The sequence below is a fragment of the Streptomyces olivaceoviridis genome (assembly GCF_014650115.1).
Lineage (GTDB): Bacteria > Actinomycetota > Actinomycetes > Streptomycetales > Streptomycetaceae > Streptomyces > Streptomyces olivaceoviridis.
The window spans coordinates 510,161-564,817 of record NZ_BMUI01000003.1; the positions used below are offsets into that span (position 1 = coordinate 510,161).

General features: G+C 72.0%; 60 protein-coding genes and 2 pseudogenes (2 of these 62 only partly in view). 32 read left to right on the forward strand and 30 right to left on the reverse strand.

What is annotated here, in order from left to right:
- Positions 1-44: the beginning of a winged helix-turn-helix domain-containing protein gene (locus tag IE273_RS08840; protein ID WP_189814560.1), read on the reverse strand. It extends 871 nt beyond the left edge of the window; the window shows 44 of its 915 coding nt (coding positions 1-44); the start codon lies at positions 42-44; its stop codon lies beyond the left edge, outside the window.
- Between the two features lie 326 nt (positions 45-370).
- Positions 371-973 carry an RsiG family protein gene (locus IE273_RS08845; RefSeq protein ID WP_189814561.1) on the reverse strand — a complete coding sequence of 201 codons (603 nt, stop codon included), beginning with the start codon at positions 971-973 and terminating at the stop codon, positions 371-373.
- A gap of 161 nt (positions 974-1,134) precedes the next feature.
- Here IE273_RS08845 and dtd point away from each other — a divergent pair, with 161 nt between their 5' ends.
- Positions 1,135-1,560: a D-aminoacyl-tRNA deacylase gene (gene dtd, locus IE273_RS08850; RefSeq protein WP_189814562.1), complete on the forward strand. Its 426-nt coding sequence runs from the start codon at positions 1,135-1,137 to the stop codon at positions 1,558-1,560.
- Here dtd and IE273_RS08855 read toward each other — a convergent pair.
- Both IE273_RS08855 and IE273_RS08860 read right to left on the reverse strand, forming a co-directional pair.
- A complete protein-coding gene (locus IE273_RS08855) occupies positions 1,557-1,757 on the reverse strand; it encodes a DUF397 domain-containing protein (protein ID WP_189814563.1) in 201 nt (66 codons plus the stop codon). The genes dtd and IE273_RS08855 overlap by 4 nt on opposite strands.
- Positions 1,739-2,581: a helix-turn-helix domain-containing protein gene (locus IE273_RS08860; protein ID WP_189814650.1), complete on the reverse strand. Its 843-nt coding sequence runs from the start codon at positions 2,579-2,581 to the stop codon at positions 1,739-1,741. Before IE273_RS08860 ends, IE273_RS08855 begins: the two co-directional genes overlap by 19 nt.
- A gap of 168 nt (positions 2,582-2,749) precedes the next feature.
- Here IE273_RS08860 and IE273_RS08865 point away from each other — a divergent pair, with 168 nt between their 5' ends.
- Positions 2,750-3,151 carry a hypothetical protein gene (locus IE273_RS08865; protein ID WP_189814564.1) on the forward strand — a complete coding sequence of 134 codons (402 nt, stop codon included), beginning with the start codon at positions 2,750-2,752 and terminating at the stop codon, positions 3,149-3,151.
- Positions 3,148-3,459, forward strand: coding sequence for a hypothetical protein (locus IE273_RS08870; RefSeq protein ID WP_189814565.1), 312 nt, complete (start codon positions 3,148-3,150; stop codon positions 3,457-3,459). Before IE273_RS08865 ends, IE273_RS08870 begins: the two co-directional genes overlap by 4 nt.
- 103 nt (positions 3,460-3,562) lie before the next feature.
- On the opposite strand, the gene IE273_RS08875 is transcribed toward IE273_RS08870, so the two are convergent.
- The 4 genes from IE273_RS08875 to IE273_RS08885 form a co-directional block, all read right to left on the reverse strand.
- The gene (locus IE273_RS08875) at positions 3,563-3,850 is read right to left on the reverse strand and encodes a DUF1416 domain-containing protein (RefSeq protein WP_043441578.1); all 288 of its coding nucleotides are present in this window, start codon (positions 3,848-3,850) and stop codon (positions 3,563-3,565) included.
- Positions 3,851-3,895: 45 nt separating this feature from the next.
- The gene (locus IE273_RS08880) at positions 3,896-4,741 is read right to left on the reverse strand and encodes a sulfurtransferase (protein ID WP_189814566.1); all 846 of its coding nucleotides are present in this window, start codon (positions 4,739-4,741) and stop codon (positions 3,896-3,898) included.
- A gap of 124 nt (positions 4,742-4,865) precedes the next feature.
- Positions 4,866-4,946, reverse strand: coding sequence for a putative leader peptide (locus IE273_RS45085; protein ID WP_350310325.1), 81 nt, complete (start codon positions 4,944-4,946; stop codon positions 4,866-4,868).
- 224 nt (positions 4,947-5,170) lie between these two features.
- The gene (locus IE273_RS08885; protein WP_189814567.1) at positions 5,171-5,908 is read right to left on the reverse strand and encodes an LmeA family phospholipid-binding protein; all 738 of its coding nucleotides are present in this window, start codon (positions 5,906-5,908) and stop codon (positions 5,171-5,173) included.
- A gap of 131 nt (positions 5,909-6,039) precedes the next feature.
- Between IE273_RS08885 and IE273_RS08890 the strand changes: the two genes are divergently transcribed.
- Positions 6,040-6,303: a DUF3099 domain-containing protein gene (locus IE273_RS08890; RefSeq protein WP_014673503.1), complete on the forward strand. Its 264-nt coding sequence runs from the start codon at positions 6,040-6,042 to the stop codon at positions 6,301-6,303.
- Between the two features lie 39 nt (positions 6,304-6,342).
- On the opposite strand, the gene IE273_RS08895 is transcribed toward IE273_RS08890, so the two are convergent.
- Positions 6,343-6,705, reverse strand: coding sequence for a DsrE family protein (locus IE273_RS08895; protein WP_189814568.1), 363 nt, complete (start codon positions 6,703-6,705; stop codon positions 6,343-6,345).
- 235 nt (positions 6,706-6,940) lie between these two features.
- Here IE273_RS08895 and IE273_RS08900 point away from each other — a divergent pair, with 235 nt between their 5' ends.
- From IE273_RS08900 to ygfZ, 3 genes are read left to right on the forward strand one after another with little or no spacing between them, the layout of a single operon-like run.
- Entirely contained in the window at positions 6,941-7,516 is a 576-nt protein-coding gene (locus tag IE273_RS08900) for a heme-binding beta-barrel domain-containing protein (RefSeq protein ID WP_189814569.1), read from the forward strand.
- 49 nt (positions 7,517-7,565) lie between these two features.
- Complete coding sequence (locus IE273_RS08905; RefSeq protein ID WP_014673509.1) at positions 7,566-8,003, forward strand: Fur family transcriptional regulator; 438 nt, start codon at positions 7,566-7,568, stop codon at positions 8,001-8,003.
- Positions 8,004-8,013: 10 nt separating this feature from the next.
- Positions 8,014-8,979 (forward strand): CAF17-like 4Fe-4S cluster assembly/insertion protein YgfZ, encoded by a 966-nt coding sequence (gene ygfZ / locus IE273_RS08910; protein ID WP_189814570.1) that lies wholly within the window; start codon positions 8,014-8,016, stop codon positions 8,977-8,979.
- Between the two features lie 42 nt (positions 8,980-9,021).
- Here the strand turns inward: ygfZ and IE273_RS08915 are convergent.
- From IE273_RS08915 to IE273_RS08930, 4 genes and pseudogenes are all read right to left on the reverse strand, one after another.
- Positions 9,022-9,945: pseudogene (locus tag IE273_RS08915) on the reverse strand (serine hydrolase domain-containing protein); the annotation flags it as partial.
- 39 nt (positions 9,946-9,984) lie between these two features.
- Positions 9,985-11,274: a hypothetical protein gene (locus IE273_RS08920; RefSeq protein WP_189814571.1), complete on the reverse strand. Its 1,290-nt coding sequence runs from the start codon at positions 11,272-11,274 to the stop codon at positions 9,985-9,987.
- 3 nt (positions 11,275-11,277) lie between these two features.
- Positions 11,278-11,532: a MoaD/ThiS family protein gene (locus IE273_RS08925; RefSeq protein WP_189814572.1), complete on the reverse strand. Its 255-nt coding sequence runs from the start codon at positions 11,530-11,532 to the stop codon at positions 11,278-11,280.
- Positions 11,533-11,598: 66 nt separating this feature from the next.
- Positions 11,599-12,447: an alpha/beta hydrolase gene (locus IE273_RS08930; RefSeq protein ID WP_189814573.1), complete on the reverse strand. Its 849-nt coding sequence runs from the start codon at positions 12,445-12,447 to the stop codon at positions 11,599-11,601.
- Positions 12,448-12,626: 179 nt separating this feature from the next.
- On the opposite strand from IE273_RS08930, the gene IE273_RS08935 reads away from it, so the two are divergent.
- The 6 genes from IE273_RS08935 to IE273_RS08960 all read left to right on the forward strand — a co-directional run bounded on the left by IE273_RS08935 (position 12,627) and on the right by IE273_RS08960 (position 18,209).
- A complete protein-coding gene (locus tag IE273_RS08935) occupies positions 12,627-13,406 on the forward strand; it encodes a winged helix-turn-helix transcriptional regulator (protein WP_189814574.1) in 780 nt (259 codons plus the stop codon).
- 108 nt (positions 13,407-13,514) lie between these two features.
- Complete coding sequence (locus tag IE273_RS08940) at positions 13,515-14,537, forward strand: LacI family DNA-binding transcriptional regulator (protein WP_189814575.1); 1,023 nt, start codon at positions 13,515-13,517, stop codon at positions 14,535-14,537.
- A 119-nt stretch (positions 14,538-14,656) separates the two neighbouring features.
- Entirely contained in the window at positions 14,657-15,646 is a 990-nt protein-coding gene (locus tag IE273_RS08945; protein ID WP_189814576.1) for a S1C family serine protease, read from the forward strand.
- Between the two features lie 25 nt (positions 15,647-15,671).
- Positions 15,672-15,896, forward strand: coding sequence for a hypothetical protein (locus tag IE273_RS08950; RefSeq protein WP_014673518.1), 225 nt, complete (start codon positions 15,672-15,674; stop codon positions 15,894-15,896).
- A gap of 127 nt (positions 15,897-16,023) precedes the next feature.
- A complete protein-coding gene (locus IE273_RS08955) occupies positions 16,024-16,758 on the forward strand; it encodes a response regulator transcription factor (RefSeq protein ID WP_014673519.1) in 735 nt (244 codons plus the stop codon).
- Positions 16,755-18,209 carry a HAMP domain-containing sensor histidine kinase gene (locus IE273_RS08960; protein ID WP_189814577.1) on the forward strand — a complete coding sequence of 485 codons (1,455 nt, stop codon included), beginning with the start codon at positions 16,755-16,757 and terminating at the stop codon, positions 18,207-18,209. The genes IE273_RS08955 and IE273_RS08960 overlap by 4 nt, the downstream gene beginning before the upstream one ends.
- A gap of 9 nt (positions 18,210-18,218) precedes the next feature.
- On the opposite strand, the gene IE273_RS08965 is transcribed toward IE273_RS08960, so the two are convergent.
- Positions 18,219-18,707, reverse strand: a complete 489-nt coding sequence (locus IE273_RS08965) for a MarR family winged helix-turn-helix transcriptional regulator (RefSeq protein WP_189814578.1) — start codon at positions 18,705-18,707, stop codon at positions 18,219-18,221.
- Positions 18,708-18,818: 111 nt separating this feature from the next.
- Between IE273_RS08965 and IE273_RS08970 the strand changes: the two genes are divergently transcribed.
- Positions 18,819-19,685: an NmrA/HSCARG family protein gene (locus IE273_RS08970; RefSeq protein WP_189814579.1), complete on the forward strand. Its 867-nt coding sequence runs from the start codon at positions 18,819-18,821 to the stop codon at positions 19,683-19,685.
- Positions 19,686-19,812: 127 nt separating this feature from the next.
- Here IE273_RS08970 and IE273_RS08975 read toward each other — a convergent pair whose 3' ends face one another.
- Complete coding sequence (locus IE273_RS08975; protein ID WP_189814580.1) at positions 19,813-21,597, reverse strand: bifunctional metallophosphatase/5'-nucleotidase; 1,785 nt, start codon at positions 21,595-21,597, stop codon at positions 19,813-19,815.
- A 199-nt stretch (positions 21,598-21,796) separates the two neighbouring features.
- On the opposite strand from IE273_RS08975, the gene mshD reads away from it, so the two are divergent.
- Entirely contained in the window at positions 21,797-22,723 is a 927-nt protein-coding gene (gene mshD / locus IE273_RS08980) for a mycothiol synthase (RefSeq protein ID WP_189814581.1), read from the forward strand.
- A gap of 101 nt (positions 22,724-22,824) precedes the next feature.
- Here mshD and IE273_RS08985 read toward each other — a convergent pair whose 3' ends face one another.
- From IE273_RS08985 to IE273_RS09005, 5 genes are all read right to left on the reverse strand, one after another.
- A complete protein-coding gene (locus IE273_RS08985; protein WP_189814582.1) occupies positions 22,825-23,475 on the reverse strand; it encodes an ABC transporter in 651 nt (216 codons plus the stop codon).
- Complete coding sequence (locus tag IE273_RS08990) at positions 23,463-24,989, reverse strand: ABC transporter permease (protein ID WP_189814583.1); 1,527 nt, start codon at positions 24,987-24,989, stop codon at positions 23,463-23,465. The genes IE273_RS08985 and IE273_RS08990 overlap by 13 nt, the downstream gene beginning before the upstream one ends.
- Entirely contained in the window at positions 24,986-25,846 is an 861-nt protein-coding gene (locus tag IE273_RS08995; protein ID WP_189814584.1) for an ABC transporter ATP-binding protein, read from the reverse strand. The genes IE273_RS08990 and IE273_RS08995 overlap by 4 nt, the downstream gene beginning before the upstream one ends.
- Positions 25,847-25,887: 41 nt before the next feature.
- A complete protein-coding gene (locus IE273_RS09000) occupies positions 25,888-26,727 on the reverse strand; it encodes a zf-HC2 domain-containing protein (protein WP_189814585.1) in 840 nt (279 codons plus the stop codon).
- 64 nt (positions 26,728-26,791) lie between these two features.
- Complete coding sequence (locus IE273_RS09005) at positions 26,792-27,334, reverse strand: RNA polymerase sigma factor (protein WP_189814586.1); 543 nt, start codon at positions 27,332-27,334, stop codon at positions 26,792-26,794.
- Between the two features lie 47 nt (positions 27,335-27,381).
- Between IE273_RS09005 and IE273_RS09010 the strand changes: the two are divergent.
- From IE273_RS09010 to IE273_RS09030, 5 genes and pseudogenes are all read left to right on the forward strand, one after another.
- Positions 27,382-27,691: pseudogene (locus tag IE273_RS09010) on the forward strand (GntR family transcriptional regulator).
- On the forward strand, positions 27,688-28,053 hold the full coding sequence (locus IE273_RS09015) for a P-loop NTPase family protein (protein WP_189814587.1): 366 nt from the start codon (positions 27,688-27,690) through the stop codon (positions 28,051-28,053). The pseudogene IE273_RS09010 and the gene IE273_RS09015 overlap by 4 nt, the downstream one beginning before the upstream one ends.
- A 346-nt stretch (positions 28,054-28,399) precedes the next feature.
- Positions 28,400-30,760, forward strand: coding sequence for an RNA degradosome polyphosphate kinase (locus IE273_RS09020; protein WP_189814588.1), 2,361 nt, complete (start codon positions 28,400-28,402; stop codon positions 30,758-30,760).
- Positions 30,741-31,853, forward strand: a complete 1,113-nt coding sequence (locus IE273_RS09025; protein ID WP_189814589.1) for a CHAD domain-containing protein — start codon at positions 30,741-30,743, stop codon at positions 31,851-31,853. The genes IE273_RS09020 and IE273_RS09025 overlap by 20 nt, the downstream gene beginning before the upstream one ends.
- 17 nt (positions 31,854-31,870) lie before the next feature.
- Positions 31,871-32,284, forward strand: coding sequence for an NUDIX hydrolase (locus IE273_RS09030; RefSeq protein WP_189814590.1), 414 nt, complete (start codon positions 31,871-31,873; stop codon positions 32,282-32,284).
- Between the two features lie 4 nt (positions 32,285-32,288).
- Here the strand turns inward: IE273_RS09030 and IE273_RS09035 are convergent, their stop codons facing one another.
- Positions 32,289-32,474 (reverse strand): hypothetical protein, encoded by a 186-nt coding sequence (locus IE273_RS09035; RefSeq protein WP_189814652.1) that lies wholly within the window; start codon positions 32,472-32,474, stop codon positions 32,289-32,291.
- A gap of 205 nt (positions 32,475-32,679) precedes the next feature.
- On the opposite strand from IE273_RS09035, the gene IE273_RS09040 reads away from it, so the two are divergent.
- Both IE273_RS09040 and IE273_RS09045 read left to right on the forward strand, forming a co-directional pair.
- The gene (locus IE273_RS09040; protein ID WP_189814591.1) at positions 32,680-33,543 is read left to right on the forward strand and encodes an SCO4651 family lipoprotein; all 864 of its coding nucleotides are present in this window, start codon (positions 32,680-32,682) and stop codon (positions 33,541-33,543) included.
- Positions 33,544-33,660: 117 nt separating this feature from the next.
- On the forward strand, positions 33,661-33,822 hold the full coding sequence (locus tag IE273_RS09045; RefSeq protein ID WP_014673530.1) for a hypothetical protein: 162 nt from the start codon (positions 33,661-33,663) through the stop codon (positions 33,820-33,822).
- On the opposite strand, the gene IE273_RS09050 is transcribed toward IE273_RS09045, so the two are convergent.
- The gene (locus IE273_RS09050) at positions 33,819-34,127 is read right to left on the reverse strand and encodes a metal-sensitive transcriptional regulator (protein ID WP_189814592.1); all 309 of its coding nucleotides are present in this window, start codon (positions 34,125-34,127) and stop codon (positions 33,819-33,821) included. The genes IE273_RS09045 and IE273_RS09050 overlap by 4 nt on opposite strands.
- A 215-nt stretch (positions 34,128-34,342) precedes the next feature.
- Here IE273_RS09050 and IE273_RS09055 point away from each other — a divergent pair, with 215 nt between their 5' ends.
- A complete protein-coding gene (locus tag IE273_RS09055) occupies positions 34,343-34,963 on the forward strand; it encodes a DUF47 domain-containing protein (protein WP_015493282.1) in 621 nt (206 codons plus the stop codon).
- Positions 34,964-34,970: 7 nt separating this feature from the next.
- A complete protein-coding gene (locus tag IE273_RS09060; protein WP_189814593.1) occupies positions 34,971-35,969 on the forward strand; it encodes an inorganic phosphate transporter in 999 nt (332 codons plus the stop codon).
- A gap of 256 nt (positions 35,970-36,225) precedes the next feature.
- Here the strand turns inward: IE273_RS09060 and pstB are convergent, their stop codons facing one another.
- From pstB to pstS, 4 genes are all read right to left on the reverse strand, one after another.
- Positions 36,226-37,002, reverse strand: a complete 777-nt coding sequence (gene pstB / locus IE273_RS09065; RefSeq protein WP_189814594.1) for a phosphate ABC transporter ATP-binding protein PstB — start codon at positions 37,000-37,002, stop codon at positions 36,226-36,228.
- A 72-nt stretch (positions 37,003-37,074) separates the two neighbouring features.
- Positions 37,075-38,136: a phosphate ABC transporter permease PstA gene (gene pstA, locus IE273_RS09070; RefSeq protein WP_189814595.1), complete on the reverse strand. Its 1,062-nt coding sequence runs from the start codon at positions 38,134-38,136 to the stop codon at positions 37,075-37,077.
- Complete coding sequence (gene pstC, locus IE273_RS09075) at positions 38,133-39,137, reverse strand: phosphate ABC transporter permease subunit PstC (RefSeq protein WP_189814596.1); 1,005 nt, start codon at positions 39,135-39,137, stop codon at positions 38,133-38,135. Before pstC ends, pstA begins: the two co-directional genes overlap by 4 nt.
- 114 nt (positions 39,138-39,251) lie before the next feature.
- Positions 39,252-40,385: a phosphate ABC transporter substrate-binding protein PstS gene (pstS, locus tag IE273_RS09080; protein WP_189814651.1), complete on the reverse strand. Its 1,134-nt coding sequence runs from the start codon at positions 40,383-40,385 to the stop codon at positions 39,252-39,254.
- 322 nt (positions 40,386-40,707) lie between these two features.
- Here pstS and IE273_RS09085 point away from each other — a divergent pair, with 322 nt between their 5' ends.
- Positions 40,708-42,279, forward strand: a complete 1,572-nt coding sequence (locus IE273_RS09085; RefSeq protein WP_189814597.1) for an FAD-binding oxidoreductase — start codon at positions 40,708-40,710, stop codon at positions 42,277-42,279.
- Positions 42,280-42,381: 102 nt separating this feature from the next.
- On the opposite strand, the gene IE273_RS09090 is transcribed toward IE273_RS09085, so the two are convergent.
- From IE273_RS09090 to IE273_RS09105, 4 genes are all read right to left on the reverse strand, one after another.
- Complete coding sequence (locus tag IE273_RS09090) at positions 42,382-43,089, reverse strand: phosphatase PAP2 family protein (protein ID WP_189814598.1); 708 nt, start codon at positions 43,087-43,089, stop codon at positions 42,382-42,384.
- A gap of 230 nt (positions 43,090-43,319) precedes the next feature.
- Positions 43,320-44,276, reverse strand: a complete 957-nt coding sequence (locus IE273_RS09095) for a C40 family peptidase (protein WP_229887143.1) — start codon at positions 44,274-44,276, stop codon at positions 43,320-43,322.
- Positions 44,277-44,422: 146 nt separating this feature from the next.
- Positions 44,423-45,193, reverse strand: coding sequence for a trypsin-like serine peptidase (locus IE273_RS09100; RefSeq protein WP_189814600.1), 771 nt, complete (start codon positions 45,191-45,193; stop codon positions 44,423-44,425).
- Between the two features lie 173 nt (positions 45,194-45,366).
- The gene (locus tag IE273_RS09105) at positions 45,367-46,293 is read right to left on the reverse strand and encodes an oxidoreductase (protein ID WP_189814601.1); all 927 of its coding nucleotides are present in this window, start codon (positions 46,291-46,293) and stop codon (positions 45,367-45,369) included.
- 71 nt (positions 46,294-46,364) lie between these two features.
- Between IE273_RS09105 and IE273_RS09110 the strand changes: the two genes are divergently transcribed.
- The 7 genes from IE273_RS09110 to IE273_RS09140 form a co-directional block, all read left to right on the forward strand.
- Positions 46,365-46,967 carry a TetR/AcrR family transcriptional regulator gene (locus IE273_RS09110; RefSeq protein WP_189814602.1) on the forward strand — a complete coding sequence of 201 codons (603 nt, stop codon included), beginning with the start codon at positions 46,365-46,367 and terminating at the stop codon, positions 46,965-46,967.
- A 535-nt stretch (positions 46,968-47,502) separates the two neighbouring features.
- Positions 47,503-47,811 (forward strand): DUF8827 family protein, encoded by a 309-nt coding sequence (locus IE273_RS09115; protein ID WP_014673544.1) that lies wholly within the window; start codon positions 47,503-47,505, stop codon positions 47,809-47,811.
- Positions 47,812-47,953: 142 nt separating this feature from the next.
- Positions 47,954-48,778, forward strand: a complete 825-nt coding sequence (locus IE273_RS09120; RefSeq protein ID WP_189814603.1) for a DUF8175 domain-containg protein — start codon at positions 47,954-47,956, stop codon at positions 48,776-48,778.
- Complete coding sequence (locus IE273_RS09125; protein ID WP_189814604.1) at positions 48,768-50,090, forward strand: hypothetical protein; 1,323 nt, start codon at positions 48,768-48,770, stop codon at positions 50,088-50,090. The genes IE273_RS09120 and IE273_RS09125 overlap by 11 nt, the downstream gene beginning before the upstream one ends.
- Positions 50,087-51,643, forward strand: a complete 1,557-nt coding sequence (locus IE273_RS09130; protein ID WP_189814605.1) for an SCO6880 family protein — start codon at positions 50,087-50,089, stop codon at positions 51,641-51,643. The genes IE273_RS09125 and IE273_RS09130 overlap by 4 nt, the downstream gene beginning before the upstream one ends.
- 14 nt (positions 51,644-51,657) lie before the next feature.
- Positions 51,658-53,070 carry an ATP-binding protein gene (locus IE273_RS09135; protein ID WP_189814606.1) on the forward strand — a complete coding sequence of 471 codons (1,413 nt, stop codon included), beginning with the start codon at positions 51,658-51,660 and terminating at the stop codon, positions 53,068-53,070.
- A gap of 50 nt (positions 53,071-53,120) precedes the next feature.
- Positions 53,121-54,657, forward strand: partial view of a type IV secretory system conjugative DNA transfer family protein gene (locus tag IE273_RS09140; protein WP_189814607.1) — the 5' portion only. 179 nt of this gene lie beyond the right edge of the window; 1,537 of the gene's 1,716 nt are visible here — the first part of the coding sequence; the start codon lies at positions 53,121-53,123; the stop codon falls past the right edge of the window.

The following is a 54,657-nucleotide window of genomic DNA, read 5'->3' on the forward strand; positions in this document are numbered from 1 at the left end:
CTCGACCGCCCACTGGAGGAGGCGTGCTCCGGGTCCACGAACAAACACTACAACTTCCCGCCAACTTACGGCAGTTCCCCGGGAGCTGGTTATAAGCCGCATTCCAGCGGACATAAGTACAGTGAAGTTGGCAACCAACTCGCAGGACCTGGTCGAACTACCCAGTGGTTGGCCGCTCGGGTTCCCCTCCGGAGGGGAGCCGGGAGCCCGGACAGGGGACGGCCACCGGAGCGCACAGCCACAACTGAACAGCGACATCTGAATACCGACATCGCACAGCCACAACTGAACAGCACGCTACGGACGACCAGCACGCGAAGGGAACCACAGCAGACGGGGCGCCGACCTCGCACGAGGCGGCGCCCTTTCGTCACATCAGCAGATCGTCCACCTGGGCCTCGCCCACCCGGTACCGGCGGGCGATCTCCCCGCTGCAATCGTCGGCCGTACGCTGCAACCGCTGGCGGCGCCGCGAGACCTCCTGCTCGTAGCGGACCAACCGCCCCATGCCGGCACTCAGTTCCAGGTCCGTACGCGCCGTCAGATCCGACAGCTCGACCTCGGCGAGCATCTCGGCGGCCAGTTGTCCGTACTCCTCGTTGTGCGGGGTGCCGAGCGTGACGTGGCGGGCCGAGGAGCGCTGCCGGGCGGGGGCGTCCTTCAGGATCTCCGGGAGCCGGTCGACCACGGAGCCGTCCGCCAGCGCCGGCACGGACGCCCGGCCGCGCCGTCCCAGCTCCGCGCGCAGGATGTCGATCCGCCCCTGGAGCAGCCGCCGCACATAGCTGAGGTCCGCCTCGTCGCGCTGGGCGTCACGGCGCAGGGTGCGCAGCTCGGGCAGGCTCAGCCGTGCCAGGTCGGGCTCGGGAGGCTCGGCGGGCAGCGCCGGGCCCGTGCTGCCGTCGGCGCGCTGGGCGGGCGGCCGGTACGTCCCCTGCGTGCCCAGCCGCCCACTGGTACTCGGTGTGCTCATCTTGCGTGTGACCGTCCCCTCGACCCGCGTGTGGGAAGCATCGTGCCACCCCAACCAGCCGCAATGTGACCGAGTGCCCCCGAACATCCCCAGATGGGCGGCAAGAGATCCATAGTGGACCCCGTGCGGGCTAGTGCGGGACACCGGGCATGATGGTCCGCATGCGTGCGGTGGTGCAGAGGGTGGACGGCGCGAGCGTCGTCGTGGACGGCGAGACGGTGGGCGCGATCGAGGGCGAGGGGCTGTGCGTCCTCGTCGGGGTGACCCATGAGGACACCAAGGAGAAGGCGGCGCAGCTCGCCCGCAAGCTGTGGACGATCCGGATGCTGCACGACGAGAAGTCGTGCAGCGACATCGCCGCCCCGCTCCTGGTGATCAGCCAGTTCACCCTCTATGGCGACGCCCGCAAGGGCCGCCGCCCCACCTGGAACGCGGCGGCCCCCGGCGACGTCGCAGAGCCCCTGGTCGACGAGGTGGTGGCCCAGCTGCGCGCCCTGGGCGCGACGGTGGCGACGGGCCGCTTCGGCGCCCAGATGAGGGTGTCACTGACGAACGACGGACCGTTCACGGTACAGCTGGAGATCTAGCAGGCGGACCCCTTGACCCCGTCCACGAACCCCGCCCAGGCCGCCGGCCCGAAGACGAGGGTTCCCCGGGCGGGGGCCTTGCTGTCCCGGACGGGGACGAGGGGGAGGTTGTCGGCGACCTCTATGCACTCGCCGCCGTCCGAGTTGCTGTAGCTGCTCTTGCGCCACACCACGTTGGTCAGGTCGATGCCTCGCACGTCACTTCCTCCAACATCCGCAGGATGAACTTCCGCGACTCGATCGGGGGCAGGGCCGCGTCGCGCACCGCATCATAAGTGCGCTGGAAACGCTCAACCCGGCTTGGTTCCTCGATCAGTTCACCGCGTACGTCGTTTTCGGCGTACGCCACGGTACGACTGTTCAGCAGCCGAAGGAACATCATGGCGGTGCTCGCCAGCCCGTGGAATCCGCTACTGAACGGCAGCACTTGGAGCGTGACGTTCGGGCGCTCCGACATCTCCACCAGGTGCTCCAGTTGCTCCCGCCACTCGCCCCGGTTGGGCAACGGCGTCCGTAGGACCGCCTCGGAGAGGATGCTGCGGAACGTAGGCGCCTCCCCTCCCTCCAGCAGCTCTCGCCGACCGATGCGCGCCTCGACCTGCTGCTCCAGTTCCTTGCCCTTGAGCCCGCCCGCCGCGAGCGCTTCGCGGGCGTACGCGTCGGTCTGGAGAAGCCCTGGCGGCCTGCTCACGCCGTAGTGCCACAGGCTCACCGCCTCGGCCTCCAGCAGCATGTACCGCCGGTACTGCTCCTTGAACTGCGTCGGGTCGGCGACCGCCAGCTCCCACAGCGTGACCAGCAATCCCGGCGTTCCGTAGAACTGGTCCAGCGCCTGGACGGCCTCGGGGCCGCCCAGCGTCTGGCCGCTCTCCATCTTGCTGAACTGGGACGCGTCCCAGCCGACCTCCTTCGCCAAGTCCCGCAGGCTCAGGCCCCGTTCGCTCCTCAGGCGCCGTAACTCCTCACTGAACCGTGCCCTCGGCTCCTGACTCCGTCCCGTGACCACCAACCGCTGTGGCATCGCGCTCCTGTTGCATTTGTTGAATTTGGCGGGCCCGGCGTTGAATTTGGCCCGCTCAGTGGCCCGGACGCCGTTTGCGTGCGCCATGCTCGTGGACATCACTTGAACACGCAGCGTAGCTGCTATCTCGCGCTGCGCACACGCGTTCTCGGAAAGGAGCTGGCCGCGATGACACCGACGTCGGAGTCCCACGAGCCCGGACGTCTTCTCTACGACCCCGCCACCGACAAGGTCGGCGAGTACCGGGACAGAGCCGGCCCCTACGTGATGCTGCGCCCCCTCGGCGGTGGGGTGGAGTGGCAGGCCGATCCGGAGACGGTGCGTCCGGCCACGGACCGGGAGCGGATCGGGGCGGGCGTGCGGGCGGTCAATCAGCGCGCCCGGGGCATTCCGTCGCTGCCGCCGCCCCTGGACGAGGCGAGCCGGCCACCGCGTCCCGTGCCGGGCTGTGCCGCCTGTCTGGAGCTGGCGGAGCGGCGGGAGGCGGCGCGGGTGGCGTACGACCGCAGCGCCGAGACCGACGCGAACGTGCTGCTGCGCCAGCACCAGCGGACGGGTCACCGCGCATGACGGCCGAGCGGGGCGGTCTGCCGTACGAGGAGTGCGAGCGGTGGCAGCGGGAGAACCCGGCCCCGCGGGACCGGACCATGACCCCGCCGGCCTACGCGCTGCCGCCGTTCCATCCCGCGTTCCATCCCGGGGTGCGTGATGCGCCGGACGCCACCGGCCCGGCTCCCGGCCCGGGTTCCCCGCCCCGCCCCCGGCGCCGTCCCAGGCGCCGCGTGCCCGACGGTGCGGCCGTCAGCGGCTTCCTCGCCGCGCTCTGCGTCGGCGCGCTGCTCGCGGCGATCGGGCTCGTGGCGGTCCGGCGCTGCTGACGCGGCCCCGTGCACAGCCGAAGGGCCGCACCCCCCACTGGCGTCCAACCCAGGGGATGCGGCCCTCAGCCGTCACTGAGCCCGCGCACGGGCGAAAGGTCGCTCAGACCGCGATGGCGACCTCGGCCAGTCCGCCCTTCTGGGCGACGACCGTGCGGTCGGCGGTCGCACCCGGCACCAGCGCCCGCAGCGTCCACGTGCCCTCGGCCGCGTAGAAGCGGAACTGGCCGGTCGCGGAGGTGGGCACCTCCGCGGTGAACTCGCCGGTCGAGTCGAGCAGTCGGACGTATCCGACCACCGGCTCGCCGTCGCGGGTCACCTGGCCCTGGATCGTGGTCTCACCGGGCTTGATCGTCGAGGCGTCCGGGCCGCCGGCCTTCGCTCCACACATGTATCTCTCCAGAGGGGTCTCGGTCTGACCGGAAGGCCGGTCGGGTTACTTGTTGGCGCCGAGCTCGATCGGCACGCCGACGAGGGAGCCGTACTCGGTCCAGGAGCCGTCGTAGTTCTTGACGTTCTCCACGCCGAGCAGCTCGTGCAGCACGAACCAGGTCAGGGCCGAGCGCTCACCGATGCGGCAGTAGGCGATCGTGTCCTTGGCGAGGTCCACGTCCTCGGCGGCGTAGAGCTCCTTGAGCTCCTCGTCCGACTTGAAGGTGCCGTCGTCGTTGGCGTTCTTCGACCACGGGATGTTCCTCGCGGTCGGCACGTGGCCCGGACGCTGCGACTGCTCCTGCGGCAGGTGCGCCGGGGCGAGCAGCTTGCCGGAGAACTCGTCGGGCGAGCGGACGTCGACGAGGTTCTGCGCGCCGATCGCCTTCACGACGTCGTCGCGGAAGGCGCGGATCGAGGTGTCCTGCGCCTTGGCCGTGTAGTCGGTCTTCGGGCGCTCGGGGACCTCGTCGCCGGCGACCAGCTCGCGGGCGTCCAGCTCCCACTTCTTGCGGCCTCCGTCGAGGAGCTTGACGTTCTCGTGGCCGTACAGCTTGAAGTACCAGTAGGCGTACGACGCGAACCAGTTGTTGTTGCCGCCGTAGAGGACGACCGTGTGGTCGTTGGCGATGCCCTTCTCCGACAGGAGCTTCTCGAAGCCCTCCTGGTCGATGAAGTCACGGCGGACCGGGTCCTGGAGGTCCTTGGTCCAGTCGATGCGGACCGCGTTCTTGATGTGGTTCTTGTCGTAGGCGGACGTGTCCTCGTCCACCTCGACGATCGCGATGGTCGGGTCGTCCAGGTGCTCCTGGAGCCAGTCGGCGTCGACCAGGACGTCGCTGCGGCTCATGCTCTTTCTCCTCCGGGGCAGTCGCGGCGGGGCGTGCGAGTAGAGAGGGGGCGCGCTCGGTGCGGAGCGGCGCACGGATGCCCTGGCAGCAGGGCGGTTGAGACGCGGGAGCCGGGGCTTCCGCTCAGAAGGTGCGACAGAGCATGGCGGCAACGCGGCACAGGTCCACTGCCCGCCGCTTCGTGAGATCCGCCTGTCGCTTCATGGCCTCGATCGTAGGGACGTCCGGGCGGGCGTGTCACCGGTGTGTCACATGGCGAGATGGGATCGTCCGAATGGCGGGACATGCAACGCGCCCGGGAGCCGCCGGACGGCTCCCGGGCGTGCGTGCCGGTCATCGCATCTGCGCTACGGACGTGACCGTCTCGCCAGTCGGACAGGTCCCGTGATCAGGCCCGTCGGCGTCCGTTCCCGTCGGCGTCCGTGCCCCTACCCCGCCAGCCTGACGTCCGAACCCTTCACGCTGATCTGCACGCCCTTCGGTGCGGCCTCCACCTTGTCCAGCTTGATGCCGCCGGGAAGCTGGTCGATGACCTGCTGGAAGTCGGTGATCTCGCGGATGCGGTCCTCGGCGATCGCGGCGGCGCCCAGCTGCGGCAGGGAGTCCGCGTGCACCTCGACCTTGTTGTTCACCACGGCCACCGAGCTGAGCACGGACACCGTCTGCTTGATCCCGAGGGACGAGACGGTCCCCTCCACCGCGACCTTGATCTTCCCGTTGCCGCCGTCGGAGAGGCCGACGACCCGGGCCATGACGCCGGGGGCCACCTCGGTCGGCTCGGACTTGGCCGTCTTCAGCAGCTCGGCGTAGGAGATCGACGCCGTGCCGGTCGCGGTGGACGCGGTGGCCGAGCTGTAGTCGCCGGAGAACTCCACGCCCTGCATGTCGGCCTTCAGGTCGTCGATCCGGATGGTCTGGCCGGGCTTGCCGGTGGCCGCCTCGTACTCCTTGATGCCGACCTCGACGTCGTCGAGCGAGCCGCCCGCGACCTGCGTGAGGAACGGGAAGCCCTTGATGTCCACGCTCGGGGTCGAGGGCAGGTTCTCGGTCGCCTTCAGCTTGTCCGCGGCCTCGCCCTCGGCGAAGTGCACCGCGACCCGGTCCACGATCACGAAGAGTCCGCCCAGGATCACGACGATGATCAGGAGTATTCGCAGGGCGCGCATGTGGTGGTTCCCCCGGGTCGGCGACGGTGTTCGTAAGTCCGGTACGGATACGCCACGGTAACCCCGCCGGGCCCGGTCGCCGGGATTTGTGGATCAGTTGTGACAGGCCGCGCCGGACCTACAGTGGACGTATGTACGCCCGGCGTCGGCACATCTACTTCGCCATGATGGGGACCTGCATCGGCCTCTTCGTCCTGGCCTGGGGGGTCATTCGCATCTGGTCGGTGCCGGCGGCCGTCGGCATGTGCGTGGTGGCCATGGTCATCCCGCCGGTCGCCGCGATGATCGCCAACCGCCGGGGCCCGGAGGACCGCTGGTGGGACGACCCCTCCGGCGACCCGCAGTCCGACGAGTGGTGGGACGAGCTGGACGGCAAGAAACGCCCGCGCCCCTAGAGACGTCGGCGAGGTCCCGGCCGGCCGCCGGTGGCGGACTCAGTAGACGAGCGCCTGCGTCTCGTCCCCCAGCGCCTCCTGCACGAAGACCTGCGCGCCGGCGATCCGCACGCCCTCGACGACGTCCTTCTCCGTGATCTCCCGGCGGGCGGCGCACTGCGTGCACAGCGTGACGCGTCCGGCGGCGAGGACCGACTCCAGCAGATCGGGCAGCGGCGCGGCGTGCGGCAGCTCGAACTCGGCGGCCCGGCCCGGCAGCGCGAACCAGGACGACTCCCCGGTCAGCCACAGCGAGACCTCGACCCCGCTGGCCACGGCGACCGCGGCCACCGTGAACGCCTGCGAGCACCGCTCGGGAGCGTCCGCCCCGGCCGTCACCTTGATCACGAGCTTCTTCGCCATGCGGGAAGCGTAGCCCTCGGCGGCGCCGCCCCTCACAAGGAGCGCCCCGGCCCGGCCGCGTAAGCTGGGCTGCGGCTCTGTCGTCCGCCCACCCACGCTCAAGGAGCACCCGTGGAAGCATTCTTCGAAATCCTGCTGGTCCTGGTCTGCGTCGGCGTGCTCGCCTTCGCCGGTCTGACCGTGAAGAAGCTGTACCAGGGCCAGCGCTGATCCACACCCACGAAAGCCTCCGCTCATGATCGAGATCCCGTCCGACCTGCACAAGGACCTCGTCCCGCTCGCCTTCCTGCTCGGCAACTGGGCCGGCGCGGGCGTGCACGACTTCCCCGGCTCTGAGAAGTGCAACTTCGGGCAGGAGGTCAGCTTCACCCACGACGGCCGGGACTTCCTGGAGTACCGCTCCCGCACCTGGGTGCTCGACCAGGACGGCAACAAGGTCCGCCCCCTGGAGACCGAGTCCGGCTTCTGGCGGATCCGCCCCGACCGCACGGTCGAGGTCACGATGACCCGCGACGACGGGGTGATCGAGATCTGGTACGGCCAGATGGCCGACAAGAAGCCGCAGATCGACCTGGTGACGGACGCCGTCGCCCGCACCGCTGACGCGCGGCCGTACAGCGGCGGCAAGCGGCTCTACGGCTACGTCAAGAGCGACCTGATGTGGGTCGGCGAGAAGCAGACCCCCGAGGTCCCGCTGCGCCCCTACATGTCGGCCCAGCTCAAGAAGGTCGTCACCCCCGAGGACGTCGAACGCTGGGCGAAGGCCCTCCCCGACGACCTCCCGGACGACGGCATCGCCTTCTTCAAGTAGACCGCCTTCGTCCAGTGGGCCCGCGCCCGGTGGCTCTAGACTCGTCGGTGTGGTGAGCACCGACTGGAAGAGCGACCTCAGGCAGCGCGGCTACCGGCTGACGCCGCAGCGGCAGCTTGTCCTGGAAGCCGTGGACACCCTTGAACACGCGACCCCCGACGACATCCTCGCGGAAGTGAGGAAGACGGCGTCGGGGGTCAACATTTCCACCGTCTACCGCACGCTGGAGCTGCTGGAGGAACTGGGCCTGGTCAGCCACGCCCACCTCGGGCACGGTGCCCCGACCTACCACCTCGCCGACCGCCACCACCATCTGCACCTGGTGTGCCGGGACTGCGACAACGTCATCGAGGCGGACGTGGACGTGGCCGCGGAGTTCACGGACAAGCTGCGCCGGCAGTTCGGTTTCGACACCGACATGAAGCACTTCGCGATCTTCGGCCGGTGCCAGGACTGTTCCCTGAAGGGTTCAAGTACCACGTCGTAGGCTTGGCGGTATGAAGAGCCCCCTGCTGTCCCTGCCCGGCGCCGTCCCCGCCGAGGGTGTGGACGAAGGTGTCGCCGCCCACTACGGCGACCTGTTCCGCGAACAGCGCGCCCTCGCCGACGGCACCGGTTTCGTCGATCTCTCGCACCGCGGTGTCGTCACCGTCAGCGGCGAGGACCGGCTGAGCTGGCTGCACCTGCTGCTCACCCAGCACGTCAGCGAACTGCCCGTGGGAGAGGCCACCGAGGCCCTGATCCTCTCCGCGCACGGGCACATCGAGCACGCCCTGTACCTGGTGGACGACGGCACGACCGTCTGGGCCCATGTGGAGCCCGGCACCCAGGACGCGCTGATCGCGTACCTGGAGTCGATGAAGTTCTTCTACCGGGTGGAGGTCGCCGACCGTACCGCCGACATCGCCGTGGTGCACCTGCCCGCCGGTTCGATCGCCGACGTCCCGGACGGGGCCGTCGTGCGCGAGACGCCGTACGGCCGTGACGTCTTCCTGCCCCGGGCCGGTCTGGAGGAGTTCGCCGCCTCCCACGGCCCCGCCGCCGGGCTCCTCGCCTACGAGGCGCTGCGCGTCGAGCAGCACCGGCCCCGGCTCGGCTTCGAGACCGACCACCGCACCATCCCGCACGAACTGGGCTGGATCGGCACGGCCGTGCACCTCCAGAAGGGCTGCTACCGGGGTCAGGAGACCGTCGCCCGGGTGCAGAACCTGGGCAAGCCGCCGCGTCGGCTGGTCTTCCTGCACCTGGACGGCAGCGACGTCCATCTCCCGGTCCCCGGCACGGAGATCCGCGTCGCGGACGAGGGCCCGGAGGGCCGCAGGGTCGGTGTCGTGACGACGTCGGTACGCCACCACGAGCTGGGGCCGGTCGCGCTGGCGGTGGTGAAGCGGAACGTCCCGGTCGACGCGCGCCTCCTGGCCGGGGAGACGGCGGCGGCCCAGGAGGTCGTGGTCGAGCCGTAGCCCCCGCCCCGGCAGGAGCACCCCGCTGAACAGGGCCTCCTGGAACCGGAAGAGGTCGTCCGCGGTGGAGACCAGTTCGCCCTCGCCCCAGGCGGCGGACCGGTCGTAGACCGTCACATCGCGCAGGCCGCCGTCCGTCATGCGCAGGAAGCCGTGGACGGACGGGCCGTGCGGGCGGGCGTCGTCGCCCGGTATCCGCGTGCCGGTCAGTCCCAGGGGCCGCAGGATCCGGGAGGCGATCACCTCGCCGTAGGGGCGCCCCGTCAGCTCCTCGATCAGGAGGGCGAGGAACACGTAGGTGACGCCCCGGTACTCCTGCGCGCGGCCGGGGGGGAACTTGAGGCGGTCCCGCGTCACCGTGGCGACCAGGGCCCGCGGTGTCCAGTGGTCGAAGCGGTGCCGCAGGACCGCCTCCGGTGTGCCGAGGTCCGGCAGGCCCAGGTGGTCGGGCAGCCCGCTGGTGTGCTGGAGCAGATGCGCCACCGTGACGCGGTGGAAGCGGGAGGGCAGGGCGAGGCCGGGGAGGCAGTGCGTGATCGGGGCGTCGAGATCCACCCGGCCTTCCGCCCAGAGTCGCAGCACGGCCGTGGTCACGAAGACCTTCGTCACGCTGCCCGCGCGGAAGCGGTCGTCCGCCCGGACGGACCGGCCGGTCGCCGGGTCGGCCGTGCCCGCCGTGCCGTACCGACGGCTGCCCCGCCGCTCCACCAGCAGCTGGGAGGCGGTCGCCTCCGGATGCGAGAGATCGCCGATCGCGGCGCGTAAGGCGGCGGGGTCGAGCGGGGCAGGGCCGGAAGTGGTGCGGTCCGGGGCGGTGGGGCCGTCCGCGAGCGGCGCGGCCGTCGCCGGGGCGGCGAGGCCCGCGGTGGCGAGCGTCAGGGCGGCGGTCGCGCCCCTGCCCGTGAAGGCGCGTCGGGAGAGAGACGTCATGTGACCGATCCTTCTCCCGCCCGCGCGCCGGGACATCGGGGATGCCCCCGAAGCAACCCCGGCCCGCCCCCGGCCTCAGCCCAGGGCGCGCCCCAGGACCCACACCACCGGTGCCGCCGCCGACAGGGGCAGGGCCACGCCGGCCGTGAAGTGGACGAAGCGGGACGGGTAGTCGTAGCTGGCCACCCGGTGGCCGACCAGGGCGCACACCCCGGCGGCGGCACCCAGCAGCGCCCCCTTCGTACCGAAGCCGGTCATGCCGCCCACGGCGATCCCCGCGCCCGCCGCCGCCAACAGGGCGACCACGACCGACACCGGGGTCGGCAGGGGCAGGGCACGGGCCAGGACCGCCACCGCGACCGCCGCGGCGCCGACCGAGACCGCGTGCGGGTCGACGGCCAGGTACCCGGTGGCCAGGACCGCGAGCGCCGCCGAGGCGACCGTCGCCATCAGGCCGTACATCCGCTCGTCCGGCGAGGCGTGCGAGCGCAGCTGGAGGACGAGGGAGAGCAGCACCCAGAGGCCGAGCGGGCCGAGGATGGCCACCAGGGCGTGGTCGCGGCCCGCCGCGAGGACCGCCACGTCGGACGTCAGCGCGCCCGCGAAGGCCAGCGCGATGCCCTGCCGGGCGGGCCACATGCCGTTCAGCCGGAACCAGCCCGCGGCCGTCACCGCCTGGAGCACCACCAGCGGCACGGCCAGGGCGTACGAGGCGACGGGCGCCGCCGCGGCGAGGAGCAGGCCCAGCACGGCGGTGAGCAGCGCCGGCTGCATGCCGGGCTCGATGATCGGGGAACGGCCCTCCAGGCGGGCCCGCTGGGCGTCGGTGATCCGCGCGTTGCCGGCGAGGGTGGCGGGTCCGTAGGCGGGCCCGGCCTCCGCGTCGGCCGGGGACGCGGAGGCAGCCGCCGCGGGCTCCGGTGCGGGCGCGGGTGCCGGTTCGGGGTTCGGCGCGGGCGCGTACGTCCCCGCCCCCGCGTGCGACCCGCCGTACGTCCCCGCATACGGCTCGGCGTACGTCCCCGCATACGGCTCCGCGTACTGCTGCTGGGGCTGCTGCTGAGGCTGGGGCTGCTGGTACTGCGGCTCCTGGTAAGCGGGCTGCTGGTACCCCGGCTGCGGATACCCCGCCTGCTGGTACCCGCCCTGCTGCTGCTCCTGCCGCGGCAGGTACGCCGTCTCCGCCGCCTGCACCGGCGCGTGCGTCTGCGTCTCCCAGGTCTGGCCCTGCCACTGCTGGGTGAGTTCCGGGTCGTGGCCGGGCTGCCCGTGGTGCGGCTCCTGTGCGGGCCACTGCTGCTGGTAGGGGTCGTAGCCCTCGTAGGGGCCGCCCTGATACGGCTCCTGGTACGGCTGGTTGGTCATCGCTCACCCTCCTGCGAACGGCGGGAGCACCTCGACCGTGCCGCCCTCGGCCAGCCGTACCGTCTCATGCGCGCGGGTCCCGACGGGGTCACCGTCGACGAGGAAGGAGCATCGCTCCAGTACGCGGGTGAGTTCGCCGGGGTGTCGCGTACGCACGGCGGCCAGCGCGTCGGCCAGCGTGTCCGCCTCGTACGGCTCCTCGGCGACCTGGGCCGCGGCCTTGGCGGCGGCCCAGTAGCGCACCGTGACCTTGGGCATCTGAATCCTCAATCGACGGCAGGGACAGGAACAAACAAGAGAACGATAAGAACAGTGTGGGTCAGGCTAGCCCGCCGCCGTCACCGACCAGTCCCCGATCCGGGCCATCAGGGCGTCGTCCGCGGCGTGCTCCGCGTGGCCCATGCCCGGTTCGACCCAGAGGTCGGCGTGCTCGCCGGCCGCCTCGGCGAGCATCCGGGGGTGGTCGAGCGGGAAGTAGCCGTCGCGGTCGCCGTGGACGATGAGGAGCGGCGTCGGGGCGATCTCCGGGACCGCCCGCACCGGGGAGAGCGGGACCGGGTCCCAGTCCCGGTGGTGGATGCGCGTGCGCAGGCCGTAGCGGCCCACCAGGCGGCCCTCGGGGCGGGTGACCAGCCAGTGCAGGCGGCGCATGGGGGCCGTGCCCCGGTAGTACCAGCGGGCCGGTGCGCTGACGGAGACGACGGCGTCCGTGCCGCCGTGCAGCGCCGCGTGCCGCAGGACCACCGAGCCGCCCATGGAGAAGCCGACGGTCACCACGCGCGCGTGCCCGAGACCGCGGGCCCACTGAACGGCGGCGGCGAGGTCCAGCACCTCCTTGTCGCCGACCGTGGACCGTCCGCCGGAGCGGCCGTGGCCGCGGAACGAGAAGGTGACGACGGCGCCGTAGCCGCGCAGGACGCCCGCCACCCGGCGCACGTGCGGGCGGTCCACGTCGCCGGTGAAGCCGTGCGCGATGACGAACACCAGGTCACGGGAGGCCGTCCGGGAGGCGTCCGGAAGGGTGTCGTATACGACGGGGGGCGGATCGTATACGGAATCGATCGGAATTCCGTCGGCCGTGCGCAGAAACGTCCGGATAGGGCCCAGTCTGCCTGTCTCGCAATTCGGACGAACGGTGGAACGTGTCCCATGACATGCCGGACGGTTGCTCATGTGGGCTATTCTGCTGGCAGAGGACTCGGGCAGCGTAGCCCCCGGGTCCTTTTGTGCTTTCGGAAGCGTTGTATACGCAGCGGGAAACCTCGGGTGACCGCCGGTGTACGGGGCCTTCGGGATCGCAGAGCAGTACCCGTCCGCACTGTCCTCGCAGGGACCGAGGAGGAACCAGACGTATGAGTTCTCTGCTGCTCCTGACCAACGCCCTCCAGCCGTCGACGGAGGTGCTTCCGGCCCTCGGCCTGCTCCTGCACAACGTGCGGGTCGCCCCGGCGGAGGGGCCCGCCCTCGTCGACACCCCGGGCGCCGACGTCATCCTCGTCGACGGCCGGCGCGATCTGCCCCAGGTGCGCAGCCTCTGCCAGCTGCTGCGGTCCACCGGCCCCGGCTGTCCGCTGCTCCTCGTCGTCACCGAGGGCGGCCTCGCCGCCGTCACCGCCGACTGGGGCATCGACGACGTCCTGCTGGACACCGCCGGTCCGGCGGAGGTCGAGGCACGGCTGCGGCTCGCCATGGGGCGCCAGCAGATCGTCAACGACGACTCGCCGATGGAGATCCGCAACGGCGATCTCTCGGTGGACGAGGCGACCTACAGCGCCAAGCTCAAGGGGCGGGTCCTGGACCTGACCTTCAAGGAGTTCGAGCTGCTCAAATACCTCGCCCAGCACCCGGGCCGCGTCTTCACCCGCGCCCAGCTCCTCCAGGAGGTGTGGGGCTACGACTACTTCGGCGGCACCCGCACGGTCGACGTGCACGTACGGCGGCTGCGCGCCAAGCTCGGCCCGGAGCACGAATCGCTGATCGGAACCGTCCGGAACGTCGGTTATCGATTCGTTACGCCGGAGAAGCCCGACCGCTCCGCCGAGGAGGCCAAGGCCAAGGCGGGCCGGGCAAAGCCGGAGGATGCGGACGCGACCGCCGTCCTGGACGGCACCGAAGTCCACGCCGAGGCCTGACCGGCCCGCGGCGGACGCATGAGCGGCACCCGGGCGGGGCATCGCCCTCGCACGGCCGCCCTGCGAAACGCCCTGCCCACGGCGGGTCAATCCGCGTAGACTCCGCGCGTGGCCAAGGTGACTCGGGATGACGTGGCACGGCTGGCTGGAACCTCCACAGCCGTCGTCAGTTATGTCATCAACAACGGACCCCGGCCGGTCGCCCCGGCAACGCGCGAGCGTGTCCTCGCCGCGATCAAGGAACTGGGGTACCGCCCCGACCGGGTCGCCCAGGCGATGGCCTCCCGGCGCACCGACCTCATAGGCCTCATCATCCCCGACGCCCGCCAGCCCTTCTTCGGCGAGATGGCGCACGCGGTCGAGCAGGCCGCCTCGGAGCGCGGGAAGATGGTCCTCGTCGGCAACACCGACTACATCAGCGAGCGCGAGGTGCACTACCTGCGCGCCTTCCTCGGCATGCGCGTCTCGGGCCTGATCCTCGTCTCGCACGCCCTGAACGACCTGGCCGCCGCCGAGATCGACGCCTGGGACGCCCGGGTGGTGCTGCTGCACGAGCGTCCGGAGGCCATCGACGACGTCGCCGTGGTGACGGACGACCTGGGCGGCGCCCAGCTCGCCGTGCGCCACCTGCTGGAGCACGGCTACGACTACGTCGCCTGTATGGGCGGCACGGCGCAGACACCGGCCGTCGGCGACCCGGTCTCCGACCACGTCGAGGGCTGGAAGCGGGCCATGGCCGAGGCGGGCCTGTCCACCGAGGGCCGGCTGTTCGAGGCGCCGTACAACCGCTACGACGCCTACCGGGTGGCCCTGGACGTCCTGTCCGGCCCCCACCGGCCGCCCGCCATCTTCTGCTCCACCGACGACCAGGCCATCGGCCTGCTGCGGGCCGCGCGCGAGCTGCGCATCGACGTGCCCGGGGAGCTGGCGGTGGCCGGCTTCGACGACATCAAGGAGGCCGCGCTCGCCGACCCGCCGCTGACCACGGTCGCCTCCGACCGCTCGGCGATGGCGCGGGCGGCGGTCGACCTGGTGCTGGACGACGGGCTGCGGATCGCCGGGTCCCGGCGCGAGCGGCTGAAGACGTTCCCCTCACGACTGGTGCTGCGCACGAGCTGCGGCTGTAGCTGACCCCGGGGGCTCCTCGGAAGAGGGTCCCGTGCCCGTCTTTATGTCCGGCAAACGAGCTTCTGCCGGGCTTCTCAGGCGGCACTCAGGAAGCTCTCATGGTCACGGGGGACGCTTCTGTCATGACCGAGAGCCAGGGCACCTACGAGCAGCCGCACTCCTATTCCACTCCTGTGAACCCCGAGTGGCCGCCCCCGCCGCCGTACCAGCCGGCGGTCGCGGCCCCCGAGCCCGGGAAGAAGCGCGCCCGCGGCCCGATGGGCCTGCTCGCGGCGGTCGCGATCGTCGCGGCGGCGGTCGGCGGCGGTACGGCGTACGCCTTCCAGGAGCTGACCGGCAAGGACACGGTCGCCACCGCCGGCAGCACCACCACCGTGGTGCCGTCGAGCAAGAAGGGCGACGTCGCCGCCATCGCCGCGGCGGTCAGCCCGAGCGTGGTGGAGATCAACGCGACGCTCCAGAACGGCTCCTCCACCGGGTCCGGCGTGATCATCACGTCGAACGGCGAGATCGTCACCAACAACCACGTCGTCTCCGGCGCCACCTCGGTCAAGGTGCGCACCAGCGACGGCAAGAGCTACACCGCCGAGGTCGTCGGCACCGACAGCTCCAAGGACCTCGCGCTGATCAAGCTCAAGGGCGCCTCCGGTCTGAAGGCGGCGGCGCTCGGTGACTCGGGCGGCGTCCAGGTCGGTGACACGGTCGTCGCGATCGGCTCCCCCGAGGGCCTGACCGGCACGGTCACCAGCGGCATCGTCTCCGCCCTGAACCGGGACGTCACCGTCTCCACCGACGAGAACCAGGGCCAGGGCCAGGACGGCGAGGGGCAGTGGCCCTTCCAGTTCGGCGGCCGTGAGTTCAACGGCGACACCGGCTCGTCCACCACCACCTACAAGGCCATCCAGACCGACGCGTCCCTCAACCCCGGCAACTCCGGCGGTGCGCTGATCGACGCGAGCGGTCACGTCATAGGCATCAACTCCGCGATGTACTCCTCCGCCTCGCAGGCGTCCTCGTCCTCGGACGCGGGCAGCATCGGCCTCGGCTTCGCCATCCCCATCGACACGGTGAAGTCCGACCTGGCCAAGCTGCGGGCGGGCTCCGACAGCTAGCAACACCGAGTGCAAGGAGCAGGTCATGATCAAGCACGTCCCCCACCGGTTCAGTGAGCGTGGTCCGGCCGGCCTCACCCTGGCCCTGTCCATCGTGTCCGAGCTGCACGTGCCCGTCCCGGCGCCCCGGGCTCCCGAGGTGGCCGCGCCCGTGACGCCGTGCCCCCAGCTGATGGGCCTGCGCACCTCCGCCGCCCGTCCGCACCGCCGCAAGGTCCCGCTGCACCGTCTGAACACGGTCCGGGTCTGACCGGCGGGCGTGTCCCCGGCCCCCGGACATGGGACGCTGAGAGACACCGGCCACGGCCGGGAGGCCCCCACCCCCGGCCGGAAGGCACCGGCCGCCCCACCCACCGCACCCCGAGGAAACGCGAGCGATGAGTCCCGCCGAAGGCGACCGTGACCCCCAGCGCATCCTGATCGTCGACGACGAGCCGGCCGTGCGCGAGGCCCTCCAGCGCAGCCTCGCCTTCGAGGGGTACGGCACCGAGGTCGCCGTCGACGGCGCGGACGCCCTGGAGAAGGCCACGGCCTACCAGCCGGACCTGGTCGTGCTGGACATCCAGATGCCGCGCATGGACGGGCTGACCGCGGCCCGCCGCATCCGGGGTGCGGGGGACACCACCCCGATCCTGATGCTCACCGCCCGCGACACGGTCGGCGACCGGGTCACCGGCCTCGACGCGGGCGCCGACGACTACCTGGTCAAGCCGTTCGAGCTGGACGAGCTGTTCGCCCGCATCCGCGCCCTGCTGCGCCGCAGCTCCTACGCGGCGGCGGTGTCTGCCGAGGCCCAGGCGGACGAGGCGCTCACCTTCGGCGACCTGCGCATGGACCTCGCGACCCGGGAGGTCACGCGCGGCGGCCGGCCGGTCGAACTGACCCGCACGGAGTTCACCCTGCTGGAGATGTTCATGGCACATCCGCGTCAGGTGCTCACCCGTGAGCAGATCCTGAAGGCGGTGTGGGGCTTCGACTTCGAGCCCTCCTCCAACTCGCTCGACGTCTACGTCATGTACCTGCGCCGCAAGACCGAGGCCGGCGGCGAGCCGCGCCTGGTGCACACCGTGCGCGGGGTGGGCTACGTCCTGCGGCAGGGCGGCGCCGAGTGAGGCAGCTGGCGCGCCGGTACCGGGCGCTGCCGCTGCGGGCGCGACTGGCGATGCTGGTCGCGGCGGCGGTGGCGTTCGCGGTGGCGGCGGTCTCGGTGACCTGCTGGTTCCTCGTGGAGCGGAAGCTGTACGACCAGCTCGACGAGGACCTCCAGAAGTCCCTGCGGAACACGACGCAGACGGACCAGTTGCAGTTCACCCTCGACAACTGCACGGACACCCCGCAGGCCAACAGCTTCCTGCTGCGCGACCGGTACTCCCAGCTCGTCACGGAGGACGGCAAGATCTGCCTGTTCGGTGCCGCGTCGGGCCGGATCAGGGTCACCCAGGCCGACAAGACCGAGATCAGGAACCTCGACCCCAGCATCCTGTACTTCCGCAACGGCAGCGACGACGACGGCAACGAGCTGCGGGTGCTCACCAAGCCCGTCGGCCCCACCGCCACCCCGAGCGGCGGACGCGGGCCCAACGTCGGCGTGCTCATCGCCGTACCGCTCAAGAGCACCCAGAAGACCCTCAACGACCTCGCCCTGGTCCTCCTCCTCGTCTCCGCCGTCGGTGTCGTCGGCGCCGGCGCCGCGGGCCTGGCCGTCGCGCGGGCCGGGCTGCGCCCCGTCGACAAGCTCACCGAGGCCGTGGAGCACGTGGCCCGCACGGAGGACCTGACCATCCGCATCCCCGTGGAGGACCTCAGCGAGGACGAGGTGGCCCGGCTGTCCCGGTCGTTCAACTCGATGACCGCCTCGCTGGCCAGCTCCCGCGAACTCCAGCAGCAGCTGATCGCGGACGCCGGCCATGAACTGCGTACGCCCCTGACGTCGCTCAGGACGAACATCGAACTGCTCACCCGCAGCGAGGAGACGGGCCGTCCGCTCCCGCCCGAGGACCGCAAGGCGCTGCTCGCCTCGGTGAAGGCGCAGGTGACCGAACTGGCCGCGCTGATCGGCGATCTCCAGGAGCTGTCCCGCTCGGAGGGCCAGCACGGCGAACGCGTGCAGGTGGTCGCCCTCCAGGACACCGTCGAGGCGGCGCTGCGCCGGGCCCGGCTGCGCGGCCCCGAGCTGTCGATCACCGCGGACCTGGAGCCCTGGTTCGTCCGGGCGGAGCCCTCCGCGCTGGAGCGGGCGATCGTCAACGTCCTGGACAACGCGGTGAAGTTCAGCCCCGAGGGCGGCACGGTCGAGGTGCGGCTCAGCGAGGGCGTGCTGACGGTCCGCGATCACGGTCCCGGCATCGCCGCGGACGAACTCCCGCACGTCTTCGACCGGTTCTGGCGCTCCCCCAGCGCCCGCGCCCTGCCGGGCTCGGGCCTCGGCCTGTCCATCGTCGCCCGTACGGTGAAGCAGGCGGGCGGCGAGGTCACCCTGGCCCCCGCCGAGGGCGGCGGCTCGGTGGCGACGGTACGGCTGCCGGGGGCGCCGACCCCGCCACCGGAGGCACCGGCCGGCTGACCCGGTCGCTCAGTCCGGCCGGGGCATGGCGCGCAGCCGCTGGACCTGGGTGTGGCCGAGGTCGTGGGCCCGGCGCAGGTGCCGGGTGATCGCCCGCAGTTCGTCCTCGCTGTGGTCGTCCAGGAGGGTCTGCCAGGTCTGGCCGAGGTCGTCCCACAGCGCGGTGACGCGGGCGAGGCGCTCCGGGACAGGGGTGACCAGCACCCGGCGGCGGTCCTGCCGGTCGGGGGTGCGGGTGACGTAGCCGCCGCGTTCCAGCCGGTCCACCAGACGGGTGGCCGAGCCGGTGGTGAGACCGGTGCGGTCGGCGATCTGCCGGACGGTGAGCGGTGCCGGCTCGGCGGTCAGCAGGCTCAGGCACTGCACGTCGGTCGGGTGCAGCCCGAGGTGGTCGGCGACGGCCTGGTTGAACAGCACGTAGGCGGCCAGGTAGCGCCGGGACTCCAGGGCCAGCTCCTCGTACAGGCGGGCCCGGTCGGGGTCTGTCACGTCGGTCACGGGGGTCTCCTCGCCCAAACTCACTGCGCGACGCAGTAACTTGCGCCCTAGTCTGCTGCGCGACACAACTACTGCGCCACACAGCAATCCTATCGATCCAGGGGGACACCCATGCTCACCGTCGCCGTCACCGGCGCCACCGGCGCCCAGGGCGGGGCCACCGCCCGCGCCCTGCTGGCCGCCGGCCACCAGGTCCGCGCGCTGACCCGCCGGCCCGGCTCACCCGCCGCCGAGGCGCTGCGCGGCCTGGGCGCCGAGGTCCGCCACGCCGACTTCGACGACCCCGGCTCGCTCGCCGCCGCCCTGGCCGGCGCCGACGCGCTCTTCGCGGTGACCACCCCGTTCGGCACCGACACCCGGACGGAGGTCCGGCAGGGCACGGCCCTCGTGGACGCGGCGGCCGGGGCCCGCCTCGGCCATGTGGTGCTCACCTCCGCCGCCCACGCCGACCGCGGCACCGGCGTCCCGCACTTCGAGAGCAAGTGGGCGGTCGAACAGCACCTGCGCGCCTCCGGCCTGCCCTGGACCGTGATCGCCCCGGCCGCGTTCATGGACAACTACGCGAGCGGCTGGACCCTGGACGGGCTGCGCACCGGCGTCTTCGCCTGGCCCATACCGGCCGACCGGCCGCTCACGCTCATCCCGGCCACGGACATCGGCGCGTTCGCCGCGCTGGCCCTCCAGCGCCGGGACGACTTCGCGGGCCGGCGCGTCGACATCGCCTCCGACGCGTGCACCCCCGCGCGGATCGCGGCCGTCCTCAGCACCGCCCTGGCCCGTCCGATCGCCCACGCGCAGCCGCCCCTCGCCCAGGTCCGCACCCACTCCCCCGACCTGGCGGCGATGTTCGCCTACTTCACCGACACGGGCCTCGACGTCGACGTCACCGGCCTGCGCCAGGCCCACCCCGAGATCGCCTGGCACACGTTCGCGGACTGGGCGGGCGAGCAGAACTGGACGGCGCTGCTGGACCGTTGACCGTAGGGGCCCGGACCGGGCCACCGCCCCCGCGAACGGGTTCGCCCCGGTGAGTGCCCGCCGGGGCGCCGCCTCGGTGGCCGAGTGTCCGCTGCTGCTCGGGAAGAACCCACCCCCGAGCCGGCGCCTACCGCACGACCGTGATCCGGTCCGCCTTCGGCGGTGCGATCGGGGACGTCGCCGACGAGTTGGCCGTCAGGTACTTCTCCAGGGCCGTCAGATCGTCCGCGCCGACCAGGTCACCCGTGCCCTGCGCCAGCGTCGGGAAGCCGTCGCCGCCGCCCGCGAGGAAGCTGTTGGTGGCGACGCGGTAGGTGGCCGACGGGTCGACCGGGGCGCCGTTCAGGCGGATGGAGCCGGTGACCACACGGTCCGCGCCGGACTTGGTGAGGTCCAGGGTGTAGGTGAGGCCGGCGGACGGCTGGAGGATCTTCGGGGCCGCCTCGTTGGCGCCGCTGACCTGCTCCTTGAGGACCTGGACCAGCTGGGCGCCGGTGAAGTCCTGGAGGTTCACGGTGTTGGCGAACGGCTGGACCGTGAAGCCCTCGGCGTAGGTGACCACACCGTCGCCCTCGGCGCCCTTGGCCGCGTAGGTGAGGCCGGCCCGGACCCCGCCCGGGTTCATCAGCGCGAGGCTCGTCCTCGGGTCCAGCTCACGGCCGTGGGCGAGCTGCGCGTCGGCGATCAGGTCGCCCATCGGGGACTCGGTGCCGCTGTTGTTGATGTCGCCGGAGACCCAGCCGATGGGGCGGTTGCCGATCGGGGCGGCCAGGGTGTTCCAGCGCGAGATCAGGTCGGTCATGTCCGGCGCCCTGGGGACGTCCCGGGTCACCACGTGGTTCGCGGACCGCACGGCCGTACGCGCGATGTCGCCGGTGCGGCGGTCGTACGTCAGCGTGGTGTCCGTGTAGAGGCGGCCGAAGGAGGACGCCGAGGTGACCATGCGGGGGCGGCCGGAGGGGTCCGGGACCGTGCAGACGTACGCCTGGTGGGTGTGGCCGGTGACCAGGGCGTCCACCGCCGGGGTCACGTTCTTGGCGATGTCCACGATCGGGCCGGAGATGCCGTCGCCCGCGCCCGGGGAGTCGCAGTCGTAGTTGTAGGAGCCGGAGGCCGGGTAGCCGCCCTCGTGGATCAGGGCCACGATCGACTGCACACCCTGGCGCTGGAGCACCTTGGCGTACTTGTTGATGGTCTCGGCCTCGTCCTTGAAGGACAGGCCCTTGACGCCGTCGGCGGAGACGATGCCGGGGGTGCCCTCCAGCGTGACCCCGATGAAGCCGATCCTGACGTCCTTCTTCTTCCAGACCCAGTACGGCTTCAGGACCGGCTTGCCGCTCCTGTCGTCCAGGACGTTCGCGGCCAGGTACGGGAAGTCTGCGCCCTGGAACTCCTGGTCCGTGTAGCAGCCGTCCGCGGGGTGGCAGCCGCCGTTCTGGAGGCGGGCCAGTTCCCTCGCGCCCTCGTCGAACTCGTGGTTGCCGACCGAGGTGACGTCCAGGTCCAGCTTGTTCAGCGCCTCGACGGTGGGCTCGTCGTGGAAGAGGCCCGACAGCAGCGGGGAGGCGCCGACCAGGTCGCCGCCGGCCGCGGTGATCGAGTACGGGTGGCCGGTGCGGGCCTGGCGGAGGTGGGTCGCCAGGTACTCGACACCGCCCGCGTCGATCGTCCTGGTCGTGCCGTCCGGCTGGAGTTCGGTGACCCGGCCGGAGGAGCCGGACGGCGGCTCCAGGTTGCCGTGCAGGTCGTTGAAGGAGAGCAGCTGGACGTCCTGGTAGCGGCCCGGGCGGTGGTGGCTCTCGTGCGCGTCCGCCGGGAGCGCGGCGGTCAGCGCCGCGGCCGTGGCGAGAGAGGCCGCGCTCGCGAGAAGGGCGTACGTACGACGTCTGGTGCGCCGGGGCGCGGCTGGCATGGGACCCCCCTGTGGGTCGGCTGTGGTGGCTCGGCGCAGCCTAGAGTCAACGCGCGTAGCACGACAGGGGGTTCATGGTCACATCCTGGTTTCCCTTTGCCGTTGTCTTTACCGGTGCCCCCGCCGTTGCCCTTACCGGTGCGCCCGCCGTGGCCGATGTGCCGGGAATTCGTCCCGGCCGCCCCGTACCCTCGTACGCATGAGCAGCGACGACACCGTACGGGGCTTCCCCGCCCGCTCCATCGAGACCTACTCCGCGCTCACTCCGGACCGGGCCGAGGCCGTGCTGCGCCTGCTCGGTGAGGCCGCCCGGGTCGACGGGCAGCAGCCGGTGTCCGAGCAGGGCCGGCTGCAACTGCGCGGCGGAGCCCGCGAGGGCGTTTCGCATCTGCTGCTGACCGTCGACGGCGAACTCGTCGGCTACGCCCAGCTGGAGGACACCGACCCGGTGGAGGCGCCGGCCGCCGAACTGGTCGTGGATCCCGCGCACCGCGGGCACGGTCACGGCCGGGCGCTCGGCGCGGCCCTGCTCGCCACGTCCGGCAAGCGGCTGCGGGTGTGGGCGCACGGCGGGCACCCCGCCGCCCGGCACCTCGCCCAGGTGCTCGGCCTGACCCTGTTCCGGGAACTGCGCCAGATGCGCCGGTCGTTGACCGATCTTGAGCTGCCCGAGCCGGTGCTGCCGGAGGGCGTCACCGTGCGCGCGTTCGTGCCCGGCAAGGACGACGCCGCCTGGCTCGCCGTGAACGCCGCCGCCTTCGCCCACCACCCGGAGCAGGGCTCGCTCACCCAGCGGGACCTGGACGACCGCAAGGCCGAGCCGTGGTTCGACCCGGCCGGGTTCTTCCTCGCCGAGCGGCGCGGCGAGCTGATCGGCTTCCACTGGACGAAGGTGCACGCCGAGGAGGGGCTGGGCGAGGTGTACGTCCTCGGGGTCCGGCCCGGTGAACAGGGCGGCGGCCTCGGCAAGGCCCTCACCACTATCGGGCTGCGCCACCTGGCCGCCCAGCAGTTGCCGGCCGCGATGCTCTACGTCGACGCCGACAACACGGCGGCGGTGTCGGTGTACGAGCGCCTGGGCTTCACGGTCCACGAGACGGACCTGATGTACCGCACGGAGACGTGAGCGGGGCCCTCGCCGGGGGGTGAGCGGTCGTGGGCGTGGGGGCCGAGCCCGTCGTGTGGCCGCGGTTCCGCGGGGGCTGGTCGCGCGGTCCCCGTGCCCCTTCAGGTCGGCCGGTCAGCCGTCGGCCGGAAGCGGCCCAGCGGTTCGCCGAGGGTCAGGCACCCCACCGTCACCGCTCCCGCCAGCAGCCACGCCCAGTGCTCGTGGGCCGTCGCCCACCTGGGGTCCCGGGGGTCCACGAACAGGACCCAGCGGTCGCTCACGACCAGGGGTGCGAGGAGGGCGGTGGCGAGGAGGGCCGTGGCGGCCGGCCGGCCGGGCCGCGGGGCGTCCGTGCGGTGTACGGCGACCGTGGCCGCCGCCAGGGCGAGGGCGCAGGTGGCCCCGGCCTCCAGGGTGACGGCCCCGGTCGGCGGGCGGTGGGCGCCGGGGGCCAGGAGCAGTACGGCCGTCCACCACAGCGCGGCGACCGGTGCCACCAGCGCCACCCGCAGCGCGGTGCGGGCCGCCCGGCCGGTGGGGACCGGGGTCGTGGTGTGCCGGGCGGGGTCGTCCAGCAGGAAGGCGAGGCCCAGTGCGAAGGCGAGCGCGGCGGACCGGAGCAGGGCGAGGGCCGTCCAGGGGTCGGGGTGGGCGCCGGACAGGCGGGGCAGGCCGACCGCCAGCAGACCCACCGCGCCGGCCGCGCCCAGGGTCCGCCACGGCAGCGTCCGCCAGACCGGGACCACCAGTGCCGGGATCACTCCGCGCACCGGTCCGCCCCCACCTTCGCGTGCACGCCCAGGATTTCCGCCGCGCGGGCCGTGGTGACCTGCGGAGAGGTCAGCTCGGTCCAGTGCGCCTTCACCCGGGCGGCGACGCCGTAGGACGGCCGGTCGAGCAGGGTGCGGACGACCTCGGTCTGACCGGCCGTCATGGTCAGCGGCTCGGTCGGGGCGAGGACGACCGCGGAGCCGGTGAGGCTGTCGTCGAGGCGGACGTTCCGCAGCCGGGCCTCCGGATCGGACTGCCAGGCGAGGGACAGCCACATGACGGTGACCATCCGGCCGTCGCACAGCTCGCCCGCCGCCTTCTCGTCGCCCGCGACCAGCACCGCGGCGACGGCCGTGGAGAACTCCGGGATCCGGTTGCCGCCCCAGGCGGTGCCCACGGTGACCTGGTACGGCGTGGTGGACGGGGCGAGCGCCGCGTCGCCGTCGAGGCCGTACCGCGCCTCCACCCGCTGCCGGACCAGCAGCCGCCGTCCGTGCGCGGTGCCCCCGGCGAGGGCCTGCACGCGCCGCACGACCCGGGCCCAGTCGCCGACGCGCGGGGTCCACTCGGGGAAGGCGCAGTAGTCCGCGGTGCCCCGACGGACGCACCTCTGGTCCTTCTCCGGGGTGACCGAGGCCCGCTGCCGGGCGGCGGTGGTCGCCGCGGGGACGCCCGAGGTCTGCACGACGCCGCCCAGCACGGTCAGGGTGAGTGCGGCGGCGAGGGCGGCCTGGACGGTACGGGTGCGGGCGCCGGAGAGCAGGACGGCGAGCAGCGCGGCCGTCAGGGCGAGCCCGGCGAGATACAGGGCGTGCCAGCCGGCGGGGCGGCCGAGCAGCCCGGACGGGAAGGGGTGGGTGCCGGCCGCGCTGACCACGGGGGCGAACCAGGCGGCCCCGCTCTCCTCGCCGGCGAAGGGGAACGCGGCCCCGACGAACAGCAGGAAGAACACCACGACCAGCAGCGGTGCCGCGACGGCCGACGGCGCCAGCCGGCCGAGCAGCACCCCGAGCACCCCGAACAGCAGCACCGTCAGCGGCCCCACCACCAGCTCGGCCGCCGAACCCGTCCCCACCGCACCGGGCTTGAACGCCTCCCAGGTGAACTGGGCGGCCACCCCGGCGGCGGTGAGCAGCGCGAGCGGTACGACGGACAGCGCGTGCGCGGCCGTACGGTGCCCTTGGGACAGCACCAGCACGCCGAGGTGGCGTTCGGTGTCCCGGCGCCGGGAGCGCAGCACGGCGTGGTTGGCGCCCAGCAGCGCGGCGAGGCCGACGAACAGGGGGCCGCCCTGGGTGGCGCGGTCGGCGTCCTGGAGGACGGGGTAGTCGTCCCAGGGCTGGAGCGTGCGCCACACGATCCAGGCCGCGTAGCCGGCGAGGGCGAGGAGGACGGGGAGGCGCAGCAGCAGTCGGCGGGCCTCGAAGAGGGCGAGCGCGAGGACGGCCGCGCGGGGGTTCCCGGGGGCGGCCGGGGCCGTCGTCCGCCGGGTCTCGGTGGCGAGCGCGGTCACGCGGTCACCTCCGCCGGGTCGCCGTCCAGGGTGAGCAGGTAGCCGTCCTCCAGGGTGGGTTCGAGGAGGTCGGCGCCCTCGGGCGGGTCGCCGACGTTGCGGAAGGTGCCCGCTCCGGTGCGCCAGCCGGCCTTCGCCCCGGGATCGCGTCCGGTGCTGCTCCACACCCGTCCGGCGGCCCGCGCGGTCAGCTCGGCCGGGGTGCCCGCGAAGCGGATCCGGCCGCCCGCCATGACGAGGACCCGGTGGCAGAGCATGGCGACGTCCTCGGTCTGGTGGGTGGACAGCAGCACGGTGCGGTCCTCTCCGGCCCGGGCGATCACCTCCCGGAACCGCATGCGCTGCTCGGGGTCGAGGCCGACGGTCGGCTCGTCCAGCACCAGGAACCCCGGGTCGCCGACGAGGGCGGCGGCCAGTGCGACGCGTTGCCGCATGCCGCCGGAGAGCTTCTTGACGCGCTTGCCGCGCACCTCGTCGAGGCCGGCCTCGGCGAGCACCCGCCGCACCTCCCGGTGCCGGGCGGCGCGGTCGGTGAGCTCCTTGAGGATCGCGACGTAATCCACGAACTCGAACGGCGTGAAGTCGGGGTGGAAGCCGGGGGTCTGCGGCAGGTAGCCCAGCTCGCGGCGGAGTTCCTGGCGGCCCCGCGCGGTCGCCGGGTCGTGCCCGAGCACCGTGAAGGCACCCTCGTCAGCCGGTACGGCGGTGGCCAGCACCCGCAGCAGCGTGGTCTTGCCGGCGCCGTTGGGGCCGAGCAGCCCGGTGACGCCCCGGCCCAGCCGCAGGGACACGTCGTCCAGGGCGTGGGTGCGGCCGTAGCGGAGGCCGAGCCCGGAGGCGGAGACGGTGACGGTCATACGGCACTCCTGTGCGGAAGGGAGGAGGAGGGAGGCGGGGCTCATCGGGCGCCTCCGCGGAAGGGGGACGGGGACCGGTCGAAGCGGTCCCGGAGGAGGAAGAGCAGCCCGGCGGCGAGCGCCGCGACCCCGGCCGCCACGCCCTGCCCGGCCGCGGTGAACGGGGCGAGCGCGCGGTCGCCGCTCTCCCGCGCCGCGTCCGCCACGAGCAGCAGCGCGACCCAGCCGCCGCCCACCGCGGACGGTGCGCCCACCGGCCCGAACCTGGGCGTCAGCGCGAGCCCGGTCGCGGTGAGCGCGAGGGCGGGCAGCAGCCAGCCGAGCGCGCCCAGCCCGAAGCCCGGCAGGGCGAGCCCGGCCAGGGCGCCGAGGGCGAGCCCGGCGACGAGCACGGCGACCGTGCGGATCATCAGCAGGCGGAAGCCGTGCAGGGGGGCGACGACCGTCATCTCGTACGTGGGGTCGACGGCGGGCCCGTACGACAGGGCGACCCCGGCGAGCGGCAGCAGCGGCGCGACCACCAGGAAGAGGGTGTCCGAGTGCCCGGCGCGGGCGGTCAGCACGGACATCGCCAGCACCAGCGTCACCGCCGCCAGCCACGAGCGGCGCAGTACCGGGGTCGCGGCCAGCAGCCGTGCCGTGTGGCCGGCCACGCCGAGCCGCAGCAGGAGCCGCTCCAACGGCCGGGGCCGCGGCGCGTCCAGCTCGGCGTCCAGCCGCTCCCAGGCGGCGTCCAGCGCACCGGGCTCCCAGACGGCGGCCAGCACGGCCCGGCACTCGGCGCACCCGGCCAGATGCGCGTCGGCGGACCACAGCAGGGGCGGCGCCAACTCCCCGCGCGCGTAGGCCCGCAGGTCCTCCTCGGCGACGTGCCAGCTCATGCGGCCACCCCCGGCCGCGGTCGCCGGCGGAGGCGCCCCACGGCCCCTCCGCGTCCTCGTCCCGTCATGCCAGTGCCTCCCGCAGTTGTCGCCGGGCCCGCATCGCCCGTGTCTTGACCGTGCCCGGGGGGATTCCGAGCAGGACGGCCGCCTCCCGGGTGGTCAGGCCGTCGACGACCGTCGCCTGGAGGACCGCCCGCAGCTCGGGGGAGAGCCGGACGAGCGCGCCCGCGAGGTCTCCGTGCTCCACCCCGGCGAGCACCCGGTCCTCGGCGGACGCCTCGTCCCGGGGGCGCAGCCGGGCCAGCGCCTGCCGCAGCCGGCCCCGCGCCCCGTCGCCGCGCAGCGCGTCCACGAGCCGGCGGGAGCCGATGCGCCACAGCCATCCGGCGACCTCACCCTCCTCGCGGTAGCGCGCCTTTCCCCGCCAGATCGCGAGGAAGGTCTCCTGGACGACGTCGTCGACGACCCCTGCGTCGGCGCAGCGCCCGCTCAGCCGTGCGGTCAGCCAGGGCGCGTACCGCCGGTACAGCTGCTCGAAGGCGTGCCGGTCGCGGTCCGCCGCGATGGCCCGCAGCAGTTCCCCGTCGGTTCTCGTCTCGCTCACGTCTCCTCATCGGACGGGCCCCGCCGATCGGTTCACCGGACCCGCGGTTGACGTCCGGGCACAGCGGCGTGGCCACCTACGTGCAGATCGTCCAGCAGACCGAACAGGCACTCCGACTCGGCCTGCCGCGGCCGGGCGACCGGCTGCCCACCGCGCGCGAGGTGGTGGAGGCCACCGCCATCAACCCCAACACCGTCCTGAATGCCTACCGCGAACTGGAGCGCGAGGGCCTGGTGGAGGCGCGGCGCGGCCTCGGCACCTTCGTCCGCCGGTCCCTGGGCACCACTGGAGCGGGACGACGTGGCCGCGCTCTTCACCGCCGTACTCGACACGCACTTCCGGGGAGACCCGACATGAGCAGTGACACCGCGTTGAGGGCGCAGGCTCCGGGGAAACGGTTCGGCTTCCGTGGGGGCTGGGCGCTGTGCGGCTGCTCGTTCCGGCTGCCCGCCGGACGCGTGTGCGCGGTCGTCGGCCCCAGCGGCGCCGGCACGTCCACCCTCCTCGCCCTGGCCGCCGTACCGACCACGCTCGCCTTCTGGCTGGTCCACCGCCGGACCACCGGCGCCCCGACCCACCCGAAGGCGACCCGCGCCGCGGGTGCCGGCCGCGAGGGAGCCGGCGGACGACTGCTCTCGCCCCGGCGGCCCGGCCATCCGCCGCACCCTGCCGAGGCCGCGCCGCTCCCCGTGGCCGGGCCTGCCGGCGCGCGTAGCTGATCACGGCCGGGCCGCCCCCGCTCACCGGCTCCGGTGTATCGCCCTGCCTCCGGGACGGTCCGGTCCACGGCCCGGACCGTCCTGGTCACGCACGGAGCCGGGACCGCGTCCGCGTCCCGCGCGGCCCGCTGACCGGCTGCCCTGCCGGCCACCCGGCCACCCGGCCACCCGGCCACCACCGGCATCGTCCTCGCCACCACCCCCGTCACCGCCGGGGCGCACGCCGGCCGTACCGCCTGGAGTCGCGGCGTTTTCGCAGCCGGGAACCCCTTGGGGCCGCCCCCCGCTATCCCACACGTCATGTCGCCGTAACCATTGATTCAGCCAGGCTTGCGACGCTCGGGCAATGAAGCCCGCCGTGCCAGAGCCTTCGCCGCCCCCCGAGGGGCCCGCGGGGAACGGGGCCGTCACGCTCCGGCCCGCACGTTCCGACGCGCCTGTGTCACCCGTTGCGCGGAAGAATGGGTTCATGAGTCAGCAAGACACCCAGGCAGAGGTACAGCACCCCCAGCCCTCCGTGGGCTCCATCGCCGCGCACCGCCAGCACGCCGTGGCCGCCGTGGTCTCCGACCTGGAACCCGACCTCGACGCGGGTCTCGACACCTACGAGGAGGCGCCGACCGACGGCGCGCCCCTGCCCCAGGGCCGCTTCCTCGACCGGGAACGCAGCTGGCTCGCCTTCAACGAGCGCGTCCTGGAGCTGGCCGAGGACCCGAACACGCCGCTGCTGGAGCGCGCGAACTTCCTCGCGATCTTCGCCAGCAACCTGGACGAGTTCTTCATGGTCCGGGTGGCCGGTCTGAAGCGCCGTATCGCCACCGGCGTCGCCACCCGCTCCGCCTCCGGCCTCCAGCCCCGCGAGGTGCTGGAGATGATCTGGGCCCGCTCCCGCGAGCTGATGGCGCGGCACGCCGCCTGCTACCACGAGGACGTCGCCCCCGCACTCGCGGACGAGGGCATCCACCTGGTCCGCTGGTCCGAGCTGACCGACAAGGAGCAGGCCCGGCTCTTCACGCTCTTCCGGCACCAGATCTTCCCGGTCCTCACGCCCTTGGCCGTCGACCCCGCGCACCCCTTCCCGTACATCTCCGGCCTGTCCCTGAACCTGGCCGTCGTCGTACGGAACCCGGTCAGCGGCCACAAGCACTTCGCGCGCGTGAAGGTGCCGCCGCTGCTGACCCGCTTCCTGGAGGCCTCCCCGGGCCGCTACGTCCCCATCGAGGACGTCATCGCGGCCCCCAACCACCTGGAAGAGCTGTTCCCGGGCATGGAGATCCTGGAGCACCACGCCTTCCGGATCACCCGCAACGAGGACCTGGAGGTCGAGGAGGACGACGCCGAGAACCTCCTCCAGGCCCTGGAGAAGGAACTCATGCGGCGCCGCTTCGGCCCGCCGGTGCGCCTGGAGGTCGAGGAGTCCATCGACCGCGAGGTGCTGGACCTGCTGGTGCGCGAGCTGAAGATCTCCGAGGCGGAGGTCTACCCGCTGCCCGGCCCGCTCGACCTCACCGGCCTCTTCCGCATCCACGGCCTCGACCGGCCGGAGCTGAAGTACCCCAAGTTCGTCGCCGGCACCCACCGCGACCTCGCCGAGGTCGAGTCGGCGTCCGCGCCCGACATCTTCGCGGCCCTGCGCGCGCGGGACGTGCTCCTGCACCACCCGTACGACAGCTTCTCCACCTCCGTGCAGGCGTTCCTGGAGCAGGCCGCGGCCGACCCGGACGTCCTCGCCATCAAGCAGACCCTGTACCGCACCTCCGGCGACTCCCCGATAGTCGACGCGCTCATCGACGCCGCCGAGTCCGGCAAGCAGGTCCTCGTCCTGGTCGAGATCAAGGCCCGCTTCGACGAGCACGCCAACATCAAGTGGGCGCGCAAGCTGGAGGAGGCCGGCTGCCACGTCGTCTACGGCCTGGTCGGCCTGAAGACGCACTGCAAGCTGTCGCTGGTGGTCCGCCAGGAGGGCGAGACCCTGCGCCGCTACAGCCACGTCGGCACCGGCAACTACCATCCGAAGACGGCCCGCCTGTACGAGGACCTCGGTCTGCTCACCGCCGACCCGCAGGTCGGCGCGGACCTCTCCGACCTCTTCAACCGGCTGTCCGGATACTCGCGCCGCGAGACCTACCGCCGTCTGCTGGTCGCCCCCAAGTCCCTGCGGGACGGCCTGGTCGCGCGGATCGACAAGGAGGTCCAGCACCACCGTGCGGGCCGTCCGGCCTTCGTCCGCATCAAGGTCAACTCGATGGTGGACGAGGCGGTCATCGACGCCCTCTACCGGGCGTCCCAGGCGGGCGTGCCGGTCGACATCTGGGTGCGGGGCATCTGCGCCGTCCGCCCGGGCGTCACGGGCCTGTCGGAGAACATACGGGTCCGCTCGATCCTCGGCCGCTTCCTCGAACACTCCCGGGTGTTCGCCTTCGGCAACGGCGGCGAGCCCGAGGTGTGGATCGGCAGCGCCGACATGATGCACCGCAACCTCGACCGCCGGATAGAGGCCCTGGTCCGGGTGGTCGACCCCGGCCACCGCGCGGCCCTCAACCGGCTGCTGGACACCGGCATGTCCGACAGCACCGCCTCCTGGCACCTCGGCCCGGACGGCGAGTGGACGCGGCACGCGACCGACGCGGACGGCCAACCCCTGCGCAACGTCCAGGAGATGCTCATAGACGCCCGGAGGCGCCGGCGTGGCACAGCAACACCTTGACCCGACGGACCCCACGGCCGGGGCGGTGACGGGAGACGCCCTCGCGGGCTACCTGCGCGCCCAGGCCACGGAGTTCCTCCGCGCCCTGCGCCTGCACCGGGAGACCGGGGGCCAGGCGGCCGGCGCGGCGGAGCCCGTCGACGCGGCCCGCGCCCTGCGCCGCTCGGCCCGCCGCATCAGCGCCAGCCTGCACACCTTCCGCCCCCTCCTGGACCCCGACTGGTCCGAGGAGATGCGCCCGGAACTGGCCTGGCTGTCCGGCACGCTGGGCCTGGAACACGCCTACGAGGCCCGCCTGGAACGCCTGTTGCTGGCGTTGCACCGGCTGTCGGGCGCGACGGTCCTGCCCGCGCAGGCGGTGGACGTCGCCGTGGCCGCGGGCAGTCGCGCCGCCGGGACGGCACGGGCGGGAACGGCCGCGGTGCAGAGCACCGGCGGCCCCGCCCACGCGACGGCGACAACGGAGCGCGGCACCCTCACGGTCGGCGCGGCGAAGGCGGGCGCCCTGCTCGAACGCCAGCTCACCCTGGCCCGGACGCGCGCCCACTCCACGGCCCTCCAGGCCCTCGGCTCCTCCCGCTTCCACGCCGTGGCCGACAGGGTCGCCGTACTCGCCAGCGAGGTCCCCCTCACCCCCGCCGCGCCCGCCGCCACCCTGCACCCCCTGGCCGCCGCGGCCGAGGAACGCCTCACGGACGCCGTCGCCGCGCTCCCCCTGGTCACCGCCGGCCACCCCTACAACGCGGAGGCCCTGGTCCACGGTCTGTCCCCGGACCCGTCCCCGCACCCCCAGGACAGCCCCTGGCACCAGGTGCGCCTGCTGCTGCGCCTGCACCGGTACGCCCGCGAGGTGCTGCACGGCGGCGACGCCCCGGTGGACGTGCGGCTGCTGACGGCGGGCCAGGCGCTGAACCGGCACCGGGACGCCTCGGAGGCGGCAGCGGCGGCGGCACAGGCGGCCCGCACCCCCCGGATCACCCCGGCGACGGCGTACGCGCTCGGTGTGCTCCACGCCGACCAGCGGCACGAGGTGGAGGCGGCCCGGTTCGCGTTCCAGCAGGCGTGGCAGAAGCAGACCGTCCCCGCGCCCTGACCCCACGAGGAGGCGGTGTGAACGACACCGTGGTGCAGGCGGCCGGCTGTGTGCTGTGGCGCCGCTCCCCGGTCTCCGGCGACCTGGAGATCTGCCTGGTCCACCGGCCGAAGTACGACGACTGGTCCCACCCCAAGGGCAAGCTGAAACGGGGCGAGGACCCGCTCGCCGGCGCGCTGCGCGAGGTCGCGGAGGAGACCGGGTACACCGCCGCTCCGGGCGGGGAACTGCCGACCCTGTGCTATTCGGCCAACGGCCGCCCGAAACGGGTGCGGTACTGGGCCGCGGAGGCGGTTTCCGGCCACTTCACGCCGAACGCCGAGGTGGACCGCATTCTGTGGCTGGCCCCGGCGGCGGCCCGGGACCGGCTGACCCAGCCGCGCGACGGGGACCTGGTGGAGGCGCTCCTGCGGGGTCTGGAGCGCCGGTGACGGCTCAGGGGCCCGTCGTGTGCCCCTCCGCGTCCGTGCGGGCCTGACTGCGGGCCCGGCGGGCGGGACCGCGCCAGCCGCAGCTGCATCTGGCCACGCAGAAGGGGCCCTGCTCGGTCGTCGTCGTGAGGTGCTCCTGCCCGGACCGGGCGCGCTCCGGCCCGTCCTCCGCCACCGCGTTGACTGCCACGCCGTCAACGGTACCCAGCCCTGGTTGAAGAGTTGCTCTCGCTCGCGCCGCCACCGATCTCGCTCGCGCCGGCACCGGTCCCGCTCCCCTCGCCCCGACGCGGACCCGGCGCCGCTCCCGGCGGCGCGTGACGGCACCCCTCACCCGTCGTTATCCGGACGACAGGGGGCCCGTGACGGACACACCGGCTGGGGGTAGGCAGGCGATGGATCGGCGGCAGCACAGGCGCGCGGGCGGGACGGTCGTCGCGGCGGGCGTCCTCCTCGCCCTCGGGACGGGTGTCACGGGCTGTTCCGGCAGCGGGGTCGCCGCCGAGGACGTCAAGGGCGCCGGCGACCCCGTCGCCACCCTGCACCGGGCCGCCGACGCGCTGCGGGCCGCGGGCAGTTCCAAGGCCGGCACCTCGATGGAGATGGCCACCGGCGGCACCCGGGTCACCATCCGCGGCAAGGGCGTCTACGACTACCGGCGCCGCCTCGGCCGGCTCACGGTGGTGCTGCCCGAGGACCCCACGGGCACCTCCGAACACCGGCCCATCACCGAACTCCTCGCCCCGGGCGCGCTGTTCATGAAGAACCGGGGCGCGGGCGTGCCCGCCGACAAGTGGGTGCGGGTGGAGACCGCGACGCTGTCCGACGGCAATCTGGTCACCGGCGGCGCGACCGACCCGTACGCGGCGGCCGAGGTGCTGCGCGGCACGCGGGAGGCGGTCTTCGTCGGCCGGACCGAGGTCGCCGGGACGGCGGTGCGGCACTACCGGGGCACCGCCGACCTGCGCCGCGCGGCCCGGTACGCCTCCGCCGCCAACAGGGCGGCCCTGGCCGCGGCGGCGAAAGGGTTCGCCACGGCCGAGGTGCCGTTCGACGCGTACCTGGACGACCAGGGCCGCATCCGCAAGCTGCGGCAGCGCTTCAGCTTCGTCAACGGACGCCAGAAGGCCACCGTGGCGGTCGCCGCGACCCTGCTGCTGTACGACTTCGGCGCACCCGCCGACGTACGGCTGCCGGCCCCGGGGGACATCTACGCGGGCCGGATCGCCGAGGAGGGCGGGACCGGCGGCGGGGCCTGAATCCGGCCAGTCACTAGTCCGGGACGTCACCCCGTAAGTAGCCCGTCCGTGCCATGCGCGGTGTGCGGGGCGCTGCCTACCCTAGGGAGCGGTGACGTCCGAGAAGAGGTGAGGCGGGTGGCTGCGGTCGGCGGCACGGCGGTTCAGGACCACGTGGCCCTCGCCGAGATCGAGCTGTGCGGAGAGCTGATCATCGCGGCCTCCGCCGCCGAGGACCGGCTCAGCCTGGAGAGCATCGACGAGGTGCTGCGGGTGGCCGAGGAGCGGAACGCGGCCTAGCTGCGCAGCAGCCGGCCGATCGCCTTCGTCGCCTCGTCCACCTTGGCGTCGATCTCGTCGCCGCCCTTGACGGCCGCGTCCGCGACGCAGTGCCGCAGGTGCTCCTCCAGCAGTTGGAGCGCGAAGGACTGGAGGGCCTTGGTGGAGGCGGAGACCTGCGTGAGTATGTCGATGCAGTACATGTCCTCCTCCACCATCCGCTGGAGGCCGCGGATCTGGCCCTCGATCCGGCGCAGCCGCTTGAGGTGCTCGTCCTTCTGTTTGTGGTAGCCGTGCGTGGCGCCGGCCTCGGTCGTCGTCGTCATCGCGGGCCTCCGTCTCGGGACGAGCTGGGGACAAAAGGGACACATACCCCTACTGGGTATATGGTAACGAACTTTCCGGGGTAGAGGGCCCTTCGTCCGCCCCCGTGCTGACCACTCTGCCCGATGGGCGACACTGGGATGCGGCCCGATAGCCGTGGCCGGATGATGCGCCTAGCATCAGCCTGACCGAAACCGAAGCACCCCGAGGACCCCACGTGCGCTTTCGTCTGACCCCCAGGGAGACGAGCTTCTACGACATGTTCGCCGCGTCCGCGGACAACATCGTCACCGGCTCGAAACTCCTGATGGAACTGCTCGGCGCGGACTCCTCCGCCCGGGCCGAGATCGCAGAGCGTATGCGGGCCGCGGAACACGCAGGTGACGACGCCACGCACGCGATCTTCCACCAGCTGAACTCCTCGTTCATCACGCCGTTCGACCGGGAGGACATCTACGCCCTCGCCGGTTCCCTGGACGACATCATGGACTTCATGGAGGAGGCCGTCGACCTGGTCGTCCTCTACAACGTCGAGGAACTGCCGAAGGGCGTCGAGCAGCAGATCGAGGTCCTGGCCAGGGCGGCCGAGCTGACCGCGGAGGCCATGCCGAACCTCCGCACCATGGACAACCTCACCGAGTACTGGATCGAGGTCAACCGGCTGGAGAACCAGGCCGACCAGATCCACCGCAAGCTGCTCGCCCACCTCTTCAACGGCAAGTACGACGCGATCGAGGTGCTGAAGCTCAAGCAGATCGTGGACGTCCTGGAAGAGGCGGCGGACGCGTTCGAACACGTGGCGAACACGGTGGAGACCATCGCCGTCAAGGAGTCCTGAGGCGTCGATGGACACCTTCGCCCTGGTCGCGACCATCGCGGTCGCGCTCTTCTTCACGTACACCAACGGTTTCCACGACTCGGCGAACGCGATCGCGACGTCGGTGTCGACGCGGGCGCTGACCCCGCGGGCGGCCCTCGCCATGGCGGCCGTGATGAACCTCGCAGGTGCCTTCCTGGGCTCCGGCGTCGCCAAGACGGTCAGCGAGGGTCTGATCGAGACGCCCCAGGGCTCGACCGGCATGGGGATCCTCTTCGCGGCCCTGCTCGGCGCGATCGTCTGGAACCTGGTCACCTGGTACTTCGGCCTGCCGTCCTCCTCCTCGCACGCCCTGTTCGGCGGCCTGGTGGGCGCGGCGCTGGCGGGCGGTACGACGGTGATCTGGCACGGGGTGGTCGACAAGGTCATCATCCCGATGTTCCTGTCCCCGGTCGTCGGTCTGATCGTCGGCTACCTGGTCATGACGGCGATCCTGTGGCTCTTCCGGCGGGCCAACCCGCACAAGGCCAAGCGCGGCTTCCGCATAGCCCAGACGGTCTCGGCGGCCGGCATGGCGCTGGGCCACGGCCTCCAGGACGCCCAGAAGACGATGGGTGTCGTCGTCATGGCACTGGTGATTTCCGGCCATGAGACGTACGGCGACCCGATCCCGGTCTGGGTGAAGATCGTCTGCGCGATCATGCTGTCCCTCGGCACCTACGCGGGCGGCTGGCGGATCATGCGCACGCTGGGCCGCAAGATCATCGAGCTGGACCCGCCGCAGGGCTTCGCCGCCGAGACGACCGGCGCGTCGATCATGTTCACCACGGCGTTCCTCTTCAAGGCGCCGATCTCCACGACCCACGTCATCACGTCGGCCATCATGGGCGTGGGCGCGACCAAGCGCGTCAACGCCGTCCGCTGGGGCGTGGCCAAGAACATCATCCTGGGCTGGTTCATCACGATGCCGGCAGCGGCCCTGGTAGCCGCCCTGGCCTTCGGACTGGTCAAGCTGGTGGCCCTGTAGTCCGGGCCGCACTCCGGGCTCGGACGCCCGGGAACCCACCACGACCGATCGCACCAAGCCCCCCACCCGGACCCTCCGGCCTCCCGAGTCGGGTGGGCGGGGGGAGACATCGGGGCGAGGGGCGAAGCCCCGAAGACCCCCGGCCCCGAAGCCGAACGCGGTGACAACGCAGCGGGCCCGCCCCCGGGAGCCAGGGGCGGGCCCTTTGCGTCCTCGCGGTGGCACCGCCATGCAGCACCGCGAGGGGATCGTGGGATCAGCCGAAGCGGCCGGAGATGTAGTCCTCCGTGGCCTGGACCGACGGGTTGGAGAAGATCCGCTCCGTGTCGTCGATCTCGATCAGCCGGCCGGGCTGGCCGACCGCCGCGAGGTTGAAGAACGCCGTACGGTCCGAGACACGCGCCGCCTGCTGCATGTTGTGCGTCACGATGACGATCGTGAACCGCTCCTTCAGCTCACCGATCAGGTCCTCGATGGCGAGGGTGGAGATCGGGTCCAGGGCGGAGCAGGGCTCGTCCATGAGGAGCACCTTCGGCTCGACCGCGATGGCGCGGGCGATGCACAGACGCTGCTGCTGACCACCGGACAGACCGGAGCCCGGCTTGTTCAGGCGGTCCTTCACCTCGTTCCAGAGGTTCGCGCCCTTGAGGGACTTCTCGACGATGTCGTTCAGTTCCGACTTCTTGTAGTTGCCGTTCAGCCGCAGGCCCGCCGCCACGTTGTCGAAGATCGACATCGTGGGGAACGGGTTCGGGCGCTGGAAGACCATGCCCACCTCACGGCGGACGGACACCGGGTCGACCCCGGTGCCGTACAGGTCCTCGTCGTCCAGGAGCACCTTGCCCTCGACGCGACCGCCGGGGGTGACCTCGTGCATGCGGTTCAGCGTGCGCAGGAACGTCGACTTGCCGCAGCCGGAGGGGCCGATGAACGCCGTCACCGACCCTGGCTCCACGGTCATCGAGATGTCCTCGATCGCCTTGTGGGAGCCGTAGAAGGCGGTGAGGCCGCTTACGTCGATTCGCTTGGCCATGTCTGCTTCACTTCCAGAAATTCAAGCTCGGTCGCTGTGTGGCCCCGCCCGGCGGAGCCGGAGATAGTCGCCTCAGCGACCGGTCTTGGGGGCCTTCCAGCGGGCGATGCCGCGGGCCACCAGGTTGAGGATCATCACGAAGGCGATCAGCGTGAGGGAGGCCGCCCACGCGCGGTCGAACGCCGCACCGGAGCCCGCGCTGTTGGCGAACTGCTGGTAGATGTACAGCGGCAGCGACGCCTGGGCGCCCTCGAAGGGGTTGTTGTTGATGAACGGGTTGCCGAACACCAGCAGCAGCACCGGCGCGGTCTCACCGGCGATACGGGCGACCGCCAGCATGACGCCGGTGGTGATGCCTCCGATCGAGGTCGGCAGGACCACCTTCAGGATGGTCCGCCACTTGGGCACGCCGAGCGCCAGGGACGCCTCGCGCAGCTCGTTCGGGACGAGCTTGAGCATCTCCTCGGTGGAGCGGACGACGACCGGCATCATCAGGATGGTCAGGGCCAGCGAACCGGCGAAGCCGAACGGCTGCATCTTGAAGATGAGCATCAGGCTGAGGATGAACAGGCCCGCGACGATCGACGGGATCCCCGTCATGACGTCGACGAAGAACGTGACGGCCTTGGCGAGCCGGCCCCGGCCGTACTCGACCAGGTAGATCGCGGTGAGCACACCGATCGGGGCGCCGATGAGGGTGGCGAGGCCGACCTGCTCCAGGCTGCCGATGATGGCGTGGTAGATGCCGCCGCCGGGCTCGGTGTCGGCGACGACCCCCATCGAGTGCGTCAGGAAGTAGAGGTCGAGGACCTTCACACCGCGCACGGCGGTCACCCAGATCAGGGAGACCAGCGGCACCACGGCGAGCAGGAAGGCCACCCAGACGAGGCTGGTGGCGACGCGGTCCTTGGCCTGGCGGCGGCCTTCGACGCGCGCGGCGATGCCGAACGTGCCGAGGACGAAGAGGACGGCGGCGATCAGACCCCACTGGATCTGGCTGTCCAGGCCGGCGCCCATGCTGATGCCGATGCCCAGGACGAGGGAGCCGGCGGCGATGGCCCACGGCGTCCAGCGGGGCAGGCTGGCGGCGCGCAGCGTGCTGGGCCGCTTGTCGGTGACGGCTGCGGTGCTCATGCGTTGGCCCCCGAGTACTCCGCGCGACGGGCGATGATCAGCCGGGCGGCGCCGTTGACCAGCAGGGTGATGACGAACAGGACCAGACCGGAGGCGATGAGCGCGTCCCGGCCGAACTCGTTCGCCTCGCTGAACTTGCTGGCGATGTTCTGGGCGAAGGTGCCGCCGCCCGGGTTGAGCAGGCTGGCCTGGATGTCGAAGGACGGCGAGAGCACGGTGGCGACGGCCATCGTCTCGCCGAGCGCGCGGCCGAGGCCGAGCATGGAGGCGGAGATCACGCCGGAGCGGCCGAAGGGCAGCACGGACATGCGGACGACCTCCCAGCGCGTGGCGCCGAGGGCCAGGGCCGCTTCCTCGTGCATCTGCGGGACCTGGCGGAAGACCTCACGGCTCACGTTGGTGATGATCGGCAGGATCATGATCGCGAGCAGGATGCCGACGGTGAGCATCGAGCGCGGCGCGCCCTCGTCCCAGGCGAAGACGCCGGTCCAGCCGAAGAACTCGTTGAGCCAGCCGAACAGGCCGTTCATGTGCGGGACGAGCACGAGGGCGCCCCACAGGCCGTACACGATGGACGGCACGGCGGCGAGCAGGTCGATCACGTAGGCGACCGGGCCGGACATGCGGCGCGGGGCGTAGTGCGTGATGAACAGCGCGATGGCGACCGCGATCGGGACCGCGATGACCATGGCGATGACCGAGGAGACGATCGTGCCGAAGACGAGGACCGCGATGCCGAACTTCGGTTCGAGGACGTTGGTGTTCCACTCGAACGTGGTCAGGAAGTTCGCGTGGTCCTTGCTGATCGCGAGGACGGCGCGGTAGGTGAGGAAGACCGCGATGGCGGCCATGATCGCCAGCAGCAGGATGCCGGAGCCCCGGGACAGCCCGAGGAAGATCCGGTCACCGGGGCGGGTGGCGCCACGGGCCGCGCGCTTCTGCTCGGCGATCGTGGGCTGGGAGGCGGAGGGAGGTACGTCGGTTGTCGTCGATATGTCCATCGGGTTCTCCGGTCTGCGGAGCCGTACCCCCGAGGGGGCCGCGGCTCATGGCGGCGGTGCACCGGACGGTGCGGCCCGGCCCTGTCGGGTACCGGGCCGCACTCTCGGGTCAGGTCAGCTCAGGCCCTCGATGGTCGTGCGGACCTTGGAGATGATGTCGGCGGGCACGGGCGCGTAGCCGATGCTCGGGAGGACCTTCTGACCGTCCTCGCTGGCGATGTAGCGCAGGAAGGCCTTGGTGGCGGGCAGGGTGTCCGCCTTGTTGCCCTTGTCACACGCGATCTCGTAGGTGACCAGGGTGATCGGGTAGGCGCCCTCGGCCTTGGTCTTGTAGTCCAGCTTCAGCGAGAGGTCCTTGCCGGTGCCGACGACCTGCGCGGCGGCGATGTCGGCGGTGGCGCTCTCGGAGCTGGGCGCGACCGGCTTGCTGGCGCCGGTGTTGATGGACACGGCCTTGAGGCCGTCCTTGACGTAGGACAGCTCGAAGTAGCCGATGGCGCCGGAGGTCTGCTTCACCTGCTGGGCCACACCCGCGGACTGCGGAGCGGACTGGCCGCCCTTGGCCTGCCAGGCCTTGCCGCCGGAGTACTTCCAGTTGTCCGGGGTGGTGGCGATCAGGTACTTGGTGAAGTTGTCCGTGGTGCCGGACTCGTCCGAGCGGTGGAACGCCTGGATCTTCAGGTCGGGGAGCTTCACGCCCTTGTTCAGGGCGGCGATCGCCGGGTCGTTCCACTTGGTGATCTTGCTGTCGAAGATCTTGGCGAGGGTCGGGGCGTCCAGGACCAGGTTGTCGACACCCGGGACGTTGTAACCGATGGCGATCGGGCCGCCGACCATCGGCAGGTCGATGCCCTGACCGCCCTTGCAGATCTGCTTGGAGGCGGTGACCTCTTCGGGCTTCAGCGGCGAGTCGGAACCGGCGAAGGCGACCTGGCCCTGCGTGAACGCCGTGACACCGGCGCCGGAGCCGCCGGCCCTGTAGTTGATCTGCACGCCGCACGCCTGGGAGAAGTTCTTCACCCAGGCGTCGATCGCGTTCTTCTGCGCGGAGGAGCCGTCTGCGATGAGCTGACCCTTGGCGTCGTCGCACTTGATCGAGCCGGCGTTGGCGGACGTGGACGGGTTGCCCGACGCACTGCCGCCACCGCCGTTGTCGTCGGAGCCGCACGCCGTCAGGGCCAGGGCGCCGGTGACGGCGACAGCACCGAGAGAAAGGGCGCGCAGCCGGTTCTTGCGCTGAAGCTTCACTTTCGGGAGTTCCTTCCAGGAGCCGCCGCTGTCGGCGGCGCGCGAGGTCATAGAGGTACGTGAGCGCGTTCATGGCCGCACCCGGCACCCGGTAAGGCCGAAATTAGGCAGATCAGGTGAAGCCGCCGATGGCCGGAAGTGAACGAGGGGTGAACCCCTGCCGTCGGCCTGGTGAGGTCACGGAATGCTCACGGGGAGGGCACGCGAAGGTCCCAATGACCGGGTTGCGCGAACATGTCTTCGATGTTCCTCACTCGGCCGGGGGAACTTCTGGGTGCGGCGCGTCGTCTCGTTCCACGACAGCCGAGGAAAGGCGACGGACATGGAACGGCGTACGTTCATCTCGGGCGGCGCGGCCGCCCTCGCAGCGACCGCACTCACCGCGTGCGGTGCGGGCGGGGGTTCGTCCGCCCCCGCGGCGGACCACCCCGGTACGCCGTCGCGCGCGACCTCGCTGCCGGCCCTCCGGACCACCAGCGCGACCGCCGCCGCGAACTGGGCGGCCCTCGGCCGTGACCTGGACGGCTCCCTGGTGCGGCCCGGCGACGGGAGCTGGACGACCGCCCACCAGCTCTACAACACCCGCTTCGACGGGCTGAAGCCCGCCGCGGTGGCCTACGTCGCGCACACCGCCGACATCCGCACCGCCCTCGCCTACGCCCACGCGCACGGCGTGAAGGTGTCCATACGCAACGGCGGCCACTCCTACGCCGGCTACTCCTCCGGCGACAACCGGCTGATCGTCGACGTGTCCCGGCTGAACCGGGTCCGGGCGAGCGGCGGCCAGGCCGTCGTCGGCGCCGGCGCCAAGCTGATCGACGTCTACCGCGCGCTGGCCGCGAAGGGCGTGACCATACCGGCGGGCTCCTGCCCCACCGTCGGCGTCTCCGGCCTGGTGCTCGGCGGCGGCCACGGCGTGGCCTCCCGCGCCTACGGCCTGACCTGCGACAGCCTCACCCAGGCCACCCTGATCACCGCGGACGGCAAACAGCTCACGGCGAACGCGAGCACCAACAAGGACCTGTTCTGGGCGCTGCGCGGCGCCGGCAACGGCAACTTCGGCGTCGTCACCGAGCTCCAGTTCCGGACCCATGCCGCACCGCAGGCCGTGACCGCCTACCTGACCTGGCCGTGGGCCAACGCCGCCAAGGTGCTGACGGCGTGGCAGGAGTGGGGCCCGAGCCAGCCCGACGAGATCTGGTCCTCCCTGCACCTGGAGTGCTCCCCGGGCCGCACCCCGGCCGTCTCGGTGGCCTGCTTCTCCCTCGGCACCTACGGCGAGCTCCAGAACGCCGTGGACCGCCTGGCCCACCTGGCGGGCGCCGACGCCTCCTCCGTCTCCCTGCGCCGCCGGGGCTACGAGGAGGCCATGGAGATCTACGCCGGCTGCTCCTCCTTCTCCAGCGACGCCCAGTGCCATCTGCCCGGCTCCACCCCGGGCCGCTCCCCGCAGGGCAGGCTCGGCCGCGAGACGTACGCGGCCCGTTCCGACTTCTTCGACCGCTCGCTGTCCGCGGCCGGCATCCAGGCCGTGCTGAAGCAGATCGCCGCGGTGCGGGGCGGCGCGGGCAGCATCGCGTTCACCGCGCTCGGCGGCGCGGTCAACCGGGTCTCCCCCACCGCGACGGCCTTCGTCCACCGCCGCTCGCGGATGCTGGCCCAGTACATCGCCTCCTGGGGCGCTGGGGCCTCCGGCTCCACCGCCCAGTCCTGGCTGACCGCCGCGCACCAGGCGATGCAGCCGTACGCCTCGGGCGCCGCCTACCAGAACTACAGCGACCCGACGCTGAAGGACTGGAAGAAGGCGTACTACGGGGACGCGGCGGCCCGGCTGGCCAAGGTGAAGCAGCAGTACGACCCCCAGCGCTTCTTCTCCTACGCGCAGGGTCTTTAGCGGTCCAACGCGCAGGGTCCGTGAGCGGGTCCTGCGCGCGGGGTCGTAGCGGGCGGGGTCCCCGCCCGCTGGGCGGCCGTCGGGACCCCGGGCCGCGAGGTCCTAGGCCGCGAGGTCCCGTTCCTCGGTGTCCAGGGGCTTGCGGGCGCTGGGCAGCAGGGCGTTGTCCCGGCCGCCGGCCGCCGCGGACCGCCGCCGCACGAGCCAGCCGGCGCGCGGCGAGCGCTCCACGGCCCGCATCAGCGGGGTGAGCAGGGCCGTGGCCGGCGGGGACAGCAGCAGGACGACCGCCGTACCGAGGGCGAAGCCGCCGACGACGTCCGTCGGGTAGTGCACGCCCATGTAGACCCGGCAGAAGCCCTCCAGCAGGGCCAGGCCGATGCCGGCGAGGCCGAAGCGGCGGTGGGCGACGAAGAGCCCCACGCCGAGCGCCATGGTGATCGTCGCGTGGTCGCTGACGAAGGAGAAGTCGGTCTTGCCGGAGACGAGGACGTCCAGGCCCTGGTGGTCCACGAAGGGGCGGGGGCGCTCCACGAAACCCCGTATCGGCACGTTCACCAGCACCGCGAGACCGGCCGCGAGCGGCGCCCACACCAACGCGGCCACCGAGGGCGCGGCATCCTCGCCGCCCCGGCGCCGCACGGACCACCAGCACCACAGGATCAGCAGCACCATGGCGAGCAGCAGGCCGTACTCACCGACGAACTCCATGACCCGGTCGAACCAGTGCGGTGCGTCCTTGGCCAGGCCGTTGATGTCGTAGAGCAGCTCGACGTCGGGGTTCGATCCGGATTCGGCGAGTACAGCCATCGTGCTGCGGCCCCTTCGTCGTCTTCCCGGACGCACCTCGTGTGCGTCGCTCCTGCCCCCCGTGGTTCGTAGATCCGCTTCCGCTGCACTGCCGCACTGACGTCCGCTCGGCTACGTCAACAGGAACGCATGCCCACCGCCCATACGTTCCACTCTCCACTGAATGATCACGCAGACGTTATCGAAGAGAGACTCATCGCCCCAGCTCAGGGGAGGGGTTCACGCTCGGTTCACACCCTCGTGGGAAGTGCTTTCGCGCCATCTTCGGTGACCCTGGTGGCGCCGAAGTAGTCGGGGGTGTCGATGGGGTCGAACCGGATCACGGCGCCCGTGCGCGGGGCGTCGATCATGTATCCGCCGCCGACGTAGATGCCGACGTGCCGGATGGCCCGGGAGTCGGTGAGGTCGTCGGAGAAGAACACCAGGTCGCCCGGGAGCAGTTGGTCCCGGGAGGGGTGCGGACCGGCGTTGTACTGGTCGTTGGCCACGCGCGGCAGGGTGATCCCGACCTTCTCGTACGCGGCCTTGGTCAGCCCCGAGCAGTCGAAGCGCCCGCCCTGGTCGGCGGTGCCGTTGCCGCCCCACAGGTACGGCGTGCCGAGCTTGCTCTGCGCGAAGCCGATGGCGCCGGCGGCCTGCCGGGTGGGGTCGATCCGGGTGACCGGCGCGGCGAAGCTCTTCTCCAGGCTGCGGATCCGCTGGACGTAGTTCCGCGTCTCGCTGATGGCCGGAACCCCGCCCGCCCGGATGACGCGGTAGGCGCCCGCGTTGTAGGCGGCGAGCATGTTGTCGGAGACGTTCCCCGGCACGTCCTTCACGTACTTCGCCAGCTCGCAGTCGTACGAGGCGGCCGACGGGATGGCGTCGTCCGGATCCCAGATGTCCCGCTTGCCGTCCCCGTCGCCGTCGATCCCGTGGGTCGCCCAGGTGCTCGGGATGAACTGCGCGATCCCGCGGGCGTCGGCCGGGCTGACGACGGTCGGGTTCCAGCCACTCTCCTGGTAGAGCTGCGCGGCGAGCAGCGCCGGACTCAGCGCCGGGCACAGGTTGCCCCACTTCTGCACCAGCGACTTGTAGGCGGCCGGAACGGCCCCCTTGGCCAGCCCCCGGCTCGCCGAGGTCACCCCGCCGAGCAGGTTCCCGGCCACCAGATACACCCCGACGACGAGCAGCATGACGAAGCCCATGCCGAGCCCGACGGCCGCCTCACCGATCACCCATACCTTCCGCACGGTTCAACTTTCCCCCATGCGGGCGCGGTTCAAGTCCATTTGTGCGCGAAGTGGCGGCATTTCACGGGTGGCGAGGCGCAGGTGACGTGCCCTCAGCCCGCTCAGCGACCGGCCGTGGCGTCCCGGTACAGCTCCGCCGCCTCGCCGCCCAGGGCCACGCTGTACGACGTGTCCGCCGTGGAGCCGCCCTCTTCATGGCCGCCGAGTACGCCGACGACCTGGCCGTCACCGTTGACCCAGGGGCTGCCGCTGGTGCCGCTGGTGAAGTCCGGGCAGTCGATGCGCTGTTGGGTACGGCTGTGCGGGACCGGTCTGTTGGTGCAGCTGATGGGCACCTCGCGGGAGTCGGGGTAGCCGGTGACGGTGACCGCGGTGGCACCGGTGGCCACCCCGGTCGTGAACCGGTTGGCGCCGACCACGTCCTCCAGCCGGTCGCCGTCCCGCGCGCCGACGACGGCGAAGGCGACGTCGCTGTCCTCGTCCTGCCCCTTGGCCCACCCGTCCGGCAGGAACCGCCGCGTCACCTTCCACACCCCGTACGGCGCCCGCCCGTCCCGGTAGCCCGGCACGAACACCAGATCGCCGTCGGCGCCGGCCACGCAGTGCGCCGCGGTGACGATCAGATCGCCCCGCGGGCTGTGCACCACGGAGGCGGTGCAGAAGTGGCCGCCGGCGAGCCTGTCCGCCCGGTCCGCGTCGAACAGCGCGCCCACCCGCGCGCTGTGCCGGGTCGCGACGGTGTCGGCGGTGACCCCGAGGGGCCCCCGCCCGTCGTCCGCGGCGGCCACGGAGGCCGATGTCACCGCCAACAGCACCACAGCGCCGAGCAACGCGGGCCGTGAGGTGACCGAGATGCGTGAGGTGCGCTTCATCAGGCCCCACTCTGTCCGACGAAGGTGAGAATCCCGTTCCGGCTTCACTGAGATTTTCCTGTGAAACCTCCGCTTCCCCCTCGTAGCCGATCGGAACCTCACCATCACTCCACCGCGCCGTTCCGCCCGGCGCGCTCAGCGGGCCCGGGCACCGGCGGGAGCGACGCCCCCGGTCACCGCACCGTCGCCGTGAGCGGCCACTCCACGCCCGTCAGCTCCTCCGAGAGCGTCCACAGCCGCCGGGCCGCGGCCGGGTCGCTCGCCGCGGCACTGCGGCCGACCAGGGTCGGGGCACCGCGCATCTCGGCGGGACCGTCGGGGCCGACGTAGGACGCGCCGGGCAGGTTCTGGGTGGCCGCGTAGAGGGTGGGCAGGGCGCCGGCCTCGTCGTCCTGGGCGAGGAACAGGTTGCCGGCCCGCATGAACAGGCGGGTGAACGGGGTGGCGGTGCGGCTCTGGAGGTTGGTCGCCGCCCAGCCGGGATGCGCCGCCAGGGCCCGTACGGCCGACCCGGCCTCCGTCAGGCGCCGCTGGAGCTCCAGGGTGAAGAGCAGGTTGGCCAGCTTGGACTGGGCGTAGGCGCGCGTGGGGCTGTAGTTCCCGCGCAGGTTCACGTTCTCGAAGTGGATCCTCCGGTCGCCCATGCGGTGCGCGCCGGACGCCACGGTCACCACCCGGTCGGTGATCCGGGGCAGCAGCAGGGTGGTCAGCGCGAAGTGTCCCAGGTGGTTGGTGCCGAACTGCAACTCGAAGCCCTGCTTGGTGCGCTGTTCCGGCACCATCATCACGCCCGCGTTGTTGATCAGCAGATCCAGCGGGCGGTCCCAGCCGGCGGCGAACTCGCGCACCGAGTCGAGGTCCGCCAGGTCCAGCCGGCGCACCTCGGTGCTGCCGGCCACCCGTGCCGCCGCGGCACCGCCCCGGGCGAGGTCCCGCACGGCGAGCACCACATGCGCCCCGGCGCCGGCCAGCGCCCGCGCGGCGGTGAGGCCGATGCCGCTGTTGGCGCCGGTGACGACGGCCGTACGGCCGGTCAGGTCGGGGAGACGGGTCGCGTTCCACTTGCCGCGCTTGCCGCGCGCTTCGGTCGTGTCAGCCATGGGCTCAATGTAGGCAGCGCCAACAATGCTGTCAATGACAACAAAGCTGACGATGGCAACATCGAGATACGATGACGCGCATGTCCGCACCCCGCCCCTACCACCACGGAGACCTGCGCGCCGCCCTGCTCAAGAGCGCCGAGCGCACTCTGCGCGACAGGGGGGTCGGCGCGCTCTCCCTGCGCGAGCTGGCCCGGGACGTGGGCGTGAGCCACGCCGCCCCCGGCCGGCACTTCAAGGACAAGCAGACCCTGCTCGACGCCCTGGCGCTGGACGGCTACGAGCGCATGAACCGGGCCCTGGCCGCCGCCGACCGCCCGGACCGGCCCTTCGAGGAGCGGATGACCGCCCTCGCCCGCGCCTACCTCGGCTTCGCTGTCGAGAACCCCGAACTGCTGGAGCTGATGTTCGCGCGCAAGCACGACCCCGACAGCTCCGCCCAGCTCGCCGCGGCCGTCGACCACTCCCTCGGCACCTTCACCCGGCTGGTCGCGGACGCCCAGGAACAGGGCGAGATCGTCCAGGGCGACCCCGAGCGCCTCACCACGGTCGCCGCCGCGAGCCTGCACGGCCTGGCCGCCCTGATCGCCGGCTGCGCGCTCGACGCGGAGGAGACCCTGGCCGGCCTGGACACCCACGTCCACCTACTGCTGCACGGCCTACGCCCCCGCTAGCCGCCCCGCCGGCCGGCTACGGCGCCGAGTACCCAGCCGCCTCCACGTACGCCTCCGCGGCGGCCGACCCCGGGACCGGCGTCCACGCCCTGGCCGACACCCCGTCAAGCGGCGGCTGTCCGGCCGAGTTCCCGTACGCGGCCGCCGGCGCCTCCGCCCCGAACGACGTCACCAGCGGCAACAACGGCAACCGCTCCACCAGCCACCTCCGCACGGCCGGGTCGGACCACGACGGCCCCACCGGCTGAGCACCCCTCGCGGACGGACGGTCCACGGCACCCAGCCGTGGCCCGATTTCCCGTCCCCCCGTGAGAACATCGACGCGACGCGTCACCCGACCGGTTCCGCTCCGACCTCGTTGCCCAGCGTGACCTGCCGTGATACACAGAGTGACCGCACAGGTCGTTCGTACGAAACCCGCCAGTCAATGACGTCAAGTCGACATACGTTGGCGGCGTTGTCGGCGACAATGGGGCCTGACCTCTGCACACCGCAGGGGCACTCACGGAACTACCCACCAGGGGCGGTGACTTACATGCTCTTTGCGGCCGACAAGGGAGACATCAACACCATCATCGGCGGGATCGCTCCGGACTGGGGCCCCTTCGGCAGCCTGGGCAACGAGGCCAAGGTGATGATCGAGGTGGTCATGGCCGTGGCCATCCTCCTCTGCCTCGGCATCGCGGTATGGGGCGCGGCGAAGCAGCGCATCGGCGCCACGGCCCTCCGGGACACCTTCAGCGCCGAACAGGGCAAGGGCCTCATCATCGCGGGCCTCACCGGGGTGTTCATCATCGGATCCCTGGGCACCCTGTTCACGATCGTGTACGGCATGGCGGTCTGACCCCGTCCCCTCCACCCCACCCACCCGTCGTGCCCACCGGCTGAGGTTGCGTCTCCCTGATGTCGAGTCACCACACCGCGCCCCCGCGGGAACCAGCACGGCTACCGTCGTATGCCTACGAGGGTGAGGGAGCGCACACGGCATGAGTCCCGGAGACGAACAGGGTTACGACTACCCCGAGACGGGCCACACCCGCACCCGCCTCCCCGACCCCGACCCCTACGGCGGCGCCCCCCGCCGCCCCCACCGCTCCTCCTCCCGCAGCCTGGTCACGGTGGTAGGCGTGGTAGTCCTCCTCATCGCAGCCATCGCCTTCGCGAACCGCGGGGGCGACTCACCGGGTGACGAGGCGTCGGGGAAGGGCACCAAGCCCGAAACATCCTCGACAGCCCCCTCGGGCACCCGCCCGGTCGAAACAAGAACCGGCACCATCCCTTCGGGCTTCGCCCACACAGCCCAGGGAGCGGAGAGCGCGGCGGCGAACTACGCCGTGGCGTTGGGGTCGGCCGACATGTTCAACAAGGCTGGTCGCGACACCATCCTGCGGTCCGTCATGGCGCCTTCTCAGGTGACCAGTTCGGAGTCGGCGTTCGACAAGGCGTACACCCCCGCCTTCAGCAAGAGCCTCGGTCTGAACGACGACGGCACCGCTCCGAAGGGCTACACGTTCGTCTCCCGCACGAGCCCCATCGGCACCAAGGTCACCGAGTCCTCCGACAACACGGCCACGGTCGAGGTCTGGTGCAGCGGTCTGCTCGGCCTCGCGGGCGAGAATTCCACGAATCCGGTCACCAACAGCTGGTTCACCATCACGATGAAACTCGAGTGGGCCGCCGGCGACTGGAAGATCATCACGCATTCCCAGAAGGAGGGCCCTGCACCTGTACCCGGTGACGACAGGGCCTCCAGTTCCGATGAGATGTCCAAGGCTGTCGATGAGTACGGAGGGTTCACCTATGCCCGCTAACCGCCGCGTACTCACGCTGGCCGGCGCGGTCACAGCCGTCCAAACGGCCGCTGTCCTGGCGGCTACGCGTGCCTCCGCCGCCCCAACGCCGACGCCGACTGCGACGAAGAGCACCGACACCTGCGACCTGATCCACGGCGCTGCCCGGGAATTCTGCGAAAAAGACAACGGCTCCTCCGGCGGATCCTCCGGCGGCGCCCCCAGCAACCCCCTCACCGACACGCTCGACCCCCTCGCCTCCCTGGCCAAGGGATGCGCCGACGCCGCCGCCTGGACCATCGGGAAGCTCAGTAACGCCGTGAAGGAGACCGCCAACGTCGACTTCACCAACCAGGCGTTCCTCAAGCAGTACGCCGTCGTCTTCGCCGCCTCCACGATCCTCACGCTCCTCCTCTGGCTCCTGGCCGTCGCCAAGCGAGCCGTCCGCGGCGTCCCCCTCACCACCGCCATCTCGGAAGCCGTCGGCTTCCTCTGGCTCACCGTGCTGGCCTCCGCGTTCACCCCCCTGATCCTGTACACCGTCGTATCGGCGACGGACGGCGTCACGGACGTCCTCGCCAAAGCCACCGGCGACCAGGCCGACACCTTCTTCGGCACCTTCTCCGGCGCCCTGAAGAAGGGCAACGACATCGGCGGCGGCCCCATCATGCTGATCGTCGTGTCCCTGGTCAGCATCCTCGCCGCCGGCGTCCTCTGGCTGGAGCTCGTCATCCGCGCCGCCCTGCTCTACGTCGGCGCCCTCCTCGGCACCGTCGTCTACGCCGGCCTGGTCGACAAGAACCTGTGGGGCCACGTCCGCCGCTGGGCCGGCATCATGATCGCCGTCATCCTCGTCAAGCCGGTCATCGTGATCGTCCTCGGCCTGGCCGGCGCCCTCTCCGGCGACAGCGGCCCCGACGCCTTCTCCGCCGTCGTCTCCGGCCTCGCCATCATCCTGCTGGCCATCTTCGCCAGCGCGATGATCTACCGCTTCGTCCCCGGCTTCGGCGACGAACTCGCCGGCTCCCGCAGCAACCGCATCATGCAGGGCGCCGAGAGCAAGGCCGCCGCCGTCATCAGCTCCCCGGCCACCCTCGTCGCCCAGGGCATCAAGACCCACAGCACCCGCGCCGACACCTCCGGCGGACAGTCCGGCAGCACCCCCCGCCCGGCCAACCCCGCCACCGGAGGCGTCGCCGCCCACAGCAGCCGCACCCCCACCGGCAGCGGAGCCGTCCCCTCCGCCACGCCCGCGCCCCGCGCGTCCAGCCCGGTCAACACACCGCACGCCAGCAACACCCGCAACAACCGCTCGGGAGGTGAAGGGCGTTGACGACCGAGTCCCACCTGTCCCATCCGGTCACGCCCCGCCGTACGTATCTCATCGGCCGCGCCCGGCCGAACGCGATCGTCGGCCGGAACCGCGAATCCGGCGAGATCGCCCTGATCATCGCCGGCGCGTTCCTCGGCATGATGTGCGGCCTCCTCGTCCCCGTCCTGCCCCTGCGGATCGTGCTGCTGACCGGCTTCCCGCTGCTCGCGCTCGCCGCGGTCTACGTGCCGTACAAGCGCCGCACGTTCTACAAGTGGTTCGAGATCAACCGCAGCTACAAGCGCACCGTCAAGCGGGGCGCCGTCTACCGCTCCACCGCCATGGAGGCCGGGACCCGGATCGACGGACGCGAGATCGAGATCGGCCCGCCGCCGGGCATCGGCCGCATCACCTGGCTCGCCGCACCCTTCGGGCCGGACGAGATCGCCGTACTGCTGCACGCCGACCGCAAGACCGTCACCGCCGCCATCGAGATCGAGGGCCCCGGCGTCGGCCTGCGCGACTCGGAGGACCAGGAGGCCCTGGTCGACCGCTTCGGCACCCTGCTCAAGCACGTCGCCAACGGAGACGGCTTCGTCACGCGCCTGCAGATGCTCGCCCGGACCCTGCCCGCCGACCCGGACGCGCACGCCAAGGACGTCGGCCAACGCGGTGACCCCCGCTCCCCCGGCTGGCTCCAGCAGTCCTACGACCAGCTCCAGTCCATGGTGTCCACCAGCAGCGAGCAGCACCGCGCCTACCTCGTCGCCTGCATGCACTACACCCGCGAACTGGCCGCCGAGGCACACGCCATGGCCCGCGCCGTCCGCGCCCGCGGTAGCAAGGTCGACCGGGACGCCGGGCTCGCCGTCGTCATGGCCCGCGAGCTCACCGACATCTGCTCGCGGCTCCAGGAGGCCGACATCCGGGTACGGCAGCCGCTCGGTCAGGGGCGGCTGGCCTCCCTCGTCCACTCCATGTACGACCCCGACCACCCCATCGACCACATCCAGGCGATGACCCAGCGCAACGCCTGGCCGGCCGAGCTGGACGCCACGGAGCCCACCTACCTCCAGGCCAAGACCCGGGAGTCCAGCACCCGCGCGCCCTGGTGCCACGCCACCGCCTGGGTGAAGGAATGGCCGATGACCCCCGTCGGCGTGAACTTCCTCGCGCCGCTCCTCGTCCACACCCCGGACGTCATCCGCACGGTCGCCGTCACCATGGACCTCGAACCCACCGAGGTCGCCATCGAGCGCATGCTCACCGAGAAGACCAACGACGAGGCCGAGGCGTCCCGCGCCGCCAAGATGAACCGGACCGTCGACCCCCGCGACATCGCCGCGCACAACCGCCTCGACCAGCGCGGCGAGGACCTCGCCAGCGGCGCCGCCGGCGTCAACCTGGTCGGCTACATCACCGTCTCCTCCCGTTCCCCGGAGGCCCTCGCCCGCGACAAGCGGACGATAAGGGCCTCCGCCGGCAAGTCGTACCTCAAGCTGGAGTGGTGCGACCGAGAGCACCACCGCGCCTTCGTGAACACACTTCCGTTCGCCACCGGCATCCGAAGGTAGGGGCTGATTCGCCGATGCGGGACCCGCTGACCGTCCTCACCGAGGCCTTCACCTCCTTCCTCTTCGGGAAGGTCGAGACGACCCGGCTGCCGGTGCGCACCTCCACGGGCCAGGCCCAGGCCGTCTACCTGCCCACGGCCGCGCCCGGCCTCGGCGACTCCGGCGTCATCATCGGCCGCGAGGTGTACTCCGGGAAGGGCTACATCTACGACCCCTTCCAGCTCTACGGCCAGCAGTTGCCGGCCCCGCACTGGCTCGTCCTCGGCGAGTCCGGCAACGGCAAGTCGGCCCTGGAGAAGACCTACGTCCTGCGCCAGCTCCGCTTCAAGGACCGCCAGGTCGTCGTCCTGGACGCCCAGGGCGAGGACGGGGTCGGCGAGTGGAACCTCATCGCCGAGGAACTGGGGATAACGCCGATCCGGCTGGACCCGACGGCCGCCCTGGACCACGGCATCCGCCTGAACCCGCTGGACCCGGCGATCACCACCACCGGCCAGCTGGCACTGCTCCGCACGATCATCGAAGTGGCGATGGGCCACGGCCTGGACGAGCGCTCCGGCTTCGCCCTGAAGGTCGCCCACTCGTACGTCAACGAGACCATCGTGGACCGCCAGCCGGTCCTGACCGACATCGTGGAGCAGCTACGGCACCCCGAGCCGGAGTCGGCGGAGGCGATGAACGTCGCCATAGACGACGTACGGGCGTGGGGCCTCGATGTCGCCCTGGTCCTGGACCGGTTGGTCGACGGTGACCTGCGGGGCATGTTCGACGGGCCGACGACGGTCGGCATCGACCTGGACGCCCCGCTGATCGTCTTCGACCTCTCCCACATCGACCGCAACTCCATCGCGATGCCGATCCTCATGGCGATCGTCGGCGTGTGGCTGGAGCACACCTGGATCCGCCCCGACCGGAAGAAGCGCATCTTCCTGGTCGAGGAGGCCTGGCACATCATCAACAGCCCGTTCGTGGCCCAGCTCTTCCAGCGACTGCTGAAGTTCGGCCGCCGGCTCGGCCTCTCCTTCGTGGCGGTGGTCCACCACCTGTCCGACGTCGTCGACGGAGCGGCGGCGAAGGAGGCGGCGGCCATCCTGAAGATGGCGTCGACCAGGACGATCTACGCCCAGAAGGCCGACGAGGCGCGGGCCACGGGCCGGGTCCTCGGCCTCCCCCGCTGGGCGGTCGAGATCATCCCCACGCTCACGCCCGGCATCGCGGTCTGGGACGTCAACGGCAACGTCCAGGTGGTCAAGCACCTGATCACGGAGACGGAACGGCCGCTGGTCTTCACCGACCGGGCGATGACCGAGTCCTCCAGCGACCTCGCGGCCGACGACGCCCTGCGCGCGGCCGAACTGGAGGCCGAGCAACGGGCCGCGGCCTTCGTGGAACAGCACGTGGGCGACTCCGAGTCGACGGTGGCGTAAGGAGACGCAAGAGGGCGCAAGAGAGCGCACGGGGATGTAAGGGGAACAGGGTGAGACCGGACGACCGCCGCGGGGACCGCCGGGACAGCCGCCGGGAGGGCCAGGGCGGCATCCCCGACGGCCTGCTGATCGGCATGCTCGCGTTCCTCCTCGGCATGACGGTGCTGGTGTGGACGGCCACGGGCCTGGCCGCCTGGTTCACCCAGGGCGCCTGGCCCACCGGCGTCACGTTCACCCGCACACCCCTGGCCATGCGCCACCTCATCGGCCGCCCCCACGACATCACCGGCGCCTGGCCGGACACCCCACCGTCCCAACTCTCCGGCTGGGGCCTGTTCTGGGGCCTCTTCATAGCCCAACTGATGATCCTCTTCGTCCTCACGATGTTCGCCCTGGGAACGGTGGCCCGGTGGAGAGCCGGAAGAGCCCGCAGGGCTGCCGCTGGGGGCGAGGGGATGACGGGGGCCGGCCCGGCGGTGACTGGATCGGGGTGGGCTGGGCCGGCGGAGGCCGGATCGGGGTGGGCTGGGCCGGCGGAGGCCGGATCGGGGTGGGCCGGGCCGATGGCGGCCGGGCCTACGACGGTTGGGCCGGTGGGTACTGAGCCGGTGAGTGCCGGGGCAGTGGGGTCTGGCGCGCCTGCGCCCGGCGTGCCGATGGAGAGCGATTCCGCGGCCGGCGGAATCGGGCTTGCCGGGGCCGGCGTTGGCGGGCCCGGGGTGCCCGGGTTCGAGGGCGCCGCGTACGGATCCGCCCCTCCCCGCGAGGTACCGGCACCTCGCGGGGATGCCGAACCACCGGGGGCGGGCGCCTTCCCGGCCGACGGTGAGCGGGTGGCCGGGTGGGAAAAGCTCCACATCGCCCCCAGGGAACGCCGCCACACCACCGCGGCCCACGCCATCCAGGCCGCCCCCGGCCCCACCCTCATCGTCACCTCCAACCCCACCCTCTGGTCGGACACGAAGGACGCGAAGGCGAAACTGGGGCCCACCCTGCTCTACGACCCCACCCACCTCTGCGACACCCCGGCCCGCCTCCACTGGTCCCCCACCACCGGCTGCGAGGACAAACAAACGGCACTTCACAGAGCGACAGCCCTGCTGGCCCCCGTAAGCCCCACCGCCAAGATCGACCAGGCGGTGGCGGACACGGCGACCACCCTCCTCCGCAGCTACCTGCACGCCGCCGCCCTGGACAACCGCACCGTCCGCCACGTCCACCGCTGGTCGCAGGGCACTCAGGTCCAAGAGGCCGTCCGCACCCTCCGTACCCACCCCAAGGCCGCCCCGGGGGCCGCCGGCGAGCTGGAGGCGGCCCTCACCGCCCACCCCGAACGCCGCGACATCGCCCAGGAACTGACCGGCAGGGCCCTCGCGGCCCTCTCCACGGTCAACATCCGCGAAGCCTGCACTCCCAACCGAAATGATGCCCTCGCCTTGGATTCCTTCATCCAAGAAGGGGGCACGCTTTATGTGGTCGGTGAATCCATCGAGGACCCGCGGAGCAATCCGGGCGCGATGCCGCTCCTGACGGCCCTCGTCTCCAGCGTGGTCGAGCGCGGCCGGCGCATGGCCGAACGGTCATCCT

Coding starts and splice junctions, on each gene's coding strand:
- IE273_RS08845 (WP_189814561.1), bottom strand. CDS start 973: ATGAGCACACCGAGTACCAGTGGGCGGCTGGGCACGCAGGGGACGTAC.
- dtd (WP_189814562.1), top strand. CDS start 1,135: ATGCGTGCGGTGGTGCAGAGGGTGGACGGCGCGAGCGTCGTCGTGGAC.
- IE273_RS08860 (WP_189814650.1), bottom strand. CDS start 2,581: ATGCCACAGCGGTTGGTGGTCACGGGACGGAGTCAGGAGCCGAGGGCA.
- IE273_RS08865 (WP_189814564.1), top strand. CDS start 2,750: ATGACACCGACGTCGGAGTCCCACGAGCCCGGACGTCTTCTCTACGAC.
- IE273_RS08870 (WP_189814565.1), top strand. CDS start 3,148: ATGACGGCCGAGCGGGGCGGTCTGCCGTACGAGGAGTGCGAGCGGTGG.
- IE273_RS08875 (WP_043441578.1), bottom strand. CDS start 3,850: ATGTGTGGAGCGAAGGCCGGCGGCCCGGACGCCTCGACGATCAAGCCC.
- IE273_RS08880 (WP_189814566.1), bottom strand. CDS start 4,741: ATGAGCCGCAGCGACGTCCTGGTCGACGCCGACTGGCTCCAGGAGCAC.
- IE273_RS45085 (WP_350310325.1), bottom strand. CDS start 4,946: ATGAAGCGACAGGCGGATCTCACGAAGCGGCGGGCAGTGGACCTGTGC.
- IE273_RS08885 (WP_189814567.1), bottom strand. CDS start 5,908: ATGCGCGCCCTGCGAATACTCCTGATCATCGTCGTGATCCTGGGCGGA.
- IE273_RS08890 (WP_014673503.1), top strand. CDS start 6,040: ATGTACGCCCGGCGTCGGCACATCTACTTCGCCATGATGGGGACCTGC.
- IE273_RS08895 (WP_189814568.1), bottom strand. CDS start 6,705: ATGGCGAAGAAGCTCGTGATCAAGGTGACGGCCGGGGCGGACGCTCCC.
- IE273_RS08900 (WP_189814569.1), top strand. CDS start 6,941: ATGATCGAGATCCCGTCCGACCTGCACAAGGACCTCGTCCCGCTCGCC.
- ygfZ (WP_189814570.1), top strand. CDS start 8,014: ATGAAGAGCCCCCTGCTGTCCCTGCCCGGCGCCGTCCCCGCCGAGGGT.
- IE273_RS08920 (WP_189814571.1), bottom strand. CDS start 11,274: ATGACCAACCAGCCGTACCAGGAGCCGTATCAGGGCGGCCCCTACGAG.
- IE273_RS08925 (WP_189814572.1), bottom strand. CDS start 11,532: ATGCCCAAGGTCACGGTGCGCTACTGGGCCGCCGCCAAGGCCGCGGCC.
- IE273_RS08930 (WP_189814573.1), bottom strand. CDS start 12,447: ATGAGCAACCGTCCGGCATGTCATGGGACACGTTCCACCGTTCGTCCG.
- IE273_RS08935 (WP_189814574.1), top strand. CDS start 12,627: ATGAGTTCTCTGCTGCTCCTGACCAACGCCCTCCAGCCGTCGACGGAG.
- IE273_RS08945 (WP_189814576.1), top strand. CDS start 14,657: ATGACCGAGAGCCAGGGCACCTACGAGCAGCCGCACTCCTATTCCACT.
- IE273_RS08950 (WP_014673518.1), top strand. CDS start 15,672: ATGATCAAGCACGTCCCCCACCGGTTCAGTGAGCGTGGTCCGGCCGGC.
- IE273_RS08955 (WP_014673519.1), top strand. CDS start 16,024: ATGAGTCCCGCCGAAGGCGACCGTGACCCCCAGCGCATCCTGATCGTC.
- IE273_RS08970 (WP_189814579.1), top strand. CDS start 18,819: ATGCTCACCGTCGCCGTCACCGGCGCCACCGGCGCCCAGGGCGGGGCC.
- IE273_RS08975 (WP_189814580.1), bottom strand. CDS start 21,597: ATGCCAGCCGCGCCCCGGCGCACCAGACGTCGTACGTACGCCCTTCTC.
- mshD (WP_189814581.1), top strand. CDS start 21,797: ATGAGCAGCGACGACACCGTACGGGGCTTCCCCGCCCGCTCCATCGAG.
- IE273_RS08995 (WP_189814584.1), bottom strand. CDS start 25,846: ATGACCGTCACCGTCTCCGCCTCCGGGCTCGGCCTCCGCTACGGCCGC.
- IE273_RS09000 (WP_189814585.1), bottom strand. CDS start 26,727: ATGAGCTGGCACGTCGCCGAGGAGGACCTGCGGGCCTACGCGCGCGGG.
- IE273_RS09015 (WP_189814587.1), top strand. CDS start 27,688: ATGAGCAGTGACACCGCGTTGAGGGCGCAGGCTCCGGGGAAACGGTTC.
- IE273_RS09020 (WP_189814588.1), top strand. CDS start 28,400: ATGAAGCCCGCCGTGCCAGAGCCTTCGCCGCCCCCCGAGGGGCCCGCG.
- IE273_RS09040 (WP_189814591.1), top strand. CDS start 32,680: ATGGATCGGCGGCAGCACAGGCGCGCGGGCGGGACGGTCGTCGCGGCG.
- IE273_RS09050 (WP_189814592.1), bottom strand. CDS start 34,127: ATGACGACGACGACCGAGGCCGGCGCCACGCACGGCTACCACAAACAG.
- IE273_RS09060 (WP_189814593.1), top strand. CDS start 34,971: ATGGACACCTTCGCCCTGGTCGCGACCATCGCGGTCGCGCTCTTCTTC.
- pstB (WP_189814594.1), bottom strand. CDS start 37,002: ATGGCCAAGCGAATCGACGTAAGCGGCCTCACCGCCTTCTACGGCTCC.
- pstA (WP_189814595.1), bottom strand. CDS start 38,136: ATGAGCACCGCAGCCGTCACCGACAAGCGGCCCAGCACGCTGCGCGCC.
- pstC (WP_189814596.1), bottom strand. CDS start 39,137: ATGGACATATCGACGACAACCGACGTACCTCCCTCCGCCTCCCAGCCC.
- IE273_RS09085 (WP_189814597.1), top strand. CDS start 40,708: ATGGAACGGCGTACGTTCATCTCGGGCGGCGCGGCCGCCCTCGCAGCG.
- IE273_RS09090 (WP_189814598.1), bottom strand. CDS start 43,089: ATGGCTGTACTCGCCGAATCCGGATCGAACCCCGACGTCGAGCTGCTC.
- IE273_RS09095 (WP_229887143.1), bottom strand. CDS start 44,276: ATGGGCTTCGTCATGCTGCTCGTCGTCGGGGTGTATCTGGTGGCCGGG.
- IE273_RS09100 (WP_189814600.1), bottom strand. CDS start 45,193: ATGAAGCGCACCTCACGCATCTCGGTCACCTCACGGCCCGCGTTGCTC.
- IE273_RS09105 (WP_189814601.1), bottom strand. CDS start 46,293: ATGGCTGACACGACCGAAGCGCGCGGCAAGCGCGGCAAGTGGAACGCG.
- IE273_RS09110 (WP_189814602.1), top strand. CDS start 46,365: ATGACGCGCATGTCCGCACCCCGCCCCTACCACCACGGAGACCTGCGC.
- IE273_RS09115 (WP_014673544.1), top strand. CDS start 47,503: ATGCTCTTTGCGGCCGACAAGGGAGACATCAACACCATCATCGGCGGG.
- IE273_RS09120 (WP_189814603.1), top strand. CDS start 47,954: ATGAGTCCCGGAGACGAACAGGGTTACGACTACCCCGAGACGGGCCAC.
- IE273_RS09125 (WP_189814604.1), top strand. CDS start 48,768: ATGCCCGCTAACCGCCGCGTACTCACGCTGGCCGGCGCGGTCACAGCC.
- IE273_RS09135 (WP_189814606.1), top strand. CDS start 51,658: ATGCGGGACCCGCTGACCGTCCTCACCGAGGCCTTCACCTCCTTCCTC.